This is a genomic window from Paenibacillus brasilensis (assembly GCF_009363115.1).
GTDB classification, from domain to species: domain Bacteria; phylum Bacillota; class Bacilli; order Paenibacillales; family Paenibacillaceae; genus Paenibacillus; species Paenibacillus brasilensis.
Map to the genome: position 1 here is coordinate 5,459,431 of NZ_CP045298.1, position 57,671 is coordinate 5,517,101.

At 48.6% G+C, this 57,671-nt stretch carries 53 protein-coding genes and 1 pseudogene (1 of these 54 running past the window's edge); 15 read left to right on the forward strand and 39 right to left on the reverse strand.

The features are described 5' to 3' along the window. From GCU48_RS25930 to GCU48_RS29470, 6 genes and pseudogenes are all read right to left on the reverse strand, one after another. Window positions 1-809: the 5' portion of an N-acetylmuramoyl-L-alanine amidase family protein gene (locus GCU48_RS25930; protein WP_152381965.1), read on the reverse strand. Its footprint begins 691 nt before the window's first position; 809 of the gene's 1,500 nt are visible here — the first part of the coding sequence; it begins with the start codon at window positions 807-809; its stop codon lies beyond the left edge, outside the window. A 335-nt stretch (window positions 810-1,144) separates the two neighbouring features. Further along, window positions 1,145-2,665, reverse strand: a complete 1,521-nt coding sequence (locus GCU48_RS25935; RefSeq protein ID WP_152381966.1) for an N-acetylmuramoyl-L-alanine amidase family protein — start codon at window positions 2,663-2,665, stop codon at window positions 1,145-1,147. A 190-nt stretch (window positions 2,666-2,855) separates the two neighbouring features. Beyond that, complete coding sequence (gene leuD / locus GCU48_RS25940) at window positions 2,856-3,458, reverse strand: 3-isopropylmalate dehydratase small subunit (RefSeq protein ID WP_152381967.1); 603 nt, start codon at window positions 3,456-3,458, stop codon at window positions 2,856-2,858. A 21-nt stretch (window positions 3,459-3,479) separates the two neighbouring features. After that, on the reverse strand, window positions 3,480-4,904 hold the full coding sequence (gene leuC, locus GCU48_RS25945) for a 3-isopropylmalate dehydratase large subunit (RefSeq protein WP_152381968.1): 1,425 nt from the start codon (window positions 4,902-4,904) through the stop codon (window positions 3,480-3,482). A gap of 371 nt (window positions 4,905-5,275) precedes the next feature. Continuing rightward, window positions 5,276-5,683 (reverse strand): YmaF family protein, encoded by a 408-nt coding sequence (locus GCU48_RS25950; protein WP_025715577.1) that lies wholly within the window; start codon window positions 5,681-5,683, stop codon window positions 5,276-5,278. Window positions 5,684-5,778: 95 nt separating this feature from the next. Further along, window positions 5,779-5,910: pseudogene (locus tag GCU48_RS29470) on the reverse strand (DUF2935 domain-containing protein); the annotation flags it as partial. Between the two features lie 111 nt (window positions 5,911-6,021). On the opposite strand from GCU48_RS29470, the gene GCU48_RS25955 reads away from it, so the two are divergent. The 7 genes from GCU48_RS25955 to hydF all read left to right on the forward strand — a co-directional run bounded on the left by GCU48_RS25955 (window position 6,022) and on the right by hydF (window position 14,360). Next, entirely contained in the window at window positions 6,022-6,558 is a 537-nt protein-coding gene (locus tag GCU48_RS25955; RefSeq protein ID WP_244315968.1) for a hypothetical protein, read from the forward strand. Window positions 6,559-6,687: 129 nt separating this feature from the next. Continuing rightward, window positions 6,688-8,850 (forward strand): formate dehydrogenase subunit alpha, encoded by a 2,163-nt coding sequence (gene fdhF / locus GCU48_RS25960; protein ID WP_152381969.1) that lies wholly within the window; start codon window positions 6,688-6,690, stop codon window positions 8,848-8,850. Beyond that, window positions 8,847-9,476 (forward strand): 4Fe-4S dicluster domain-containing protein, encoded by a 630-nt coding sequence (locus tag GCU48_RS28745; protein ID WP_152381970.1) that lies wholly within the window; start codon window positions 8,847-8,849, stop codon window positions 9,474-9,476. The genes fdhF and GCU48_RS28745 overlap by 4 nt, the downstream gene beginning before the upstream one ends. A gap of 33 nt (window positions 9,477-9,509) precedes the next feature. Further along, window positions 9,510-11,015: a [FeFe] hydrogenase, group A gene (locus GCU48_RS25970; RefSeq protein ID WP_244315970.1), complete on the forward strand. Its 1,506-nt coding sequence runs from the start codon at window positions 9,510-9,512 to the stop codon at window positions 11,013-11,015. Between the two features lie 69 nt (window positions 11,016-11,084). Next, window positions 11,085-11,675 carry a 4Fe-4S dicluster domain-containing protein gene (locus tag GCU48_RS25975; RefSeq protein WP_152381971.1) on the forward strand — a complete coding sequence of 197 codons (591 nt, stop codon included), beginning with the start codon at window positions 11,085-11,087 and terminating at the stop codon, window positions 11,673-11,675. Continuing rightward, a complete protein-coding gene (locus tag GCU48_RS25980; RefSeq protein WP_152381972.1) occupies window positions 11,672-13,120 on the forward strand; it encodes an aspartate ammonia-lyase in 1,449 nt (482 codons plus the stop codon). The genes GCU48_RS25975 and GCU48_RS25980 overlap by 4 nt, the downstream gene beginning before the upstream one ends. Continuing rightward, the gene (hydF, locus tag GCU48_RS25985; protein WP_152381973.1) at window positions 13,107-14,360 is read left to right on the forward strand and encodes a [FeFe] hydrogenase H-cluster maturation GTPase HydF; all 1,254 of its coding nucleotides are present in this window, start codon (window positions 13,107-13,109) and stop codon (window positions 14,358-14,360) included. The genes GCU48_RS25980 and hydF overlap by 14 nt, the downstream gene beginning before the upstream one ends. A 160-nt stretch (window positions 14,361-14,520) precedes the next feature. Here the strand turns inward: hydF and hydG are convergent, their stop codons facing one another. The 3 genes from hydG to GCU48_RS26000 form a co-directional block, all read right to left on the reverse strand. After that, complete coding sequence (gene hydG, locus GCU48_RS25990) at window positions 14,521-15,933, reverse strand: [FeFe] hydrogenase H-cluster radical SAM maturase HydG (RefSeq protein ID WP_152381974.1); 1,413 nt, start codon at window positions 15,931-15,933, stop codon at window positions 14,521-14,523. 53 nt (window positions 15,934-15,986) lie between these two features. Then, window positions 15,987-17,003, reverse strand: coding sequence for a [FeFe] hydrogenase H-cluster radical SAM maturase HydE (hydE, locus tag GCU48_RS25995; RefSeq protein ID WP_152381975.1), 1,017 nt, complete (start codon window positions 17,001-17,003; stop codon window positions 15,987-15,989). 311 nt (window positions 17,004-17,314) lie between these two features. Next, window positions 17,315-18,931: an alkaline phosphatase gene (locus GCU48_RS26000; protein ID WP_152381976.1), complete on the reverse strand. Its 1,617-nt coding sequence runs from the start codon at window positions 18,929-18,931 to the stop codon at window positions 17,315-17,317. A gap of 239 nt (window positions 18,932-19,170) precedes the next feature. Between GCU48_RS26000 and GCU48_RS26005 the strand changes: the two genes are divergently transcribed. Next, entirely contained in the window at window positions 19,171-20,088 is a 918-nt protein-coding gene (locus tag GCU48_RS26005; RefSeq protein WP_152381977.1) for a LysR family transcriptional regulator, read from the forward strand. Between the two features lie 350 nt (window positions 20,089-20,438). Here the strand turns inward: GCU48_RS26005 and GCU48_RS27250 are convergent, their stop codons facing one another. After that, window positions 20,439-20,579 (reverse strand): hypothetical protein, encoded by a 141-nt coding sequence (locus GCU48_RS27250; RefSeq protein WP_023989112.1) that lies wholly within the window; start codon window positions 20,577-20,579, stop codon window positions 20,439-20,441. A gap of 210 nt (window positions 20,580-20,789) precedes the next feature. Then, window positions 20,790-21,608, reverse strand: coding sequence for a carbon-nitrogen family hydrolase (locus GCU48_RS26010; RefSeq protein WP_152381978.1), 819 nt, complete (start codon window positions 21,606-21,608; stop codon window positions 20,790-20,792). Window positions 21,609-21,982: 374 nt separating this feature from the next. Here GCU48_RS26010 and GCU48_RS26015 point away from each other — a divergent pair, with 374 nt between their 5' ends. The 7 genes from GCU48_RS26015 to GCU48_RS26045 all read left to right on the forward strand — a co-directional run bounded on the left by GCU48_RS26015 (window position 21,983) and on the right by GCU48_RS26045 (window position 29,361). Continuing rightward, window positions 21,983-23,164: a pyridoxal phosphate-dependent aminotransferase gene (locus GCU48_RS26015; RefSeq protein ID WP_152381979.1), complete on the forward strand. Its 1,182-nt coding sequence runs from the start codon at window positions 21,983-21,985 to the stop codon at window positions 23,162-23,164. Between the two features lie 340 nt (window positions 23,165-23,504). Continuing rightward, complete coding sequence (gene proB, locus GCU48_RS26020) at window positions 23,505-24,611, forward strand: glutamate 5-kinase (protein WP_049825211.1); 1,107 nt, start codon at window positions 23,505-23,507, stop codon at window positions 24,609-24,611. A gap of 12 nt (window positions 24,612-24,623) precedes the next feature. After that, window positions 24,624-25,916, forward strand: a complete 1,293-nt coding sequence (locus tag GCU48_RS26025; RefSeq protein WP_152381980.1) for a glutamate-5-semialdehyde dehydrogenase — start codon at window positions 24,624-24,626, stop codon at window positions 25,914-25,916. Window positions 25,917-25,955: 39 nt separating this feature from the next. Next, the gene (gene proC, locus GCU48_RS26030) at window positions 25,956-26,822 is read left to right on the forward strand and encodes a pyrroline-5-carboxylate reductase (protein WP_152381981.1); all 867 of its coding nucleotides are present in this window, start codon (window positions 25,956-25,958) and stop codon (window positions 26,820-26,822) included. Continuing rightward, a complete protein-coding gene (locus GCU48_RS26035) occupies window positions 26,819-28,030 on the forward strand; it encodes a 2,3-diketo-5-methylthiopentyl-1-phosphate enolase (protein WP_152381982.1) in 1,212 nt (403 codons plus the stop codon). Before proC ends, GCU48_RS26035 begins: the two co-directional genes overlap by 4 nt. Further along, a complete protein-coding gene (locus GCU48_RS26040) occupies window positions 28,027-28,692 on the forward strand; it encodes a 2-hydroxy-3-keto-5-methylthiopentenyl-1-phosphate phosphatase (RefSeq protein WP_152381983.1) in 666 nt (221 codons plus the stop codon). Before GCU48_RS26035 ends, GCU48_RS26040 begins: the two co-directional genes overlap by 4 nt. 12 nt (window positions 28,693-28,704) lie before the next feature. Further along, on the forward strand, window positions 28,705-29,361 hold the full coding sequence (locus tag GCU48_RS26045) for a methylthioribulose 1-phosphate dehydratase (protein WP_152381984.1): 657 nt from the start codon (window positions 28,705-28,707) through the stop codon (window positions 29,359-29,361). Window positions 29,362-29,512: 151 nt separating this feature from the next. Here the strand turns inward: GCU48_RS26045 and GCU48_RS26050 are convergent, their stop codons facing one another. The 28 genes from GCU48_RS26050 to GCU48_RS26185 all read right to left on the reverse strand — a co-directional run bounded on the left by GCU48_RS26050 (window position 29,513) and on the right by GCU48_RS26185 (window position 57,551). Beyond that, complete coding sequence (locus GCU48_RS26050) at window positions 29,513-30,124, reverse strand: flavin reductase family protein (RefSeq protein WP_152381985.1); 612 nt, start codon at window positions 30,122-30,124, stop codon at window positions 29,513-29,515. Window positions 30,125-30,295: 171 nt separating this feature from the next. Continuing rightward, window positions 30,296-31,078, reverse strand: a complete 783-nt coding sequence (locus GCU48_RS26055; RefSeq protein ID WP_025718869.1) for a hypothetical protein — start codon at window positions 31,076-31,078, stop codon at window positions 30,296-30,298. 4 nt (window positions 31,079-31,082) lie between these two features. Then, window positions 31,083-32,345 (reverse strand): multi-tm2 domain protein, encoded by a 1,263-nt coding sequence (locus tag GCU48_RS26060; protein ID WP_152381986.1) that lies wholly within the window; start codon window positions 32,343-32,345, stop codon window positions 31,083-31,085. Between the two features lie 45 nt (window positions 32,346-32,390). Continuing rightward, window positions 32,391-32,861 (reverse strand): hypothetical protein, encoded by a 471-nt coding sequence (locus GCU48_RS26065; RefSeq protein ID WP_152381987.1) that lies wholly within the window; start codon window positions 32,859-32,861, stop codon window positions 32,391-32,393. Then, the gene (locus GCU48_RS26070; protein ID WP_307498755.1) at window positions 32,858-33,427 is read right to left on the reverse strand and encodes an RNA polymerase sigma factor; all 570 of its coding nucleotides are present in this window, start codon (window positions 33,425-33,427) and stop codon (window positions 32,858-32,860) included. Before GCU48_RS26070 ends, GCU48_RS26065 begins: the two co-directional genes overlap by 4 nt. 234 nt (window positions 33,428-33,661) lie before the next feature. Beyond that, a complete protein-coding gene (locus GCU48_RS26075) occupies window positions 33,662-34,390 on the reverse strand; it encodes a DnaD domain-containing protein (protein WP_152381989.1) in 729 nt (242 codons plus the stop codon). Between the two features lie 3 nt (window positions 34,391-34,393). After that, complete coding sequence (gene asnS / locus GCU48_RS26080) at window positions 34,394-35,689, reverse strand: asparagine--tRNA ligase (protein ID WP_025718875.1); 1,296 nt, start codon at window positions 35,687-35,689, stop codon at window positions 34,394-34,396. A gap of 129 nt (window positions 35,690-35,818) precedes the next feature. After that, window positions 35,819-37,015, reverse strand: a complete 1,197-nt coding sequence (locus tag GCU48_RS26085) for an acetate/propionate family kinase (protein ID WP_152381990.1) — start codon at window positions 37,013-37,015, stop codon at window positions 35,819-35,821. Beyond that, a complete protein-coding gene (locus GCU48_RS26090; RefSeq protein ID WP_025718877.1) occupies window positions 37,012-37,884 on the reverse strand; it encodes a 3-hydroxyacyl-CoA dehydrogenase family protein in 873 nt (290 codons plus the stop codon). Before GCU48_RS26090 ends, GCU48_RS26085 begins: the two co-directional genes overlap by 4 nt. A 136-nt stretch (window positions 37,885-38,020) precedes the next feature. Next, window positions 38,021-39,523: an AAA family ATPase gene (locus GCU48_RS26095; protein WP_152381991.1), complete on the reverse strand. Its 1,503-nt coding sequence runs from the start codon at window positions 39,521-39,523 to the stop codon at window positions 38,021-38,023. Continuing rightward, entirely contained in the window at window positions 39,516-40,049 is a 534-nt protein-coding gene (locus GCU48_RS26100; protein ID WP_152381992.1) for a hypothetical protein, read from the reverse strand. Before GCU48_RS26100 ends, GCU48_RS26095 begins: the two co-directional genes overlap by 8 nt. Window positions 40,050-40,639: 590 nt before the next feature. After that, window positions 40,640-41,422 carry a (S)-acetoin forming diacetyl reductase gene (locus GCU48_RS26105; RefSeq protein WP_208811926.1) on the reverse strand — a complete coding sequence of 261 codons (783 nt, stop codon included), beginning with the start codon at window positions 41,420-41,422 and terminating at the stop codon, window positions 40,640-40,642. A 726-nt stretch (window positions 41,423-42,148) separates the two neighbouring features. Continuing rightward, window positions 42,149-42,673: a cell wall elongation regulator TseB-like domain-containing protein gene (locus GCU48_RS26110; RefSeq protein ID WP_025718882.1), complete on the reverse strand. Its 525-nt coding sequence runs from the start codon at window positions 42,671-42,673 to the stop codon at window positions 42,149-42,151. Between the two features lie 37 nt (window positions 42,674-42,710). Beyond that, complete coding sequence (locus GCU48_RS26115; RefSeq protein WP_152381993.1) at window positions 42,711-44,012, reverse strand: amidohydrolase; 1,302 nt, start codon at window positions 44,010-44,012, stop codon at window positions 42,711-42,713. Then, window positions 43,999-44,652: a redox-sensing transcriptional repressor Rex gene (locus tag GCU48_RS26120; protein ID WP_025718887.1), complete on the reverse strand. Its 654-nt coding sequence runs from the start codon at window positions 44,650-44,652 to the stop codon at window positions 43,999-44,001. The genes GCU48_RS26115 and GCU48_RS26120 overlap by 14 nt, the downstream gene beginning before the upstream one ends. Window positions 44,653-44,697: 45 nt before the next feature. Further along, window positions 44,698-47,565 (reverse strand): ATP-dependent DNA helicase DinG, encoded by a 2,868-nt coding sequence (gene dinG / locus GCU48_RS26125; protein WP_152381994.1) that lies wholly within the window; start codon window positions 47,563-47,565, stop codon window positions 44,698-44,700. Between the two features lie 157 nt (window positions 47,566-47,722). Beyond that, window positions 47,723-48,370, reverse strand: a complete 648-nt coding sequence (locus GCU48_RS26130) for a tetratricopeptide repeat protein (protein WP_025718889.1) — start codon at window positions 48,368-48,370, stop codon at window positions 47,723-47,725. 82 nt (window positions 48,371-48,452) lie between these two features. Then, complete coding sequence (panD, locus tag GCU48_RS26135; RefSeq protein ID WP_152381995.1) at window positions 48,453-48,836, reverse strand: aspartate 1-decarboxylase; 384 nt, start codon at window positions 48,834-48,836, stop codon at window positions 48,453-48,455. After that, window positions 48,829-49,767, reverse strand: a complete 939-nt coding sequence (panC, locus tag GCU48_RS26140) for a pantoate--beta-alanine ligase (protein WP_025718890.1) — start codon at window positions 49,765-49,767, stop codon at window positions 48,829-48,831. Before panC ends, panD begins: the two co-directional genes overlap by 8 nt. Next, entirely contained in the window at window positions 49,764-50,675 is a 912-nt protein-coding gene (panB, locus tag GCU48_RS26145; RefSeq protein ID WP_152381996.1) for a 3-methyl-2-oxobutanoate hydroxymethyltransferase, read from the reverse strand. Before panB ends, panC begins: the two co-directional genes overlap by 4 nt. 345 nt (window positions 50,676-51,020) lie before the next feature. Beyond that, window positions 51,021-51,995 carry a biotin--[acetyl-CoA-carboxylase] ligase gene (locus GCU48_RS26150; RefSeq protein WP_152381997.1) on the reverse strand — a complete coding sequence of 325 codons (975 nt, stop codon included), beginning with the start codon at window positions 51,993-51,995 and terminating at the stop codon, window positions 51,021-51,023. Next, window positions 51,988-53,322, reverse strand: a complete 1,335-nt coding sequence (locus tag GCU48_RS26155; protein WP_025718893.1) for a CCA tRNA nucleotidyltransferase — start codon at window positions 53,320-53,322, stop codon at window positions 51,988-51,990. The genes GCU48_RS26150 and GCU48_RS26155 overlap by 8 nt, the downstream gene beginning before the upstream one ends. Window positions 53,323-53,376: 54 nt before the next feature. After that, the gene (gene bshA, locus GCU48_RS26160; RefSeq protein ID WP_152381998.1) at window positions 53,377-54,540 is read right to left on the reverse strand and encodes an N-acetyl-alpha-D-glucosaminyl L-malate synthase BshA; all 1,164 of its coding nucleotides are present in this window, start codon (window positions 54,538-54,540) and stop codon (window positions 53,377-53,379) included. A gap of 93 nt (window positions 54,541-54,633) precedes the next feature. After that, the gene (bshB1, locus tag GCU48_RS26165; RefSeq protein WP_152381999.1) at window positions 54,634-55,326 is read right to left on the reverse strand and encodes a bacillithiol biosynthesis deacetylase BshB1; all 693 of its coding nucleotides are present in this window, start codon (window positions 55,324-55,326) and stop codon (window positions 54,634-54,636) included. Further along, window positions 55,323-55,760, reverse strand: a complete 438-nt coding sequence (mgsA, locus tag GCU48_RS26170; protein ID WP_025718897.1) for a methylglyoxal synthase — start codon at window positions 55,758-55,760, stop codon at window positions 55,323-55,325. Before mgsA ends, bshB1 begins: the two co-directional genes overlap by 4 nt. A gap of 57 nt (window positions 55,761-55,817) precedes the next feature. Then, entirely contained in the window at window positions 55,818-56,621 is an 804-nt protein-coding gene (dapB, locus tag GCU48_RS26175) for a 4-hydroxy-tetrahydrodipicolinate reductase (protein WP_152382000.1), read from the reverse strand. Between the two features lie 31 nt (window positions 56,622-56,652). Then, window positions 56,653-57,171: a tetratricopeptide repeat protein gene (locus GCU48_RS26180; protein WP_025718901.1), complete on the reverse strand. Its 519-nt coding sequence runs from the start codon at window positions 57,169-57,171 to the stop codon at window positions 56,653-56,655. Window positions 57,172-57,221: 50 nt separating this feature from the next. Continuing rightward, entirely contained in the window at window positions 57,222-57,551 is a 330-nt protein-coding gene (locus tag GCU48_RS26185; protein WP_010345792.1) for a nucleotide pyrophosphohydrolase, read from the reverse strand. Window positions 57,552-57,671: the final 120 nt, after the last annotated feature.

A 57,671-nucleotide genomic window follows, 5' to 3' on the forward strand; every position in this document is an offset into this window, starting at 1 on the left:
TGCTTCAAATCAATAACAACACGGACCGTAGAAGGTTCCTTTTGGAACAAAGCATAACGGATACCGGACACATCCGCTTCATTCTGAATGTCCAGTGAACCATTCAAGTTGTTGTCCAGCTTCTGCTGGTTTCCAAAATTGTCAGCGAACGCCGTTGCTGGCAAATCCACAACAACCCGATCAGGAGCTGTCATCGTGAATGCTTTTGGCTTGACTGTACTCGCGGTTGTGATGGTTAAACGATTTTGACTGAAACTGATTTCCTGCACTGGCGTAACACCTGTGCTCGCATTATTAGCTGGTGCAGTTACACTTCCTGTACTTGAACTGTTATTCCCGGATTTCGGAGGGGTAAATTCCCCGTTTCCAGACCCGCTACTGCGGGTATATAATTTTACGGACTTGGAGCTACTGTCCCATTTTACGTCCAGTCCCATTTGCTCCCCGATAAAACGAAGCGGTACAAGGGCATAATTGGAACGCAGCAGAGGCGAAGCATCCAGACTAATGTCACTTCCATTGACAGTCGCCGTCTTACTTCCGATATTCATTCGGATCGAGGTACTGTCCTTCTCAATCGTTATGGTTCGCGCCTGCTGCTTCCATGTCACGTCATATCCTAAATTTTCAGAAATTACGCGTAGCGGAACCATTGTGCTTCCGCCTATCACTTGTGCCTTAGCATTACTAGGGACATTTAACTGTTGATCGTCGAGATAGATTTGCGTTCCACTCGAAGCCGCATGTCCATAACCCGGAACCGCCCACATGAAGACAAATAATAACAACAAAAAACCAAATTTCTTCATTCGTCACCCTTCCATTCATATTTTTTTTGCCACATGCTCCGGTGCGGCGACCTGATATACGCGCTTATGTAATATCAGACAACCTTTTAGACGTTATTCCACACCAAAAGTTGCGAATATATTCCATCATAACAGAAATATACGTGCCTAAGAACTATTTTTGTCGAATTATGGCTAAAAAAATAGTTCATTCGCTTCCCATCAATAGTCATCGTCAAAAATATTAAAAAAGCCACTTTTCACCTTCATGATTTCCACAAAGGTAGAAAGTAGCTTTTCTAACTATATTAATTAATCACTTAATTAATCACTTAATTAATCACTTAATTAATCACTTAATTAATCACTTCGTTAAACGATTCCGTTGTCCCCGTTTCCGTTGCAAAATACTCTTTTAATCCGCCGACGATCCCTTGCGCAATCATGTCCTGTTTTTCTTCCGTGAACATGGCTGCTTCATTAGACGGATTACTCAGATAACCACACTCCAGCAGTACCGCCGGCATTTGCGATTTTCTTGTTACCACATGGTTTGCCACCTTAATGCCATTATCCTTAAACCCGGTAGCTGCTACAAGGTGCTTATGCATCAACGTTGCTAGGCTTAAACTTTCCTGACGTGCATAATAGGTTTCAGACCCATTGGCTTTTCCGTTATTGGAGGCTGGCATACTGTTGCCATGAATGGAAACAAACACGCTTGCCTGTTGATCATTCGCAAGCTGGGGACGTTCATCCAGGGTTGGATATGTATCTCCATTGCGGGTCATTATGACCTGGATAGCTGGGTCATTTTGCAAAAGCTGTTGAACCTTTAATGCTACAGCCAATGTAAATTCCTTCTCACGTCGTCCTGTCACACTGGCTGCTCCAGGGTCCTTGCCACCATGACCAGGATCAATTACGACAATCCGGCGTTCTTCGACATGAGTTGGTGTGTCTACCGGATTCTCACTGCGTTCACGCAATTGGAGGGTGATTTCACCCGTGCTATTTGTTGAAAGATCGTAATCACGTGCTTGGTTCAAGGCAATGACGACACGGACGCCTCCATTTTGTCCATCTGCAGGAGCGAATCTGATCTCCTGCACATCCTCGCTGTCACTGTTCGTCAAAGCCCGTGTGCCATCCTTACGAACCGGGAACAGCTTGGAAAAATCAGACGCCAGTGAGGCCTCTGGTAAATCTACAACAATGCGGTCCTGCCCCGTCATTTTCGACACTTTGGGGGTTATAGCCTTATTCAGAGAAATTTTTAATGTTTCATGTTCAAAAGTGATGTCCTGCACAAGCAACGTATTTGCTTTTGGCTTCTCTGCATTCTGATCTTTGGGCGGTGAAAGTGCAGTCTCCGTCTGCTTGCTGGTCGTATTCTGTGTTGACGTTTTTTGCGAATCGGCCTTCTGATCTGTTTGTGAAGTTGTGGCCTTTTGACTAAGGTTTACGGATTTACTTTTATTATTCCAATCTACGTTTAGTCCCATTTGTTCTCCGACAAAACGCAACGGAACCATCGTCGAGTTACCACGCAGAACAGGAGGCGCATCCAGACTAACTGTTTTTCCATTCACATCAGCCGATGTACGGCCTACATACATGGACATATCCATATTATTTTTTTGAATTGAGATTTTATAGGCTTGTGGTTCCCATTTGAATTGATATCCAAGCTGCTCACCCACTACCCGAAGCGGTACCATGACTTTTCCATTGACCATTTCAGGCTTTGCATCTGCAGGCGCTTCCATCCTTTTGCCGTCCAAAAACAAATCTGCTTCAGCCGCATTCACATGAGTAGAGGATGGCCACAACCAGATTAGGATAGCTGCCAATATCACCCAACCATATTTTTTCATGCTCATTCCCCTAACTTATATATGTAATATTTTTGTGCTCCTGCATAGGTATAGTTCTCAACCATTTTACTTTTACAATACCATGCTCAGTCGAGCCGTCAACCCCTTATTTACCAATTTAATTTTAAAAATAACAAAAAGCCCGCAGGCAAAAGAATTGCCATTTACGGACTTTCTGTTCAAATGATGGTTATGCGCCTTGCTTGGCAGCACGTTTTTGTTCATAAGCTAGAATTTCAGCTTCATGCTGGAGCGTTAAGCCAATGTCATCCAAACCTTGCAGCAGGAATTGACGACGATGCTCATCCAGATCAAAATCAATATGCAAACCATAATCATCAGTAATTGTTTTTTCGTTCAAATCTACGTTCAATTGGTATCTATCATGCTTCGCCGTACGCTGAAATAAATCCTCTACTTGCTCTTCAGACAGCTTGATCGGCAAAATACCGTTTTTAAAACAGTTATTATAGAAGATATCCGCAAAAGACGGTGCGATTACAGAGCGAAACCCATAGTCCATAATCGCCCACGGCGCATGCTCACGGGAAGAGCCGCAACCAAAGTTGGCACGAGAAATCAGCACAGATGCCCCTTCATAGCGAGGCTTGTTCGGTTCAAATTCAGGATTGATATTACCCGCCTCATCAAAACGCCATTCATAAAACAAAAACTGTCCAAAGCCCGTGCGCTCGATTCTTTTCAAGAACTGCTTAGGAATAATAGCATCCGTATCCACGTTTACCCGATCCACAGGCGCTACGATTCCTTTTAAAGTTGTGAATGCTTCCATCGTAAATTCCTCCTCTGTATCCTAGCGGACTACTTCTTCCTGCTTGAATTTCCAATCCCGTACATCGACAAAACGTCCATGAATCGCGGCAGCGGCTGCCATTGCCGGAGATACGAGGTGAGTCCGTCCTCCGCGTCCCTGACGACCTTCAAAGTTACGGTTAGAGGTAGACGCACAACGCTGTCCCGGTTGGAGCACGTCCGGATTCATCGCAAGGCACATGCTGCATCCCGCTTCACGCCACTCGAAACCTGCTTCCTTGAAAATAACGTCCAGTCCCTCTTGTTCAGCCTGAATTTTCACACGACCTGAACCTGGTACGACGATTGCCGTTACTCTGTCCGAAACCTGGTAGCCTTTGGCAACCTCAGCCGCAGCGCGCAAATCTTCAATCCGCCCATTAGTACAGGAGCCGATAAACACATAGTCAATCTCAATATCCGTGATCGGTGTGCCTGGCTTCAAATCCATATATTCAAGGGCTTTTTCAGCCGCTTTACGTTCGTTTTCTGTCGGCAATTCTGCCGGAATTGGTACGTTTGAAGAAATATCTGTACCCATACCTGGGCTGGTGCCCCAAGTTACTTGCGGAATTAAGGAATCCACGTCAAATTCCAGCACAACATCAAACTCAGCGCCTTCATCTGTAACAAGTTCCTTCCACTCAGCAACCGCCTGCTCGAAAGCAGATCCTTGCGCTACATGCTCACGTCCACGCAAGTAATTGAAGGTGGTTTCATCTGGCGCGATCATGCCGGCTCTAGCTCCGCCTTCTATGGACATGTTGCACACCGTCATACGCTCTTCCATGCTCAATTCGCGAATAGATTCGCCTGTGTACTCAATAACATAGCCTGTAGCGAAATCTGTGCCATATTTAGCAATGACGCCCAAAATCATATCTTTTGCTGTTACACCTGGTTTGCGGCGGCCTACAAAACGAACTTCCATCGTTTTTGCCTTCGCCTGCTGGAGACATTGTGTTGCCAGCACGTGCTCTACCTCGCTTGTTCCGATACCAAAAGCAAGCGCCCCGAACGCACCGTGTGTGGAGGTATGGCTGTCACCACAAACAATCGTTTTCCCCGGATGAGTCAGACCAAGTTCAGGTCCCATAACGTGAACGACACCCTGATCAATGGTATCCAGATCATACAGTGTAACACCGAAATCGCGGCAATTTTGAGTTAAGGTATCAATCTGCTGTTTGGAAATCGGATCCGTAATATTGTAGCGATCAAATGTCGGTACATTATGATCCATTGTTGCAAATGTAAGCTCTGGACGACGCACCTTGCGTCCGCTAAGACGAAGCCCCTCAAACGCCTGCGGCGAGGTTACCTCATGGACCAAGTGAAGATCAATGTACAAAATACTCGGCTTTCCCGCTTCTTGATAGATGACATGGTTATCCCAAATTTTCTCGAACATGGTCTTTTTACTCATCAACATTCACCCCTGTGTTTTTCGAACTAGTGGAGAAAAGCTATACAGCTCTCTCTTGGATGTCAACAATATACCATGACATATTTGATTGGTCTAAGATATGATATCTATAGAAGTGATAGTCTTCACCTATAAGCACGCTTAGAAAGTTATAGATGAGGAAGATGAGGTTGTTATTGATATCTCATCGTAGGCATTACGCCTGCTTCAGGCTGCTGAGTTGCTGTAGCGTACCGATAGAAGTACAAAAAAAAGGACAAAGCTATAGCAGCTCATCCTTTTGTAATATTAAGGTGATAACCCCCATATCATTCATTACTACATTAGGCATTCTAGCAGTCAAAGCCCTATAGGTATGGGGATGAGTTTTTTTAATTGGACTGGTAACGGTATCCTTCCTCATCTCCAGTATTTCCACCGTACCTATGAGCGTGAGGGATTCTGCCGTTTACCGTTGTATACCCTTCAAATTGGTGGTAATGCCCGCCACCTGCCATTTGAATTGCGGGTCCTGTCGTTCCTCTAATAATGTGCGTATGTTGATCGTTAAGTGATGTCTCTGCATAATAATGATGAACATGCGGAACACCACTTGGAGCTGGTTGTGTTACTCCAGCGTAATGGTGATAGTGCCCAACATCAAACGAAGTATTACCTTTAAAAGGGTGAACATGAACATTAACTGGTCTTCCGTCCCACGAAGTAATAAAAAGCTTATGCGAATGATTGGAATTGGAATCGTCGGAATGAACAACGAATCCTGTTATAGGTATTTCCATCAGCAGCCACCTTTCTTTATCAAATGCTATATGCTATGAAAGAGGTGATGAAGATGTTCAGTTTTTCTCGTACGAAAATACCAGCGAAAAATCAGGTGCATGATTTCTTTCTTATTTACCTTAGCACCTGATAAAGATTGATCAAACAACCTATCGGGAATAAAAAGAAAACGCTCAGCTTCACGAAATACATGATCGGCCAATAAAAAACGGATAATGCTTTTTATAACTCTCTTGCTTGTTAGGAATGAGAATGACCTACTTTAGCAGTAAGCTTCCACCAAATACCCAGTATACCTATCTACAATATAAACTATGTAAATTTTTGGTTAGGTGTAATGAATTTCACATCTTTCCGGGTCAACCTGTTCTACCATAGAGGGGTGATACGCCGTGCTGGGCAGACCACTTTGGTCGGAACAGTTACGTCCTGCCCCAAACCAGCTACACAGGCTGTCTGGCATGCGCGGCAAGCACGCCTTTATTTTGATTCGAAGCGGAGTGTCCAGATGTTGAATACCGAATGGGAATACCGTGAGCGCATAAGGAAGCTAGCCGTATGCATTGTTAAGCATTACCGGGGAAAAGGGCCAGATAACGTTAAGGTTTCACTGGATTCGCCGCTCCGGATTACGGTAGAAATTCGAGGCACCTTGTCCAACCTGTCTGAAATTCTCGTTCATGAAGGGGCCGAGGACAAGGTCAGGGAATATTGGAACGTCCTTCGTCCCTATCTGGAAAAGGAGTTTATGAGCGAAGCGGAAAAAACACTCGGCAGTCCCTTCACTTACACCTGGGAGGTCTGCCCCTCCGTCCATGGAGACGGACATATTATCATTACTCTTGAACTACAACACATACACCGGTTGGATTAGCGGGAAGGAGCTTGTCTCCTCGCTCGCGGATAAGCCAGTACAGGATGCAGCGTAAAGCGGCATTTTTGTATTGGCTTTTTTTCATGTTACGAGCTTCATCTATTTCATATAAAAAGAGGTGCTGCACACATGGCAGACAAGGTATTAACAGTATGTCCCTACTGCGGGAGCGGTTGCCAGCTTAATTTACTGGTAGACAAGGGACAGGTAATTGGCGCAGAGCCGGCTAATGGTCGTACAAATGAAGGCACGCTGTGTCTGAAAGGACACTATGGATGGGATTATCTGAATGACCCGCAGATTCTGACTGCACGCTTGCGCAAGCCTATGATTCGCAAAAATGGAGTCATGGAGGAAGTGGAGTGGGAGGAAGCCATTCAATATACGGCCGAACGGCTGTCTGTAATTAAGGAAAAATACGGACCTGACTCCATTATGGGAACGGGCTCGGCACGCGGTCCGGGAAATGAAGCCAATTATGTTATGCAAAAGTTCATGCGGGCGGTCATTGGCACAAACAATATTGACCATTGCGCCCGTGTCTGTCACGGACCTTCAGTGGCAGGTTTGACATATTCACTTGGGGATGGAGCCATGTCCAACTCTATTCCTGAAATTGAACATTCTGATCTTCTTTTCGTGTTTGGATATAATGCACCTGAAACCCATCCGATCGTCGCAAGACGCATTGTCGCTGCCAAGCAAAGAGGTGCCAAAATTATTGTATGCGATCCGCGCATGACTGAAACTGGACGCATTTCAGATATGTGGCTACCTCTAAAAGGCGGTTCAAACATGGCTTTGGTAAATGCCTTTGGTCATGTGCTTGTGCATGAAGGACTGTACGACAAACGATATGTGGAAGCAAATACAGAAGGTTTCGCCGAATATGTAGAAAGCATTAAAAAATATACGCCCGAATATGCAGAAGGCATTACGGGGGTCAAGGCGGCTGACATTCGGGCAGCTATGAGGGAATATGCGAAGGCCCCTACCGCTACCATTCTGTATGGAATGGGCGTATGTCAATTTTCACAGGCCGTTGACGTGGTGAAAGGGCTTGCTTCCCTTGCACTGTTAACCGGAAATCTGGGCAAGCCGAATGTGGGTATTGGACCTGTACGGGGACAAAACAATGTTCAGGGCTCCTGCGACATGGGCGCATTGCCGAATGTGTATCCTGGCTATCAGGATGTAACGGACACCGCCGTTCGCAAAAAATTTGAAAAAGCATGGGGTGTTGAGCTGCCGCGTAAAAAAGGATATCCACTTACGGAGGTGCCACACCTCATCCTGAAGGAGAACAAGCTGAAAGCTTATTATATTTTCGGCGAGGACCCTGTACAAAGTGATCCGAACGCCGCCGAGTTACGTGAAGCGCTAGACCAATTGGAATTTGTCGTGGTGCAGGATATTTTCATGAACAAAACGGCGCTGCACGCCGATGTCATCCTCCCTTCTACTGCCTGGGGCGAGCATGACGGTGTATATTCTTCGGCAGACCGGGGCTTCCAGCGCATCCGCAAGGCCGTCGAGCCGCAGGGCGATGTTAAGCCAGACTGGGCCATTATTAGCGAGGTTGCTACCGCGATGGGCTACCCTATGTCCTATGCAAATACGGAGGAAATTTGGGATGAAATGCGGAGCCTCAGCCCATTATTCGCTGGTGCCAGCTACCAAAAAATGGAGGAACAAGGCGGCGTGCAATGGCCCTGCCCTACAGAGGATCATCCAGGCACACCGTATTTGTACAAAGGCAATCAATTTTCCACGCCTAGTGGTAAAGGCCGATTATTCGCCTGCGAATGGCGCCCACCACAAGAACAACCGGATGCAAAATATCCGCTTGTCTTGTCTACAGTTCGCGAGGTAGGCCATTACTCCGTGCGTACCATGACTGGCAATTGCCGTGCGCTGCGCCAGCTGTCTGATGAGCCTGGCTTTATTCAGATTAGCCCGGAAGACGGAGCAGATCTGAATATACTGGATGGCGAAATTGTCGCCATATCCTCCCGTCGTGGACGCATTATGGCCCGGGCACAAATCAGTGATCGTGTACAAAAAGGGGCGACCTACATGACTTATCACTGGTGGGTTGGAGCATGTAATGAGCTGACCGCTGATTTTCTCGATCCGGTATCCAAAACCCCGGAATTAAAATACTGTGCCATCCGTCTGGAACGGATTGCCGACCAAGCTCAGGCTGAACGTGATGTACATGAATCATACCAACGGATTCGTAGACAGATGAACGTCCATGAAGCTGTTTTGGCTGATAAGGTGACGAGATGAGCGGCGCACGGGACACGCTACACCGTCCGTTGAGTAGAATGGGAGCAGCAGATAGAACAAGCACTGTTGCCTCCTCCTTCGTAGTCGCAGACGGTGGGCAATGTATTGGCTGCAAAGCCTGTGAACTGGCGTGCTTCGCCGTTCACAGTCAGGCGGGCGGCATTGGCGCCTCGGTCGGAACCGTCAGCGTACCTGTCGTCCCCAAGGTGTATGTTGTGCGCGCCGGGGATACGTATGTGCCGGTGCAATGCCGGCATTGTGAAAATGCCCCCTGCGCACATGCCTGTCCGGTGCAGGCCATTCGTCAGGAGGACGGCGTGGTCATGATTGATGAGGAACGGTGCATCGGCTGTACTTCCTGTGTTTTGGCCTGCCCCTTCGGGGCCATTGAGGTGTCTCCAGTCTATCGGGCCGGACACGTCGTGACACAGTCCGGTTTGACTCACCGTGCAAATCGAGCTGCCCTTCCCCGTACTGCGGCAAGCAAATGCGATTTGTGCGCAGAAACTACAGACGGACAGCCTGCCTGTGTAGAGGCCTGTCCAAATCATGTGCTACGGCTGGTCAAAGGCATAGTCGACTCGCCTCCAGAGCGTCGTAAGGAAGTCTTTTTCCCGCGCTTGTAAGGTCAAAATCAGCCCGCAGAAAGGTAGAAAAATATGTCAACTACAACAGACAAGATCTTTTCTCCTCCTTGTATGGAGGCGACTGATCATACAGACCCTGTCATTCATATCGACCCTACGCTGTGCACTGGATGCAGACGCTGCGCGGGAGTTTGTCCGGTAGGTGCCATAGAAGGGCTGCCGGGAGAACCGCAAACTGTGAACGCAGACCGCTGTGTTTTTTGCGGTCAATGTGTACAAATATGCAGTGTATACGCATCAGATTGGGCGGATGTATCTCCACAGGAAGCCGCCATCAGACGGCAGGAGCGTATGCTTGAACGCGATATGCCTGCCAACATCGGCGAACCACTGTTCGCTGCCTATTATAGCTATAGCCTAAACAAGGTAACTGACATGATGAAGAAACCAGGACAGCTTCGTATCGTCCAATGCGCTCCGGCTATTCGTGTGTCACTTGCGGAGGAATTTGGCATGCCATTCGGTACGCTGACGCCAGGCAAAATGGCCGCAGCCCTTCGCCGCCTTGGCTTCGATCGGGTATATGATACGAACTTTGGAGCTGATGTAACCATCATGGAGGAAGGCACCGAGCTGATTCGCCGCGTGACCGAGGGCGGACCGTTGCCAATGTTCACATCCTGCTGTCCAGCATGGGTGCGTTTTGCGGAGATAGAATATCCCGATCTGCTGGACCATCTATCCAGTTGCAAATCACCTATGCAAATGGTGGGAGCACTAGTCAAAACTTATGGTGCGCAGCTGGATAAGGTGGAGCCTGCGAATATTTACAGCGTTGCAATCATGCCATGTACCTGTAAACAATTTGAATGCGATCGTCCCGAAATGGAATCTGACGGTTACCGTGATGTGGACGAGGTACTGACAACGCGTGAGCTTGCATACTGGATTAAGCAGAGCGGAATTGATTTTATGAGCCTGCCCGATGAAGAGTTCGATTCCCCGTTAGGACAATATTCAGGAGCGGGCACTATTTTTGGTGTAACTGGAGGGGTAATGGAGGCTGCCATCCGTACAGGCTACGAGCTGCTGACGAATGAGAAGCTGCCAAAGCTCCAACTGGATTTTGTACGTGGCGAAGAAGGCATTCGTGTAGCCGAGGTTCAGGTCGGCGAGCTGAACCTCAAGGTGGCGGTCGTCGCCGGTTTGCAGCATGCCTATCAGCTGCTGGATCGTGTACAGGCGGGTGAATGTGATTATCATTTTATTGAGGTAATGGGCTGTCCTGCTGGATGTATCAGTGGAGGTGGGCAACCCAAGCTCATGTTAGAAAAACAAAAAATTGAGGCTTATCGTGCGCGTAAATCGTCCATCTATGGACATGACGCTGCATCTCAGGTGCGCAAATCGCATGAGAACCCTTTTATCATCAAGCTTTATGATGAATTCCTGGGTGAGCCGCTAGGTCATGTATCGCATCATCTGCTGCACACGACCTTTCACAAACGCGGACCCGGCAAGCAGAGCCGCAGCCGTGATGTTTCCACTAAAGAGAATAACGATTACTCCCTTCATTAGTACGTTATACACATAAGGTTAGTCAGTAGAAATTATATTTTGTCGTTAGTTAGAGAGGAGTCGAGTTGTATGAATCGTTTTGTTTTAGCTGATCCCGATCAGTGTATCGGCTGTCGTACCTGTGAAATCGCATGTGTTATCGCACATTCAACGAATAACCCTTTTATCTCGCCGGATGACGAGTTTCATTTTCACCCTCGTCTGAAGGTCATCAAATCATTTGGAGTCACCGCACCGGTGCAGTGCCGTCACTGCGAGGACGCCCCATGCGCCAACGCTTGTCCGAACGGCTCCATTACGAACGCAGATGGCTGCATTCTCATTAACAGCGAAAGCTGCATTGGCTGTAAAACCTGTATGATCGCCTGCCCATACGGCGCAATTACCATGGTGCCCCAATATAAAGACGGGCAGCCTGTTGTACAGGACGGACTGTACACCAATATGTCAGGCCGTTTGCAACCCAAAGAGCGCATGATTGCCAGCAAATGTGATCTGTGCGAAGGTGTGGACGGCGGCCCGGCCTGCATTGGAAAATGCCCAACAAAAGCCCTCAAGCTGGTCGAGCCAGATCTCGTTCATGCCCGGGTTGAGGAGAAACGCGCTGCAAGTGCACGTCAGCTGCTGCATATGACGCGCATTCCGGCGACGGGTCAATGAACCCATCTTCTCCTCTGGCCCAAGATACGCGTACTGAACGGGATGCGCTAGGAGACATGGAAATTCCTGCGGATGCCTTTTATGGTATTCACACGGCACGCGCGATGAACAATTTTGCAGTCAGTGGCAGGCCCGTGAACCAACAACTGATTCAGGCTCTTGTGTTGGTCAAAAAAGCAGCCGCTCAAGTGAACAGTGAGCAGAAACGACTTTCTGCCCACCGTGCTGCTGCCATTATCAATGCCTGCGACGAATTACTCGCCGGACGGTACCAAAATATGTTCACTGTCGATGCCCTGCAAGGCGGCGCCGGCACTAGTACCCATATGAATGTGAATGAAGTCATTGCTAATCTGGCCATCGTACAGCTTGGGGGTCATCCCGGACAGTACGAGCTTGTACATCCTCTCGATGATGTCAACTGCTGCCAGTCTACGAATGATGTCTATCCTACAGCGCTGCGAATTGCAGCGATACGGCTGCTTCGGCCTTTATGTGACGCCATGTCTTCGTTACAGGAGGCTTTGCAGAATAAAGAAATGGAATATGCCGACCTGCTCAAGCTGGGTCGCACACAGCTGATGGATGCCCTGCCCATGATGGCCGGGCAAGGCTTCGGTGCCTACGCCAAGGCCATAGCACGTGACCGCTGGCGGCTCTACAAAGCTGAAGAACGGCTGCGAGAAATTCCTATTGGCGGCACGGCAATTGGCACAGGTATGAATGCGCCTCGCGCTTACAGCTACCGGATGGTCGAAAAGCTGGCGGACGAGACTGGGTTGGGGCTATGTCGCAGTGACCACCCCATGGATCCGATCCAGAATATGGATGTTTTCGTGGAGGTATCGGGTCTGCTCAAATCTGCCGCCGTGAACCTGCTTAAAATATCTGGCGATTTTCGCCTGCTGGCCTCTGGTCCTTTCGGTGGTCTCGGGGAATACACGCTGCCTCCGGTCCAGGCTGGCTCCTCTATTATGCCTGGCAAGGTCAATCCGGTGATGGCTGAAATGGCCGGATTGACAGCGATGCGCGTGATAGCGGAGGATGCGGCTATCACGATGGCTGCTGCCTCCGGACAGCTGGAGCTGAACGCGTTCCTGCCGCTGATTTCCGAATCACTGCTGGAATCGCTGCAAATTCTCAGCAATGCCGTTCAATTGTTCACGGAACGGTGTGTACGCGGCCTGGTCGTACATGAGGAACGCTGCTCTGCAAATCTGCGCAACTCAGCTGTGATGGCTTCCACGCTGGTCGCGGAGCTTGGCTATGATGAAGCTGCCTCCATTGCATCAGCAGCTATTGCACAGAGTCGCACACCAGAGGATATTGCAGAGGAGCGCGGCCTACTGACACGCTCACGGATTGAGCAATTGTGCCATCCTTATACAGTAACCAAGCCCGGAATTCCGGGGCAGGAAGAAGGAACTCACCATGGGAATGAATGATACCCCGCGTAGCAACCGACCACATATCGCCCTGCTCGGTCGCCGCAACGCGGGTAAATCCAGTATTCTGAACACCTTGACCGGTCAGCCCGCCGCTGTGGTATCTCCTGTAGGAGGAACGACTACGGACCCGGTTTTTAAGCCGATGGAGCTACTCCCTGCAGGCCCCATCGTTCTGGTGGATACCGCCGGACTGGACGATGAGGGTGAGATCGGGGCACTGCGTCGTGACAAAACGCTACAAATACTAAACAGTACCGATTTAGCGCTGCTGGTTATCGACGCTACTGTGGGAGTCGGAACCTTCGAGCACGAGCTGCTCGAAAAGCTCCGCACCAAAAAGATTCCTGTCATCGGGGTATTAAATAAAGTCGATACCCTTCCTGAATCAGCACAAACGATCACAACGCTGCAGGCTGAACTGGATCTCACGTTGATTCCTTTCAGTGCCTCTATGCGCTGGGGAGATGCGGAACTGAAAAAGGCTATCACTGGTACCCTCCCCCAAAACGAGGATCGTTTTCGCATTGTCGGTGATCTGCTGTCACCCGGCGATATTGTCGTGCTGGTCGTTCCCATCGACAAAGCCGCACCGAAGGGTCGATTGATCCTGCCGCAGCAGCAGACCATCCGCGATACACTGGAGAGCGATGCCATCGCAGTCGTGACCAAAGAGCATGAATTACGGTTGACGTTGGAGCGACTGGGAAGTAAGCCTCGCTTGGTCATTACCGATTCTCAGGTTTTTATGAAGGTAGCGGCAGACACGCCCAAGGATGTGCCCCTTACCTCCTTTTCCATCCTGTTTGCCCGTCATAAAGGCGATCTTGACGAGTTGGTGCGAGGCGCAAGAGCCATTGATCGACTCAAGGATGGAGACCGCGTACTCATAGCCGAGGCCTGCACGCACCAGTGCCAATCTGACGATATCGGTCGAGTGAAAATTCCCCGCTGGCTCCGTCAAACCATAGGCAAACGCCTCATTATCGAGCATGCATCCGGCTCCAGCTTTCCTGACGATCTGAGCGAGTATGCACTGGTTATTCATTGCGGTGCCTGCATGCTCAATCGGCGTACAATGCTTCATCGAATGTCGGAAACGAAAGCCGCAGGGGTTCCGATTGTGAACTACGGTATTTTTATCGCTTATGTACAGGGGGTCTTTCCCCGTGCTATTGAATGCTTTCCATCTGCTATGCTGGCATGGGAGCAAGCTGTTGAGGCCAGCAATTATTCCTAAGGATCTCATCATTAATATTTTTTTCTCCAGACACACAAAAGCAGCCGCGCTGGTTCCAACGCGACTGCTTTTTATTTTCCACATCTATTATATAAATAATGAGAATCTCTATATCGTGTAATGCTGTTACCAAAATATAAATTACCAGAAATAAAAATTACTAGAAATATAGATCACGCTCGCCTGCTTCCAGTCGTTCCAGTCTGTCAAGCGTCAAACGGCGTGTCGATTCACGTGGTATGCGCTCCAGGTTCTCTCGCAGAGCGGCAGCACCCAGCTCACGTGCCTCCTCATCCCCATAATCCAGCAGATATTCTTGAAAGGTCAGAAGCGAATTCGGCTGGCACACATTGTGAATTTGTCCGGATTTGGCAAGCTCCATGAAGCGATCTCCGGTCCGTCCCTCACGGTAGCAAGCTGTACAGTAGCTTGGCATATATCCGCCACGGCACAGACTTTTGATAATTTCCATCGGCGAGCGATGATCCCCGACCTCGAACTGAGGCTTATCATTCGTCTCTTTTCTTGCATATGCCCCTACACCGGTAGCAGAACCAGCACTGATTTGCGATACACCCAAACCAATGACACGGTCCCTGAATTCCGACTCCTCGCGCGTAGACAGGACCATTCCCGCATAAGGTACAGCCAGCCGAAGAACCGCTACAATTTTCATAAAATCCTCGTCACTCACCAAATACGGATAGCGTTCCGGGTCCACATTTTCAGCCGGACGAAGCCGGGGAACAGAAACCGTGTGAGGGCCGCAGCCAAACACTTCTTCCAGATGCTCGGCATGCTTAAGCATCGCTACGGTTTCATAGCGGAAATCGTACAGACCGTACAACACACCGATCCCCACATCATCTATGCCTGCACGCATGGCTCGGTCCATTGCGGTGGTATGCCAATCATAGTCCCTTTTTGGCCCTTGAAGATGATATTTGCGGTAGCTTTCGCGATGATACGTTTCCTGAAACAAAATATACGTACCGATCCCAACCTCCACAAGCCTCCGGTAATCCTCCTCCGTCGTTGCAGCGATATTAACGTTAACCCGCCGAATACTCCCGTTGTCCACCTTTATATCATAGATCTGACGCAGACAATCGACGATATAATCAATAGTACAATTGACAGGGTCCTCCCCTGCTTCCAGTGCAAGCCGTTTGTGACCCATTTCCTGAAGCACTCTAACTTCCTCGACCAGTTCCTCTGGTGTCAGGCGGCTGCGGGGAAAGCTGTCATTAGTATGCTTGTAGCCACAGTATTCGCAGTTATTAACGCAGTAGTTGCTTACATATAGCGGAGCGAACAGCACAATCCGGTTGCCGTAAATCTGCTCTTTTACCTCACGTGATGATCTGAACATCTCTTCCAATAATTCAGGATCATCCACATGTAAAAGAGCCGCTGCTTCACTTGCACTCAATCCCCGGCAGGCTCTGCCTTTTTCCAGAATTTCCAAAATACGTTTTCGATCTGTTGCCTCTTGTTTCCCCTGCTCCACTGCCGCCATAATCTCTACTTCATTAATAAAATCCGCCGACACTTTCTCCCGTACTCCACTCACGTATACCCATCTCCTTATTTATGATTACTGCATTTGTTGTCGTCATAGCCTCTCTAGGTTTCCTGTCTCATAAACTGTCGCTGGGCCTTTAAGCTGTCACCTCGTCCCATGTCCACCTCAAAACCAGCTCCACGGATTCGCAGCTCCAGGCAATGTCGGCATTGGGCAGACTCATCGCCCAAACATATTTTATTTTCATAAATCGCATACTTGGGCCTCACCGCCAGCGGGGACAAGTTGGGCATAACCACATTTGCCCCTGCCTGAAGCGCCTTTTCCCTGCCTTGGGGGTGAATAGTCCCCATCGCCGTAGATGCCGGAATGAGCGCATCCGGAACGACCAATCGGGACAACGAAATCATATCCAGCGCCTTTTCCATACTCCCCTGACTGGCATCCCTGAGCGGCGTGTTGCTATGCGGTAAAAAAGGACCAATCCCGATCATATCCGGGCTCAGACTATGCAAATAGACCAGATCGTTTGCCAACTCACTGTTGGTTTGTCCCGGCAGTCCCACCATACATCCGGCCCCGATCTGAAAGCCGATTCGCTGCAGTGCCAGTAAACGACTGCGCCTGCTTTCTATCGTCATTGTTGGATGCAGCTTGGCGTACAAACGAGGTGAAGCTGTTTCATGACGCAGCAAAAAACGGTCTGCCCCCGCCTCGTATAATAGCTCATACGTTTCATCATCCCGTTCACCAATGGACAGTGTAACCGCCACATCTGCAAAACGGCTTTTAATTTCCCGAATCAGTTTCGTCAGTCTGGCCGTCGTAAACCAGGTATCTTCACCGCTTTGCAGTACAAACGTGCGATAACCCAGTTCGTATCCCTCCGCACAGCAGGCCAGAATTTCTTCCGGCTTTAATCGGTAGCGATCTGCCTGTTTGTTGGAGGCACGCAGCCCACAGTACATGCAATCCTGACGACATATACTGGAGAATTCAATTAATCCCCGTAAAAAAACACCCTTGCCATAACGCTCCATTTTTGTGCGAGCTGCCAGCTCCCGTAATTGGGCCCGCACGATTGGATCTTCATCCAGACGTGCCAGCAGCCTTGTCATTTCCGTATGCGTCCATTCCTTGCCGTCAGCCAGACGCAGTAATAATTCGTCCGTGACTCATCCCTTCTTCCCTCGTCCATCCGGACTTCACTTCGTCAGCAGCTTGTATCGTACAATTATAATTCTAGCAATATCAGCGGAGATATAACGTGATTAGTTTCACAGAATATCCCATTCACTAAATTTCATCTCCACTCTCTGCCTCAAAAAATACATAATTACCCAAGCACAAAAAGCAGCACAAAAGCGGCGCAAAAAAGCTGCCTCCTCATTTTAGGGAAGAAACAGCTCTGTTGATCGTTCTGTTTATTTTATTGAATCAAATCAATCGCTTGCTGTGGTACAAAATAATCAACGCCATTAAATACGACTACACCGTTGAGCGTGGAATGTTTACCGTTGAGCGTAGCGACGTTTTTGTATACAGGAAGCTCCAACTTGTTGCTGCCCTTAGTCACCGTAATGACCTTCGTATCCGCCGTAAATTTCGCTCCTTTAGCTTCAAAGGCCGTTTTCGCAGGAACAAACAACTGCTTGCTCACCGTATCCAGATTCAGTCCCAGTACACGTGTCATATATTTATTGACGTCCGTGTTGTCGATTACACCGGATGGACGGTCTCCATTTGGCGCATATGTGTACAACACGACATCCCCACCTGTATGCCCACCTGTCGTCCAGCCGATATTCGCGCGCTTACTAATGATCGGTCCAACAGCATAATTCATGCTGCCCTCTTTGGCTTCTTTGATCGTTTTCACTTCTTCATCCGTCAAATCCGTAATGCCAAAATACGCCGACAATACATCTTTAATGTTGCTGCGATCTGCATTCAGCTTGGTTTCCAATCCTTCGCCCGTCAGCTTCGCTTTTTTGAGCGGATCTATAAAAGAAGCTAAAGGCGTTTTGTCGTAATTGCTTGTGGTATTACTACTGCCAATCGTCAATCCGCCGTTTCCGTGGTCTGTTACTGCTACAACAACCGTATTTTGATTCTGCTTGGCGTAGTCCAAAGCGACCTTCACCGCATCGTCAAATGAAAGCACATCACTGATAATACCCGTTGGGTCGTTTGCATGCGCTGCCCAATCCACTTTACTGCCTTCGACCATCAAAAAGAAGCCTTTGTCGTTTTTGGACAAGATATCAATAGCTTTCGATGTCATCTCTGCCAGACTAGGTTCCTTCGATGCATCACGATCCAGATCGTACGCAAGGGCTTCCGGAGCGAAGCTGCCCCAGAGCTTACTGGAGGTCGAATTTTTTAACCCTTCAGGTGTTGTGACAAAGTCATAGCCCTGGTCTTTAATTTGAGCGATCAAATCCTGCCCGTCCTTACGCTCGGCTGTTTCCAGAAACTTACCACCGCCACCCAGCACAACATCAACACCGTTATAGGCTTGCTGCATGCTGAGTGCATCATAATTTTTACGGTCAGGGTAATGGGCAGTGAAATCAGCCGGAGTGGCGTGCATAATCTCCGAAGTCGCAATGATTCCTGTAGATTTACCTGCCAGCTTGGAAGCCTCAAGAATGGAGGCTACAGGCTTCTTGGCGTCGCCTGCTGTGATAGGTTGTTGTCCAGGCATGGTCGCTTCGTCCGGAAGGACGCCTACATAGCCCGTATGTGATTTATATCCTGTGGCAAAAGCAGTTCCTGCCGGAGCAGAATCTGCAATCGGAGCATCGGCAGAATGTGTGCGCACCATACCGCTTGCCATGCTGTCTAGCGTTAAGGAAGACCCTTTATACCATCTAGCCAGTGCAGTGGCGTCGTTAGCCATCCCATCTGGAATAAGAATAATTACATTTTTAATTGGCGTGTCTTTCTCGGCGGCCATCGCCGTCCCCCCACTAACTGCCAACATCATAGTCGCTATCAGTGCAGCTACCGACTTTTTCGTATGTATCCCCCAACAGTTTAGCATTCATTTTCCTCCCAGGCGCTTTATTGTACAGCCAGAAATAAGATTAATTATATTTTATAAGGAAAATGTCAAGAGAATTGACTGTCTTTATTAAAAGCCCTGTTTGCGAAAAAAACGCTTCATCTATATAAAAGTTGTGACACATAATAACGATTGGGATTGGGAAATTGATTTTAATATTGTATAATTGGTGCAGGATGTAATAGGTATAGCTTATAAGATAAGGAGCTTAAAACTCAATGGAATTCAGACAGCTTCAATACACCCTGCAAATTGCGGCGGAAAAAAACTTCTCACGCGCAGCAGAAAAGCTGCACATTGCACAGCCTTCGCTGAGCCAGCAATTGTCCAAATTGGAAAAAGAACTCGGAGTGCTTTTATTTCAACGAAATACAAGCACGGTGGAATTAACGCATGCAGGAGCAAGCTTTGTAGAAAAAGCAAAAAAAATCGTAGACGCGGTCGAGCAGCTCCGGCAGGAAATGGACGATATTTCTCAGCTGCGCAAGGGGAAGGTCGTGGTTGGTAGTATGCCTATCACAGGCTCTCATTTGCTACCGCATGTATTGCCTGTATTCAAAAAAGCTCATCCGGATATTGAAATCGTGTTGGTCGAGGATTCATCCATGAACCTGGAGAAAAAAACCGCCAGTGGAGATACCGATCTCAGTCTGCTGTCTCTCCCCTTAGTAGAGCCTACACTCTCCTATGTGCCTATCGGTGAGGAATGGATTGATCTCGCTGTTCCACCGGGTCACCCCCTAGCCCTGCGTAAAAACGGTGATCAGCCGCAGCCTGTGCATATGGAGGAACTGAAAGATGAACCTTTTGTCGTGCTGAAAAAAGGGCAGGGCTTTCGCAAGCTGACGATGGATTTGTGCCATCAGGCGGGCTTTGAACCTCATGTGGTGTTTGAAAGCACCAACATGGAAACCCTGCAATCGCTCGTGGCGACAGGTATGGGTGTGACGCTCGTCCCCCGTTTTATCGCGCGGGCTGCCAGCAGCGAGTTTGTTCCGGCTTTACTGCCTCTGGCCGAACCGACGCCAAGCCGTACCTTAGCCATTGCTTATCGCAACGGACGTTATCTGTCCAAAGCCGCCGAAGCTTTTATTGATACTTTCCGGGAAACGGTCAAACAGCTTTCTCAAGAGTAGCTACGAATATGAAAGGGACCGTCTTCCTCCCCAGTCAAAGCCAGAGAAGAAGACGGTCCCGGGGCTACGCCCCTATATTAGCGATCTAATGTTTAGTTTATGGTTCGAACACAATGTTGTGATATGGCTTCCATCCGGTTTCAACGAACCACATTTCATGTTCATTTAAATTCCATGTTAGCCTCGCCTGATTACTACAATCTTGCTTGGACACTTGCTCGGAAACTCCACTTTATCCAGCGCGCATCACTTCTTTCCTTAAGGTCTCTAGCCTTGGCTTCCCAAGAATGTCCTACCTCAGTTCCAATGTGCTGTGTGATCCCAAAGTGCCTGTCCTCGCCTGTTCGTGATCAGGGTCGCCCTAAATCAGGTGGACTTTTATCCTGATCATAGCCCATTTCATAATTGTTACCGACAACCTGTCTGTTTAAGCCTCTCGGCCGTGACAGGCCATCCCTATTCGCCAGTTCGGATCTACTTTGGTTATCCATCGTTATCAACCTCCTGGTGTCGGGATACTATTATAATACACTTACAATCTGTATCTGAAACAGGTATCCATAATTTTTTTATCGGGAGGCATCAAACGCTTGCTCCATATCAGCTTCACTCACTTTTTTCTTTTTACACAAAAATTAAATTCATTCCTTGAGCATGAAATGTTCCTTTCTATTATGCAGGACGACTAAACAGAACGACGTTTATCGGTCATACAAAGAGGGGCGACGATCCTCAAATACCGGGATACGACCGCGCACATCCTGCACCAAGGCTGATTCCATCGTTCCTGTAATGATCTCCTCCTGCTCTCCGCCCTCGGCAATAACCTCTCCCCACGGATCAATGATAAGGGAGTGTCCGAAGAAATCGGTATCTCCGCTGCGACCAACCCGGTTACAGGCCATGACATACATTTGATTTTCAATGGCCCGTGCGGTCAGCAGGGTGCGCCAGTGATGGAGCCGGGGATGAGGCCATTCCGCGGGTACGATCAGCAGGTTGGAACCGGACAAGGCCAGACTACGGGCCAGTTCGGGAAAACGGATGTCATAGCAGATCGCAGCCCCTGCCTGAATCCCGCCATCCAGCGTGAACATAACCTTTTCCTCACCAGGCTGTAAATACTTTTCTTCCTCCATAAGACGGAACAAATGAATTTTGGAATACGAAGCCACCTCGGCTCCTGTCCGGTCAAAAACAATCATTGTATTGTACACATGACCATCACTTTTTTTCTCTGCAATCGACCCGGCTACCACGTTCACCTGATGTGTGGCAGCGAATGCAGCTACCCATTCCCGAGTCTCTGCCCCTTCCTTGTCCGCCAGCTCATGAATGCGATCCAAGGCATAGCCCGTGTTCCACATTTCCGGCAGGACAATCAGATCCGGTTTTTGCGCGGCTGTTACTGCCTGTTCCATTAAAGTACGCATATGACTGCGATTTTCCGGGGGATTCCCCAGTTCAATATAAGCCTGTATAAGTGCAACACGGAACGGCTGAGCTGCATGATATGTCAAAATCGTTCATCCTCCCTGTAAACCGGAGCTTACGATGACTGTTGGGTCCGGTATTTTCCCCCATCATAGCCCGATCCTGCTCTGGCACGCAACCATATAAGCTTAATTCCCCCTATACAACCCGGTAAAATCATGATAAGTTAATTCTCAAACTATATAAGCTTAATTCGAAAAATTTACATGGAGAACGGAGTAGGCGGAATGGTGCTGTACAAGCGGTAGCGTTCGCCTTTGCCCCCAAATTTCTACCCTTGTAATTCATTCAGGAAATTTGGGGGCACAGCGATGGGAAGCACCATCCGCATACGCAGTGGCGCATCATGTACTTTTCCAGTTCAGCTTAAATTAACTATTCCAAAAGGTCGTGTGAATTCATGAGTCATTTTTCCATTCCCTCTGCTGACGTGATGAAACAGTTGCCCACTCAATTTTTTGCGACGCTTGTACAAAATGTTAACCGTGAAATTGCGGCAGGACATGACGTCATTAATCTCGGACAAGGGAACCCGGATACCCCCACTCCACCTCATATTGTAAAAGCCTTGCAGGAATCCGCGGACAACCCGCTTTATCATAAGTATTCGCCTTTTCGCGGCTATGGATTTCTCAAGGAAGCCGTAGCCCAGCGCTATCAGGAGGATTACGGTGTGACGCTTGACCCGGAAACGGAGGTTGCCATCTTGTTTGGTGGAAAAACAGGCTTGGTGCAGCTACCGCAAATCTTGCTCAATCCTGGCGATATATGCCTCGTGCCTGATCCCGGCTATCCCGATTACTGGTCTGGCGTAGCCTTGGCTAAAGCGGAGATGTCTTTTCTTCCATTAAAGGAAGACAATAATTTTCTGCCCGATTACGAGGCAATCTCTGAAGAAGCACGCCGCCGTGCCAAGCTGATGTTCCTTAACTATCCGAATAATCCGACCTCGGCAACCGCCCCACTTTCCTTCTACGAGGAAACAGTCGAATTCGCGCAGCGTAACGGGATTGTGGTTGCCAGTGATTTCGCTTATGGTGCTATTGGCTTTGACGGCGAACGTCCGGTCAGCTTCCTCCAGGCCGAAGGGGCCAAGGATGTAGGAATCGAGTTCTATACCCTGTCCAAAACATACAATATGGCGGGCTGGCGCGTTGGTTTTGCGCTTGGTAATGCTGAAATCATTTCCATGATTAATCTGCTGCAGGATCATATTTATGTAAGCTTGTTCGGAGGCATTCAGGCAGCAGCAGCTACAGCGCTGACGTCCTCGCAGGATTGCGTAGGCGAGCTGGTTGCCCGCTATGAATCGCGCCGCAATGCTTTTTTTGATGCACTTGGACAAATCGGCTGGATGGCGACGCGTCCAAGCGGCTCCTTCTTTAGCTGGCTGCCTGTACCGCAGGGCTACACTTCGGCTACCTTTGCCGACCTGCTGCTACGTGAGGCCAAGGTAGCTGTCGCTCCGGGGGTCGGCTTTGGCAGCGGCGGTGAAGGATATGTGCGGGCGGGGCTGCTAAGCTCGGAAGCCAGGCTGACTGAGGCAGCTGAACGAATCGGCAAGCTGAGCTTGTTTGGTTAAGCCGTATTTTCCTGCACAACTTCTTTGCCAAACTCGGCCTTTTCGTGGTATTCTGTATCCAATATCATTTAGCGCGTTGAAGGGGCTATTAAGAGAGAACCGTCCTGTTCAGAGAGTAGATTCCGATGGGCTGCAAGAATTTACCTGGACCCTCTCCCAACTCCTACCCCCGAGCGTCCTGCGCAATCAGGCGGTGCCTGCCGTTAACAGGTTTTAAGTGGGATGATCCAGAATCATCAATGAAGGTGGTACCGCGGAAGCACAAACTTTCGTCCTTTGCATACAAAGGATGGAAGTTTTTTTGCATTAAAAAAGAGTACACATTAAGGAAGTGGATGTCTTGTCAACACGAATCGTTATTAAAATCGGAAGCAGCTCCCTGACTGGGGTGGAGGGCGGCCTAAACCGGGAAGCCATCGCTTATTTTGCCCGCGAAATCAGCTTGCTGCGTGCAAAAGGTCATGAAGTGCTGCTGGTCACATCAGGCGCAGTAGCCGCCGGGTTCCGGGAGATCGGGTATCCGTTTCGCCCTAAGCTGTTGCATGAAAAGCAGGCGGCGGCGGCGGTTGGTCAAGCTCTTCTTATGCAGGCCTATCAGCAGGCTTTTAAAGATTTTGGCTTGGTGAGCGCTCAGATCCTGCTGACCCGCAGTGACTTTTCGAGCCGTAAAAGGATGAATAATGCTGGAATGACCGTGGAAGAATTGCTGCGCCAGCAGGTTATCCCGATCTTTAACGAAAATGATACCGTATCAATTGACGAGTTGAAATTCGGCGATAACGATATGCTGTCAGCGCTGGTCGCCAATCTGGTCAAAGCACAGCATTTGATCATTATTACAGATACCGATGGCGTATATACGGCAGACCCGCGCAAGCATCCGAACGCCGTACGCTTTGAACGTATCGACGAAATTACGGAGGAGATTTATGCACTTGCAGGAGGCTCCGGGTCAGCAGTAGGGACTGGCGGCATGCGATCCAAGATCGAAGCTGCCAAGGTTGCTACTCGCGGCGGTGTGCCTGTGTATGTGGGGCGCGTCAGCGCAGATGGGGATCTGGACGCAGCCGTTAAAGGACACGGACCTGGGACTTATTTTGACACCCACCTCTCTTCGCTGCCGATGAAAAAGCAATGGCTCGGCTTCATGTCCACCCCCCTGGGTGCGGTGCATGTAGACCATGGGGCCGAGGAAGCGCTGATACATGGGGGCCACAGTCTGCTTCCCGTTGGCGTACGACGTGTCGAGGGCAGCTTTCATGCCGGAGATGTCGTAGAGGTGCTGGGGCCGGAAAATAAGGTGTTAGGTCGTGGCATTGTCAATTATGATGATGAACAGCTTCGAATCGTACAAGGATTACCCAGCGGCGAGGTTGTAGGCAAGATTGGTGCCATTCACCGGCTTGAGGTGATCCACAGGGATGAATGGATTACACTATATATGTAGGGAGGCCATAACATGAGTAAATTAACGACGAATACAGCTGCTACAGAGGAAAACCAGTTCAGTGAAGTACGGGCCAAAGCGACGCTTGCGAGAAAAAGTGCCGGAGCCATGAACCGACTGACAACAGCACAAAAAAATGAAGCACTGCTCGCTATGGCAGAGGCACTGGTGAGCCATACGGAAGAGCTGATTACAGCGAATAATGATGATTTGCAGCGAGGACGGGAACTGGGAACGTCGGAATCGCTGCTCGACCGTCTCAAGCTGACTGAAGAGCGAATCGGGGCTATTGCCGAAGGACTGCGCCAAATTGCGGAGCTGCCTGATCCGGTCGGTGACACGCTGGAGCATATCGAACGTCCAAACGGTCTGCGGATTGAGAAAATACGCGTGCCGCTGGGCGTGATTGGCATCATTTATGAAGCCCGTCCGAATGTAACGGTAGATGCTGCGGGCCTGTGCTTGAAAACAGGTAATCCGGTTGTCCTGCGCGGTGGTTCGGCGGCCCTCTCCTCCAACCGCAAAATCATTGAAGTGCTTCAGCAGACGCTGGACACAACAGCCGTACCACGCGAGGCGCTTCAACTGATTGAAGATTCAGATCGTGCCTCCGTCAACGAAATGCTGACCTTGAACGGTCTGCTCGATGTGATCATTCCACGTGGTGGACGTTCGCTCATTCAAAATGTAGTTCAGAACGCTACCGTGCCTGTCATCGAAACTGGCGCTGGCGTATGCCATACGTATTTGGACGCTACGGCGGATACACAGATGGCTGAAGCCATTACGCTGAACGCCAAGGTGCAAAGACCGTCAGTGTGTAACTCCATGGAAACACTGCTCGTTCACGCCGATTACGCACAAGCACACTTAACGAGTTTGGCAGAACGCTTCCGTGATGCCGGGGTCGAGCTGCGCGGCTGCACGCGGACACGTGCATTGGTTCCTTGGGCTGTTCCAGCCACAGAAGAGGATTACGGTACAGAGTATAATGATTACATTATGAACGTCAAGGTGGTAGACCATCTGGACGACGTACTTGAGCATATTGCCCGTTATGGAACGATGCATTCGGAATGTATTGTCACTGAGGATAAAGCCCATGCCGAACAATTTCTGCAGGAGGTAGATGCGGCAGCTGTGTACCACAATGCCTCTACCCGCTTTACGGATGGTTTTGAATTCGGGTTTGGTGCCGAGATTGGGATTAGTACCCAGAAATTACATGCCCGCGGTCCCATGGGCCTGCCTGCGCTGACTTCAACCAAATATCGTGTGTACGGGACTGGACAAATCAGAGAATAATATCTTAAATCAATCCGTATCCTTGGAGGTTATGAATCAATGTGTGAATCACAGTCGAAGTTTTTAATTAACGAGCAAATTACGTTTTTCGGAGCAGGCTCAATGGCGGAAGCTATCATTCGCGGAATGACAGCTCGTTCCGTCGTCAAGCGTGGCGGTATAACTGTCATCAACCGCAGTAATCAGGCGCGCCTTGAAGAACTCCAGCAGCAATATGGGGTGCTGTTCCAAACAGAGGATGCCGCCAAAACCGAGCTGTTGCGCCGTTCTCCGGTCATCGTACTTGCTATGAAGCCCAAGGACGCTGCTGTGGCACTTGGACAGCTTGGTCCCCTCCTGTCGGAGGATCAGCTGATCATTTCGGTCATCGCCGGATTGTCCATTCGTACAATGCAAACGCTGCTTGGCCGCAAACAGCCAATCGCACGAACGATGCCGAACACGTCCAGCTCGATTGGACTGGGAGCCACAGGCATCAGCTTTTCCAAGGAGATTAGCGAAGGCCAGCGTAAAAACGTGCTTGCCATATTCGAGTCTGTGGGCACGGTGACTGTAATAGATGAAGAAAAAATGGATATTTTGACCGGGATCTCCGGAAGCGGTCCAGCCTATATCTATTACTTGATGGAAGCCATGATTGCTGGGGGAATTCGTGGTGGCTTGACTCCTGAGCAAGCACACGAGCTGACCGTCCAGACCGCGCTTGGAGCGGCACGCATGGTGCAGCAAACCGGGGAGGAGCCATCTGCTCTGCGCCACAAAATCATGTCACCCAATGGCTCGACGGTAGCCGCATTGGAGACGCTGGACAAAGGCGATTTCTACGAAACCGTGGTTGCAGCGGTGCAGCGCTGTGCTGAACGATCCCGTGAGATGGGAGCTGTACTTAAGGAGGGAATTGAATGAGCTATTGCCTGGCGACCTACCGGGTATACGATGACAAAGCCGATTTTAATAAAAAGGCCCAATCTATTGCCATCGGCATGACGGTGGGCAGCTGGACCGAGCTTCCGCAAGCCAAGCGGGATAAGATGCAAAAGCACCTTGGCTCCGTTCAATCCGTGGAGGTTTATGATGGGGGTCCCGGTGAACGTTATGCCGATCTGACTATCGCTTACCCGGACATCAACTTCAGCCGGGACATTCCCGCGCTGCTGGTGACCGTCTTCGGCAAAATTTCGATGGACGGTCAAATCAAGCTGACGAAGCTGGGCTTCTCGGAGGCATTCCGTTCCGCTTTTCCGGGACCGAAGTTTGGCATCAGCGGCTTGCGTGAGCGGCTCGGCGTGTATGATCGCCCGCTGCTCATGAGCATTTTCAAATCGGTAATCGGTCTGAAGCTGGACGAGCTGAGCGAGCAATTTACCCGCCAGGCCCTCGGTGGCGTTGATCTGATCAAGGACGACGAAATTTTATTTGAAAATGCACTGACACCGATTGAAAAACGCGTCGAAGCCTGCAGCAGAGCCGCCGAGGCGGCTGAGCGTGAAACTGGCAAAAAGCTGCTGTATGCAGCGAATTTGACTGGACCCACCTCGCAGCTCAAGGCACAGGCACTCAAAGCCATCGACGCAGGCGCGAATGCGCTGCTGTTCAACGTACTGGCCTACGGCTACGATGTACTGCATGAGCTAAGCAGCGATCCTGCCATCTCCGTACCGATTGCTGCCCACCCTTCGTTGGCGGGTGCAGCCTATCCGTCGCCGCATTACGGTATTTCGGCGTCCGTACTGCTCGGTCAGCTTATGCGTCTGGCTGGTGCTGACCTCGTGCTCTTCCCTTCTCCTTACGGCTCGGTGACGATGCCGCGTGAGGAAAACATGGCGATCCGCGATGAGCTGATCACCCCGGAGCTGCCGCTGAAGGCCAGCATGCCTGTGCCCTCCGCAGGAATTCACCCCGGCCTGGTGCCGTTAATTGTACGTGACTTTGGTACTGACGTTGTGGTCAATGCCGGGGGCGGTATTCACGGTCATCCGATGGGTACCGAAGCTGGCGGACGCGCTTTTGTGCAGGCGATTGAAGCGGTGCAGCAGCATGTACCGCTGGCAGAATACGCCCGCTCTCATGCTGAGCTGCGATCCGCACTTAATACGTGGGGAGGCGAGCAATGAGTACATCCAAGAAACCCGTCATTTTTTGCGACTTTGACGGGACGATTACGAACAGTGACAATATTGTCGCTATTATGCAGCATTTTCAGCCTGAGGGCTGCGAGCCCATCATGCAACATATCGTAAACGGACATATCTCCATTCGTGAGGGCGTAAGTGCCATGTTTGCTCTGATGCCTTCGGGACAAAAGGACGAAATCATCTCCTATGTACTTGGACAAGCGGGTATACGTGATGGCTTTGCACGCTTTTTGGCCTATGTACGGGAGCAGAATATTGAATTTTTTGTCACCAGTGGCGGCATTGATTTTTTTATTGATCCATTGCTTAAGCCCTTCGATATTCCACAGGATCACATCTTCTGCAACGGAGCGGATTTTTCCGGGGATAACATACAGATTACATGGCCATATCCATGTGAGGAGCCGTGTACGAACGACTGCGGCATGTGCAAAACGACCATTATACGTCAATACCCTGCCGAGCAGTACGAACGAATTTTGATCGGCGACAGCCTGACGGATTTTGAAGGAGCCAAAATTGCCGACCTCGTGTACTCCCGCTCGCACCTGACATTAAAATGTCAAGAGCTTGGCGTACCGCACGTACCCTTTGAAACATTTGACGACATTATCAAGGATTTAAAGCTAAAACAAGAGTAAGGGGTGCTGTAATTGAGCTTTGACTTGGCAGACATTACATTGGAAGAAAAACGCCGCGCATTGGAAGAACTCGCCGATGTTAAAGAGCTATTTGCAGCTCGCAACTGGTTCCCCGGCACGAGCGGAAATTTGTCGATCCGAATCGGTGATTTTCAGCCCGAGCAATTCTATTTTGCAGTTACCGCCAGTGGCAAGGATAAGACAAAGCGGACACCGGAAGATTTTCTGTTTGTTGACCAACACGGAAAAGCGGCTGAAACCACCAACCTCAAGCCAAGTGCTGAAACGCTGATTCATTGTGAAATTTATCGCCTGACAGGCTGCGGAGCCGTTTTTCATGTGCATACCGTGTTTAACAACCTGATTTCCGAATATTACGGGGAACAAGGCTCTGTACCTGTGCAAGGAATCGAGCTGATTAAGGCTTTTAACATATGGGAGGAAAATGCTGCAATCCAGATTCCCGTGCTGCCGAATTATGCCGACATCGCCTCCATTGCCAAGCTGGTGCCGGGCGTGCTGAATGAGCGGATTCCAGGAATTTTATTGCGTAATCATGGCATTTATGCGTGGGGGAAAGATGTGTTTGAAGCTAAAAAGCATCTGGAGGCGTTTGAATTTTTGTTTGAAACGACGTACCGCTCCCTGCTGCTGAAAAGTTCAAAATAAAGAACAGCGTACTTTATACTCATATATTTAAAATTTAAAATTTTAATAGAATGCCAAGAACGTAGCCTAAGCAAAAGCGCGGGAACATTCTTTTTATATGGAAAAGGCAGCCCTGGGCGTGAAAATAAAATCCCAGACTGCCTTTCTATTTTTATTGGGGACGCTCCAGCGTGAATTGCTCTCCCAGCTTCGCGTAGTTATTCCCGGCCAACCGACTCACTGGACGTAGATTGTCAGCAATCACGTAAGTGTTTTGATACGCTTCCTCAGATAGATGATATTGTACCACGCGTCCAATCAGCAGATCACAAGCAGGCTCACTCTCCGTACCGCCCAGCGGTATTGCACGCTCCAGGACACATTCCATCCGTATTTTCGCTTCGGTCACAGCCGGAACCGCAATTTTTGTACTTTGTATCGGCGTAAGTCCGGCTAACGTAATTTCACTCTCTTCTGGCGACAGACGAGAAGCCGTTACATTCACTGCACCTACATTGTCCTCATCTGTGATATGTACGACAAAAGCTTTTTGCTCCATCGCGTTACGCGCTGTATCTTTGGACACTCCATCCACACGTTGTACCGATATGGACAGAAGCGGCGGCTCAGAGGCAACAATGGAAAAATAACTGAACGGTGCTCCATTGAGCACTCCTTCACTGCTCAACGTCGTTACAAAGGCTACCGGCCTTGGGATAATACTTCCGCTTAACAATTTGTAATTTTCACGCCCTGTAAGCGTATCAGGATTTAATGGTATCATTGTTTTCCCCTCTTTCCAGATGACATTCCTATTTGCGCTTCAATTCACTTACTCCAATTACTTACCTGGAGAACCGCCCGAAAATCCCATAATGAATCTAAAGGGCTTCTCTCATAAAGTATCGCGCGAATGATGCAGAATGTAAAGCTGGAGCTGGAGCCATGGCTCTCCCTATTGCCCAATGATATTACCTTGGCTATCGCGAACAATAACCGCAATTCCTTTGGGTACAGCAATCGTAACATCAAGCTGCTGCCGATTCTGCATAAAACGTGTCGGAATTTCGCTGAGCAGCACATATAACGTATCTCCGATTTGCTTTGTCTGATATAATTCTTGTGCTTTAAATTCGTTCTCGTTGCCTGTGTAAACATAGCTTCCGAACACATGCACCTCCGGTGAGGTGGTTGTATCAATTTTGACCGCATACGGATTTTCTCCCTGTACGATCACCTTGGTCACTCCGGCAGGCATTTTCTCATGCCAATCGGGAAGAAGCCTTGTTTCCTGCACAGAGCCCATCATTTCCCTGACTTGCGTAGTAAGTCCCAGTGAACTGACCAAAGCAAATCCGATACAGAAAAAAACCAATACGGCCGTAATGAACATACTGAACAAATCATAACGAATACGCTCACGTGTCCCTTTCCACGCTGTATACATCAGAATTTCCAATCCCAGCAAAACAAAAACGACAGGCCACCAGGTTAAAATCTGCTCCAGGATGCCCGCTCCCCAAAACTTCGAGGCAAACGTTACGCCCCCTAACAGGACGAGAAAAAGTCCCATCGACAGCCTTCCTACTTTCCATACCCCTGCTGAAGCAGTTGACGCCTTGTGGGAGTCCTTCTTATTGGACGATGGGCCAGAAAAGCCTATAGAGCTTGTCCCGTCGCTATGAGAATGATGGACTCCCTTAATGGGAGTCTCACTCTTTGAAAATTCAGTATCCATTTTATTATTTCTCCTTTACCCGTTTAGATTTGGAGTTACCGATCATCATCCAAATACCGCCGCCTATTAACAAGAAGGATACAATAATCGTTCGTAAATACTTGTCAACGATATAGTAAATATTCACCTCTGGGAACAGACGATCCAGTCCAGGAACAAGTACGTTGATCAGGATGTAATAAGCGCCCAGTGCCAGCAATCCCAAGCCTACCCAACGATGATACTGTGCAAACATGCCGATTACTGGCTTGTCAATCAGTGGTTCCCGACCATACCGGCTTACTTGCTGGAGCGCATCAAAAAAGCTGTAAAACCAGATGACCGGAATCATGAACAAAAAGAGTGAAAGATGTAGCACATCCAGCACATAGATTCCTCCTAAAAACAGCAGCATGAACTGAAGCCCCCGTTTTTGCAGACCAATATACATATGCCCCGCTCCGGGAAATACTGATAAAATGGTAGCCAGCATTTTACTACGTCGCCCCTCAATTCTTCCATGCTCCAGTTCCTCAAACAGAGTCCGGTCCTGAAGAATTTCTCCAGCTTGTTTGCGATGTACATGCTGGACCGCATCAAACATGCAATACAGCCAAATAATCGGCAGTACGCCCGCAAACGCCATAAACCCAGATTCATTGGTGACGCTGGTAATAAAAATGAGAATCATTCCAAAGCCAAAGAAGGACATCAGAAAAGATAAACCACGCTGCATTAGTCCCAGATGAAGGTGTCCCAATCCCGGGATGAACGATAGCAATATGGTGAAAAAACGTTCATTGTCCGATCCTTTTGGATAAACAGGTGAACCTGGCACCCCGTAGTGTCCTTGCTCATAAGGGTTATAACCTGGACCATAGCCTACTCCTGCTCCCGGCACATCCGTATTTGCATCGGTTGCGCCTTCCGGTGCTTCTCCCGCCAAGCCTTCACCTCCATAAGGCGCGCTCTGGGGGTAAAAGCTATACGGGTTCGGACCTGCATGGGAAGGATATGGAGCAACAACTGCACGAGCATCATTACGCAATAAGCTAATCATGATATGCAGCATACTCAATCCCCATAAAAGAGTGGACAGAAAAATACTAGCCAATAAAGGACCTTCGTCGCTCGCTACCACCGCAAAAAATAAACCTCCTGCCAGACATCCAAAAAACAAAATTGTATATACAAACGCATTGGCTTTGCGCTTCCAGTAATAGTGTCCTACACCGGGAATGATGTTTAGCAGAAATGCCAGCAGTTTGCTTCGTTCCGTATAAGGCACGGCTACACTTCCTTTCTAATCTTGGGATTTTTATACGAATCCATCTTAAGGCTTAAATTTGTCAAGCCAGGTTGTCGTGGCTCGCATGACCTCTTCACTGTAAGAAACGCGTTCTTTTGGAGGAAGCGGCTTGCCGTTATTTTGCAGCATCATTTTATCAAAAGCTCCACTGGACAGAAGGATCAAGGTTAGGCTTGCCGCTATAACATAGTGAAATACAGGGTTTTCAAACCAGCGACGCCTTTTGAAAATAACTTGACTCACTTCTCCATCTATATCGGGGAGTGCGGCCATGACCTGATCTGTGAATCGCTCCGTATCTATCTGGGCAGCATGATCTTTTAAAGTCGGTTCCAACTGCTCCAGTGCAGCAAGATATGCATCCAGTGCCTGTCCGTCTTCCAGTAAAAGCTTTTCCAGCCGCGCAGTCTCTTCTAACGTGCAAGTTCCTGTTATATAAGCGTGCCAGTCCTTCAACTGCCCTTCCACCCACGGTTTATCCTGTTGTTCAGTCATTGCCATTCTTCCTCCTTCCAGTGATTTCGAATCCACTGTCGTGCCCGATAAAGTCTGGACTCTACCGTTTTTAAAGCGACCTGCGTCTCATCCGCAATTTGGTCATAGGTTTTTCCCTGCATATAATAGGCTCGAATAATATCCCGATGCTGCTGTGGCAGCTGGGCGATTTTTTCCGAGAGTTCCACATTGCGTTCCTCACGGATCAGGCGTGACAGTATATCCTCATCCCGGGAAGGGAACTGTACAAGGGTTTGTGCGATGTCTACGAGCTCTGTGGGACGCCTGTCCTGTTTGCGCTTGATATCCAGCGCTTTGTGGAGCGCAATTCGACTCAGCCACGTTTTGAAACCTTCGTTCCGGTACTGGGGGAGAGACTTATACACCTGAACGAACGCTTCCTGCGCGGCATCTTCCGCTTCCTTACTGTCATGCAATACCGAATAGGCTATATGAAAAACATGCTTGCTGTACAGTTCTACGATCTCACGGAACGCCTGCCGATCACCAGACCGGATTCGCTCAATGATTCTCTCTATATCAATGATGCTCTCCCCCTTCCCAATACTATAGACGTCAGGGAATTTCCTCCCCCTGCATATTTCAAAAAAATATATTTAAAAAGGACACACCCTCCAATCGGAGCGGTGTGTCCTCTATCATTAAAGTCTGCTTGCTCGCTTCATTTTCTGCTTGTTTTGATGTGCACAGGCGATATCCCCGGGATATCCGTGACATAGCCATCTCAGGGTAAGAGCTATAGTACCAAAACTACTGCCTACAACGCACAGACCGATGCTTTAGCTGCGTCTGCCACCACGGAATCGCTGGGCGTATTCTTTTGCATCCTGGGCATTGCGTACACGGTTTCGACTCCACTCCAGCAATATGCGGTCAATATAACGGAAGTGCACCTTTCCTGCAAACACCGCTTCCTTCAAAGCCAACAAAATCAGCTCTTCGGGATAACGATCCTGATCCATCCAACTGTTAATCGTCTCGTATTCCATCGGAGATAGCGGTCGACCAAATTCTTTTTCAAAAATCATGAACAAATTTCGTTCTTCTGTAGTCGTAGATTCCGTTATTCCATTCTGAATTTCCGGTTTCCCACCAAACAAAAATTCGTCTTCATCGTTTGGCTCCGTACGCTCGGCAATCATACATTCCGCCAGCTTACGGTACAGTCCCGTCAAGTTGTAACGTTCAAATTGTACGGAAGAGCTGCGGTCCTCCGCAGAATCAATCCGCAGAAAGCCTTCTTTCATAAGCTTACTGAAATAGAGCGCGATTTCGTTCGCAGTGCATCCGATACGAGCCTGTAATTGCTCCCATGTCGGAAATTCATTACGTTCCGCCTGTTTAAAAGCAAGTAACTGCATCAGCAGGAGCATTTCACCATCCGTCAGTCGAAGCGTCCGATAATGCTTGAGCAGGGCGTAGGGAATCTGGACCATTCCGGCTTCCATCGCAAAGGCTACTCCCTCCGCCCATTCTGCCGCAGATGTTTTGTCGAATGATCCGGTCATCGGTTACGGATACAGACGATACAGCATACGTGGGAACGGAATCGTTTCACGTACATGATCGAGCCCGCAAATCCATGCTACTGTACGCTCCAGTCCCAGTCCAAAGCCGGAATGCGGAACGCTACCATAGGTACGCAGATCCATATACCATTGGTAGGCTTCACGTGTCAGGTTATGCTCGTTAAAGCGCTCTTCCATCAAGGCCGGATCATCTATCCGTTGGGAACCTCCAATAATTTCGCCGTAGCCTTCAGGAGCGATCATATCGGCGCACAGAACAACCTCTGGGCGAGTTGGGTCAGGTTTCATATAAAATGCCTTAATGTGAGTCGGCCAATGTGTAATGAATACAGGCTTGTTGTATCTCTCGGCAATTGCCGTTTCATGAGGAGCACCAAAGTCTTCACCCCAAGGAATATCGAATCCTTCGCCTTGAAGGAAAGTAATTGCTTCATCATACGTTATGCGTGGGAATTCCCCTTGAATTTGCTCCAGCTTCGAAACATCGCGTCCAATCGTTTCAAGTTCCTTCGCACAATTTTTCAGAACAGACTGTACGATATGACTTACAAACTGCTCCTGGATGCGCAAGGATTCCTCATGATCGACAAAAGCCATTTCCGGCTCAATCATCCAGAACTCGATCAGGTGGCGACGTGTTTTGGACTTTTCCGCACGGAAAGTTGGACCAAAGGAATATACCTTACCCAGAGCCATTGCTGCCGCTTCCATATACAATTGCCCGCTTTGTGTCAAATAGGCATCTTCGTCAAAATATTTGATGTGGAACAACTCTGTTGTACCTTCTGCGGAAGAAGGCGTCAAAACCGGCGGGTCCACCTTCGTAAAGCCGTTGCCATTAAAAAATTCCTGAACAGCACGGATGATTTCCGCCCGTACGATCAGAACAGCACGTTGCTTGGCGGAGCGCAGCCACAAGTGACGATGATCCATCAGGAAATCTACCCCGTGCTCTTTTGGTGTAATCGGGTAGTTTTCAGTCAGATGAATAATTTCAATGCCTGTAACCGTTAATTCAAAACCTGATTGACTACGCGGTTCCTCACGCACGATTCCAGTCACATACAGGGAGCTTTCCTGCGTCAAGGATTTGGCATCATTCCAAATGTCCTCGGACACTTCGCTTTTCACGATAACCCCTTGAATATATCCGCTGCCATCGCGCAATTGCAGGAACTGGATTTTACCGCTAGATCGTTTATTATTTACCCAAGCGCCGATTGTAACCGTTTCCCCTACATGGCGACCCACTTGGGCAATCGTACTTTTATTCGTCATGACCGTCTCTCCTCTTAACCGAAAATCAAACAGCCCTTCCCAAGGGTCAGGCTGTTTGTTCTCACTGTTGATACATACAGACTGAAGTAAGAACACTGTATGCATAAAATTTAATTTTTTCCGGTTGAACTATTGTACCAAACGGAACGTGTCACGGGCAATAACCAGTTCTTCGTTCGTTGGAATAACTAATACTTCTACCTTGGAGTTTGCCGTTGTAATCCGGCGAGGCTCACCAGAACGAATAGCGTTAAGCGAATCATCCAGCTCGATACCGAGGAATGTCAGTTGCTCCAACACTCTCTTACGCAGCACGACGGAATTCTCGCCTACACCTGCTGTAAATACAATCACGTCTACCCCGTTCATTGCCGCAGCATAGGAGCCAATGTATTTACGCAGACGGTATTCATACATTTCGAATGCCAATGTAGAATTAGCTTCGCCTTTTTCCATACCTTCTGTGACTTCACGCATATCACTGCTGATACCGGAAATCGCTAAAAGTCCACTGTGCTTGTTCAGCATGGAGTTCACTTCATTGACCGTCAGTTCTTCTTTGTTCATAACATAAGGCACGATTGCAGGGTCCAAATCACCACTACGTGTACCCATCATAAGGCCTTCCAGTGGAGTCATACCCATGGAAGTATCTACGGACAGACCGCCTTGAACTGCTGTTATACTACCGCCATTACCGATATGACAAGTAATGATCTTCAAATCTTCCAGAGGACGACCCAGGAATTTGGCAGCTTCCTTACTAACAAAATCATGAGAAGTACCATGTGCGCCGTAACGACGTACCTTGTACTTATTGTACAACACTCGTGGAATGGCGTACATATATGCTTTCTCAGGCATGGTTTGGTGGAACGAGGTATCAAATATTACAGCCTGCGGCACATCCGGCATATTCGCTTCTGCGGCTCTAATCCCCATCATGGAAGGCGGGTTATGCAGCGGCGCAAGGTCGAATAAGCGACGAATTTCACTCTTCGCTTCAGGCGTTATCAGCGCTGACTGCTTGAAGATTTCGCCTCCATGAACCACACGGTGGCCTACAGCCTGAATTTCGCTTGTATCGGAGATTACACCATGCTCCGCGTCAGTGAGTGCATTCAGCACTTTACGGACCGCTGTGGTATGCTCCAGAATTTCGCTAACCTCAGTATGTTCTTCTTTGCCTGTTGGTTTATGCGTCAGGATGGAGGAGTCCATACCGATACGCTCTACCAAACCTTTTGCCAAAACGGACTCATCCGTCATATCATACAGTTGATATTTCAGGGAAGAACTTCCTGCATTGATTACGAGAATTTTCATATCCGGTCACCATCCTTGTCGTACTTAAAGAAACCTTCGCCCGATTTTACACCCAGATTACCTGCACGCACCATTTTCTTCAGGACGATGGACGGACGATATTTTAACTCGCCAAATTCACGGAACATGCGCTCCAGAGCAGCCAAAACGGAATCCAGACCAAAGCGGTCGGCCATTTCCAAAGGACCGTTTTGGAAGCTGTAACCGATTCGCATAGCATCGTCGATATCTTCAGCTGAAGCTACACCCTCTTGAAGCACGTGTGCCGCTTCATTGATCAGCAAGCAAATGATACGGCTTGTTACGAAGCCTGGGGATTCATAAATCATAACCCCTTTTTTCTCTACTATTTCTTCAACAAACAGTTTTGTGCTTTCAAACGTCTCATCAGAAGTTTTCAATCCACGAATAATTTCCACAAGATCAATGCGGGATACCGGATAAATAAAGTGCATGCCAATAACACGCTCTGGGTACTTGGTCGAGCTGGCAAGCTCGGTCAGGCTAAGCGTGGATGTATTACTTGCAAGAATAATGTTGCTTGGACACACATAGTCCAGCTCTTCGAAAACAGCTTTCTTTTCGTCCAGGTTTTCTGTAATCGTCTCAATGACCATATCACAGCTGCCAAGCTCCGCCAAATGGGATACTTTTTGAATGCGGGATAAAATCAACTTTTTCTCCGCTTGTGTGATGGCCCACTTTTCCAATTGTTTGTCCAGACTCGTTTCAATCATATTATAGGCGTAGTCTAGTTTCTCTGGTGTCTGCTCTACCAGCAGCACATCGATTCCTTTGGACGCGAGCATTTCAGAAATACCTTGGCCCATGGTGCCGCCGCCGATGACGCCGATTTTTTTAAATTGCATGGTTCTTAACTCCACCCTTTCCTGGTCACTCTCATATATTGTATCCTTCTTTGTCGAAAAATACATGTTTATGTCCCAATAGATAATAATATCTTAGCACGGACTAAAAGTAAAAAAAAATAACCAGCATAAAAAATTATGCTGGTAATAAAGCATTTTCACTAAATTGACATCTAAATTGGTCTCCGGACAATGTTTCTTCCTTCATCAGGATGTCAAGAGAGTTGTCGAACACGGGACGATGCTTCTCAAGCAGCTCCAAAGTTCGGGTATGCAGCCCATCCATAATCTGGCCATTTTCACGCATAAGCTCCTCTTTTGTAACCATATCCATATTAATAATGCCAAGTGACGTCAACCCGGAAGTCATCATCGTGTGAACGATATTCAGTGCCTGCTCAAAATCATTACTTGAGCCTGTACTGCGACCGCCATAGTACATTTCTTCTGCTGCAGCCCCAGCGAGGGAAATCATAATCTGCTCCTCCAGGAACTGCTTGGTATATAGATAATGCTCTTGCTGTGGATTATGTCGCACATAGCCGAGCGCTTTCCCACGTGGGCTAAGCGCTACCTGGCTCACACTGCCGGGACGAACGATTTCGGCCATAATAGCATGTCCCAGCTCATGAATGGCTACACGTTTTTTCTCTTCCAACGTGGATTCACGGTCTGTTTTCTCGCCCATCATTACCTTGTCGATGGCCATCGACAGATGTTTTTGGGCAATCATCTTCTCTTCCTGTCTCATCGCATAGATTGCCGCTTCATTCATGACGCTTTCCAGCTGTGCGCCTGAAAAACCATAGGATTCTTCAGCAATTTTGTCCAGATTCGTATTTTCCTGAATCGGTTTGTTTTTAGCATGAATTTTCAGAATATGAAGACGGCCCTTTTTATCAGGCAAATCCACTTGAATATGACGGTCAAAGCGTCCCGGACGTGTTAAGGCGCTATCCAGCATTTCTTTACGGTTTGTAGCCGCAATAAGCAAAATACGTGGAGTATCAGCTGAATAAATGCCATCCATTTCTGTCAGCAGCTGGTTCAAAGTCTGATCATATTCACGTTGCTGTCCACCCTCACGCTTACCGCCAATCACATCAATTTCATCAATAAAAATAATCGCATTTTCCTTCTTTTCCTTGGCTGCACGAGTACGAGCCTCACGAAATAGCTCACGGACACGACCTGCACCCACACCAACGTACATTTCAACAAACTCACTGCCTGAGGCGGCAACAAATACAGAATTAGTATAATGTGCGGCTGCCTTCGCCATCAGCGTTTTCCCGGTTCCCGGAGGACCTGTGAGCAAAACGCCTTTTAAGGGGCGAATGCCAAATTTTGAGATTTCATCATGTCGATTCAAAAAGTCCAGCGCCTCTCGCAGCTCCTGCTTGGCGCTTTCCTGCCCGCCGATCTCTTCAAAAGTCAGCTTGTCCGGGCCATTTTTTTTACGTTTACGCTCTTGCCCGGCACCTACAGCCAAGCCACCGCGCGCATGCATGAGCATTAACAAGCCGCTGAGCATTATACCTGCGATCAGCAGTGGGACAATATTCACCCCGATAAAGATGAGAAATATGATCGTTACCGGCACAATGCCGATTAGTGCTTCCTTGATCCATCTAGGCATTAGGCCATACCCCCATTTGCTGAGATTGACGTGGCAAAACGATAAACTTGGTCGCTTTACCTTCGCTGAGTCGGATATAGACATTGTTTGAATCCATATCGGTATCAGCCTGGATGCCCGTCTTTTTCTTTTTCATCTGCTCAACAGTAGATGAAATTTGAGTATATTTTTTATTTTCCATCGCTTCCGCTACGGGAAACATAGCCTCAGACCACCATTGATTCAGTGCTGAATTGGAATGGTCTTCGATGTCGAGCTTAATGGTCCGGCTGCCAATGATGGACTGCCCTTTTTGCTTAATTGCATCGACCAGTCCGGCCACATCTGCCTGTGGTTTGAGATCCAGTTTCAATACAACCTGTTCCGGTTTAATATCTATTTGAGCGCTTGTCACGCCGGGATATTGAGAAACCAATTTTTCCAGAGGACTTTGCATTGTAACCTGACGATAAATGAACCATCCTCCAAACAGCAGCGATGCTGCCAAAACTGCTGCAACAACGATAGGAACTGCACGCAATTTCAAATAACATCCTCCTCTCAAAATGTAAAACAAAGAAGAAACGGGACGAATGTCTACAACAAACAGACTTATGATCTTGGTCTTGCTGCAAAACAGCAAGCCTTTTTCTATCATATTTGTCTATCACTTAGGAATATAGTATATCATAACGTATATCGAATATCGAAGGCAATGTGTGGGGGAGTTGCGATAAGGCAAAATCATTGGTTATGGGTGGGCGGAGGGAGACGCTGCGTGTAGGATTTGGTCTTACGATCGCTGTTGCCATGGGATTCTCTTGATGATATAAAACATTTAAGGGTTAGAATCCCATGGCAAAGGCGAACGCTCCGCTTCTCCAGATTCAAATCCTCCACTCCGCTACTGCACAGCCATAAAGATGAATTTGCCCTAGGAGAGAATTGGGTAGGTAAAGATGCTTCGCTGGCTTTCAGCCGAGCTCCGCAGGGTTGGTAGTTAAAAAGACGCAAATACGAATTAAATCGTATTTGCGTCTTTTTAACTATTTCTTCAAATCTCTATATTTACTTTAGCCAATTTCGGCTTTCTTTGCTTTCTTTCAGTTACTCCTGCTTTTACAATAACATAATCCTTTATAAAAACATCATGCCACCGTCGATCAGAGGAGATTGTCCTGTCATGTAATCGGAATCCGGGCCTGCCAGGAAGGACACGAAGGCTGATACATCTTCCGGTATTGAGAGACGACCCAGAGCAATTTTGCTGCCGAATTCCTTGGTAGCATCGCCTATAGCTTCACCTTTAGAGGCCGTAATTTCTTTATCAATTCCGCTCCACATCGGAGTTTGTACAATGCCAGGGCAGTAGGCGTTAACCGTAATTCCATATTGTGCATATTCCTGAGCCGCGGTTTGTGTTAGCGCTCGAACGGCAAACTTAGTTGCAGAGTAAATACCTAGATTGGCATTACCGACATGACCTGCCTGGGAAGAGGCATTAATGATTTTACCACCATGACCCAACTCTCTAAATTGGGCTGCGGCCGCCTGCATGCCCCACAATACACTGGTCACATTAATGTGAAACAGCTTGTCAAAATCAGCCAGCGTAACATCATCCAATAGCTTGGAAGGAGCAATCCCAGCATTATTCACGATAACATCAAAGCCACCGAGTTTCTCAGCTGTCTCCTGTACGGCGGCGAAAACCTGATCCCGGACGGAGACATCAACTTTAAGCGCAAGCGAGTGCCCTCCTGCCTTTGCGATCTCTCCAGCAACACTTTGAGCTGTACTTTCATTTAAATCCACGACTGCAACGGCAAAGCCATCTTGACTCAGCCGTAAAGCGATAGCCCGACCAATCCCTTGACCTCCACCTGTTACCAATGCAACTTTCCCATCCATTTTTCCCATGTTCATGAATCTCCTTTTGCGTATAAGTAGTCATGATAACATAGCCACGAAATTATGGCTTACGTTAGTCAATATCTATAATTGAACCATTTTTAGGAAAAAAAAATTATGAGATATGTAATAGACTTCACTTTATACCTGTTTAAGGTAAATGAACAACATGTAATCCAAACTTTTAAAATTACATATAAAGGTACTGCACAGGCGGATACGGTTTTATACTCAAATAGTTATGCTATAATAAATTCTAATCAAACATAAAATCAAAAAGACGTAAATACGAATTCATCGTATTTACGTCTTTTTTTTAACTTTCAATCATTCCAAGATATATAAACGGAGTTTAAAAGTTACCTTTTGCGCCACTCCGCAGGGGATGATGCTTTCCATCGGCCGCCTCCAGATTTCTCGAATAAGCCTATGTCAGAGGAGAAATCCGGGAACAAGATTGACAGATGTAAAACCCAAAACGGAGATAAGCGCGGCGTCCGTTCCCTCCTACCTCAACTCCCTGGTGTTTGGAGTGACTCCATGGCGGTCAGCCAGCGGAGTGGGCCATTTGAAACTGAAGAAGCGGAGCGTTCGCCTTTGCCGCCGGATTTTCCCCATAAGAATCTAATCGAAAAAAATCCGGCGGCAACAGCGATCGTAAGATCAAATGGACTACGCAGCGCTCCCAGGCGCTCCTACCCCTTCAAACCATCATCAGCCACTCCCCACATTACTCTAGTAGTTAGGCAATGTATACTTTACCCCCGTCGATCCCCCATCTGAGAAACGGTAAAAGGTATAGTTATGATGACTTCCATCATTGTAAAACAGCTGCCAAACATATTCGCCATTGAACACGCTCGGCTGGAGACTCACAATCTCTGCATCTGGAAGCTGCTGCTGAATGATTGCCTTCATTTTTTCCTCGTCGACTCCGTTTTTCAATAGCTCGGTATGGATACCGCTATTATCTGCGGCAGGTACATTAGGCTGTCCCTCCACTTTTTGAAAGGGAACCCACACCATTATATTTTCATTTTGGGCATTTTTCCCTTGAACTACCCAATATACCTGACTCCATACTGACTTCCATGTACGAGTCGTGCTGACCAGACCACCCGATTGCTTGGCCTTTATGATAGCGGCATTTCTCTCAGCCACCTGGTCTTGCGTAACATAAGAATAATACCAGAACATGCTGACCAGGATCAGTATCACGGCCAAAACGGCGACCGCTATCCATTTTTTCTTATTTTTCAAACCTGTGCTTCCTCTCTAAGGGGATGTGACACCTGAATTAGCGCGACAGCAGCCCTTCAAAGGCGGCTTGTGCCTCATGTTTGATACGTTCCTCGTCCATAGTCAGGCACTCACCGTTTTTCACGACCTGACGACCATCAACCCACACATGAGCCACATCTTTGGCGCTTGCGGAGTATACGGCATGGGAAACGAGGTCTGTACGCGGCAAGAAGTGCGCCTGATTCAGATCTAATGCGATAAAGTCAGCCTTGTTGCCTGCTGCCAGTACTCCTACCTCTTTTAAACCAATCGACTTCGCGCCGTATTCTGTTGCCAGACGCAGCGCTTCATTCGCAGGAACTGCCGTAGGATCACCGGATACTCCCTTGTGGATGAGCGCAGCCAGACGCATTTCCTCAAACATATCCAGATTATTATTGCTGGCAGGACCATCTGTTCCGAGGGAAACAGTAACCCCTGCACGCAGCAGTTCAGGCACTCTTGCTACACCACTTGCCAGCTTCAGGTTGCTGCCCGGATTATGCGAAATCGCTACACCACGTTCAGCCAGCAAAGCTATTTCTTCATCATTCAAATGAACGGCATGAGCAACAAGTGAAGGACGGGAGAAAAAGCCGAGCTTATCCAAATGTGCAACTGGACGCAAGCCATAATCACGTACGTTTTGCTCAACTTCGGCAAGAGTCTCGGACATGTGTGTGTGCAGCGGTAAATCCAAATCATGCGCAGCCTGTACAAATTTTTCGATAAACGCAGGCGGGCATGTGTAAGGCGCATGCGGAGACATCATCGTTGTAATACGACCATCTGCCTTACCATGCCAGTTACGTGCAAAAGTCACAGCCTCAGCCAGCTTGATTCGCTGCTCCTCCTCAGAGCATAATCCAATCGCCCCACGCATCAGACTCGCACGAATGCCTGATTCTTCAGCTATACGAGCCACCTCATCCATATGATCGTACATGTCCAGGAAGGTCGTCGTACCGCCTTTCAGCATTTCCAGCACAGACAAGGAAGTACCCCAGTACACATCTGAAAATGTGAACTTAGCTTCCATCGGCCACATTTTCTCCTGAAGCCATACTTGAAGTGCCAAATCATCACCATACCCACGCAGCAATGACATCGCCGCATGACCATGAGTGTTAATCAGACCTGGCAAAAAGAGCAAGCCTTTACCGTCAAAAGCGTCTGTCTCTTCCTCTCCCGCAGGCAAAGTCTCGCCAATGTAAGTAATCCGGCTATCCTCTACAATCATATAGCCATGGATTACTCCGACTTCCGGTCCGTTTACGGCAAAGGAGCCGTTTTTAATCATCCATTTATTCACCGTCATATTGCAATTCTTCCTTTCCATCCTCTAAATAATAAGCGAGGCTAAGCAAATCGGTTGTAAAATCTGTGGTATGTACCCGGATGTTGTCCGGGGTTTTCAGAATGATCGGTGCAAAGTTCAAGATCGCTTCAATACCACTCTCAATAAGCTTGTCAGCCACGTGTTGCGCTTCGAAATCCGGTACGGTAATAATCCCGATCCGAATATTTTTTTCTTTTATGGTCGCTTCCAATTGATCCATTGGCTGAACGATCAACGTATTGATCATCGTCCCCGTCTTCTCTGGAACCGCATCAAATACCGCTACAATTTTCATATTATCTTTTAAGTAAGCATTATAATTCGAAAGCGCTTGACCCAGATTACCAGCTCCGACCAATACGACGTTGATTTGCTGATCAATTTTCAGAATATGACGTATTTTTTCAATAAGATAAGTAACATCATAACCGATACCCTTTCGGCCAAAATCTCCAAAATATGCAAGATCCTTGCGAATTTGAGCCGGATTCAAGTTCAGTCTTTGTCCCAGCTCCTGGGAAGAGACCGTGGCCACCTCCCTTTTGTGCAGTGCATTCAGATAACGTAAATATACGGGTAACCTCCGCACAACTGCCTCTGAAATTTTATCTGATTTCATACTTGCTCCCCCTAATTGTAACGGACATGTTTAAGTGTCCGTCCATTATGCCTCAGTCTCCGGGGCGGATTGGAGCCATTCAGAGATGCGGGGCACCATTTGCTCCGTCGGCATATGCTCCATTTTTGGTCCCGGTAACGAGTACAAAAAGTGCTTTCCGTAATAGGATTCGATTACACGTGTATCGTATACGATGACGACCCCGTGGTCGCTCGCTGTACGTACCAAACGCCCAAATCCCTGTTTAAAGCGAATGACCGCCTGTGGAACAGACAGCTTCATAAATGGATTTTTCTTTTGCTGCTGAAGCAGCTCGCTTTTCGCCTCCAGCAACGGGTGATTTGGCGGTTGAAACGGCAGCCGGACAATTGCCAAGCAAGTCAGCGCCTTGCCTGGAATATCGACACCTTCCCAGAAGCTGCTGGTTCCCAGCAATACAGAAGCTTTGGCCTCCTGAAAACGCCGGGTCAGCTTGCTGCGGCTCCCACTGTCTACACCCTGTCCCAGCACAGTGATATCGCTGGAAGATAATGCCTCTTTGAGTGGCTCGTACACCTGCCGGAGCATCCGGTACGAGGTAAATAAAACGAGCATTCTCCCCCCGGTCGCCTGAGCAGTCGAGCCTAGCGAGCTAACGAGCATATTTACAAAATGTGCATCTCCAACACTTCCCTTTACACTCGGGAAATCCCGGGGAATGACCAGCAGCACCTGATCCCTGTAGTTAAAGGGCGACGGGAGCTGCGAAGTCATAAGCCGCCCCTCTTCTGCAGCTTCCTGCAAACCAAGCTGATCGGTCATGTACTGAAACGACTTATCTACCGATAAGGTAGCTGAGGTCAGAATAATGCTTCTTTTTTTGTCAAAAAACATTTCTTTCAGCTGGCGGCTCACATCTACAGGCACTGCATAAAATTGCAGTGATTTACTGCGAAATTGCCCGCTTGCCTCAAGCCAGTAGACGGTCGTTTCATCATCAAGACGCATAAAGAAGCGCAAATTTTCCTTCACGCCCGCCAAATCCTTGAGCAGTCCCGTGATATCGGTAATGAGGCTGTCAGCCGCATAATCGTCATGTTCTTCCTTTACGTCCAGCATCAGCTTATCGCCCTTGCGCAAAATTTCGCTTAGCGTAACATTAAGCTGATTTTCCAGCGCAGCCGCTTGATCCCACTTGGCAGGCTTGGCCGACGGCTTGAGACGGGAAGAAAACTGCCCCGTTTCACCCGGTGTCGCATCACTTCGCTCCGGCAGCATACCAAATAGCTTGTCGCTTAACAAATCCCATGTCTCTTTGACCTCCAGCACAAGTGGATATACCTGGTCGATGATCGAAGCCCAATCTGCCGACTTCTCATGACCGGACTTTACCAACTGCTGACGCAATGAAGGCAGCTGTCCATTCTTGCTGTCTTTGAACAGCCGGGTCAGCGTATGAACGAGTGTGAAATATTTCATATGCATGCCCAGATGCTTACCAGCAACTTCCTCCAGATGGTGTGCTTCATCAATGACCAGATGCTCATAGCTTGGCAATAGCTGATGACTTGCCTTGACATCCGTAAACAGCTTGGAGTGATTCGTTATAACCACATCCGCTGTTCCGGCCTCATGACGTGCACGATGATAAAAGCATTTACGGAACCACGGGCATGAACGGCCAAGACAGGACTCGGAATCACTTGCCACTGTTTCCCAAAAATCTCCGCCACGGTTGCTCAGATTCAATTCTTCATCATCACCAGTTTCCGTGAGTGTCAGCCAGACGATCATCTGGGCAGCTGTAATTAAGTCTTCCTTAGGTGTTGCGAAGTCTCTTCTGTTTATTTTATGTTCAAACTTGCGCAGACACAAATAATGCCTCCGCCCCTTAAAAATGGCAGCCCGGAACGGGAACGGAATCACCTTCGTCAGCATCGGAATATCGCGCTCACGCAATTGCTCCTGCAGGTTGATTGTATGCGTACTTACTGTGACTCGCTGACCATATTTTACACTATGATACAGTGATGGAAGCAAATAACCCAGAGACTTGCCTGTCCCTGTACCCGCCTCGATCAGCAAATGCTTGTCTTCACTCAGCGCCTGATTTACATCCTCTATCATCTGTACCTGCGCTTCGCGCTCCTCGTATTGGCTCAAGGATGAACGTAAATGATCTCGCACATCATCCATGTATTTATCAAAGGAAACACCCGACAGCGGATTTGGATCATCTTCTCTGCGCGGAGTAGCTAGCTCTGTCCAATCTTCCACCTTTAGTGCAAGCTGGCGATAAAACTGATGCCCCTCCAAATCCTGAATGGGATCAAGCTCTTTCTCTTCACGTACCCCGTCAAGAAACCATCCAAGATCACTTTCTTCCTCTGCGAACAAATCACTGAGCCGCTGTATCGTGATTAAAGGCAAGGCTTGAAGCTCTCCCACACACTTTAAAAACACCTCGGCCGTAGCCAACGCGTCGCTGTCTGCTTGATGGGGACGGTCATGAGCCAGCCCGAACTCCGAAGATACAAATCCCAGCTGATAGGAGGAAAGCGATGGAAACATGATTTTCAGAAAATCCATTGTGTCCAAAATTCTACCGCTAAACGGCAGATATCCACACCGATCTAAAGCGTTTTGCAAAAAATTAAAATCAAATGCCACATTATGACCGACCAGCACAACATCATCCAGCATAGGTACAAGCTCCATCATCATCTCTTCAAGTGCTGGGGCATCCTTGACGTCATCGTCTGTAATTCCGGTCAACCCGGTAATAAAAGGCGGAATGGGTCTGCCAGGGTTCACATAAGAACCGTAAACACGGGAAATGCTGTTATCATGATCTATAATTGCAAGTCCGACTTGAATGATGTCATCCGCGGACTGGGTGCCTGTCGTTTCAAAATCCAATACCGCAAATTTCATTCGGGCTAAATCCTTTCTTTTGACACATACAAAAATAATAACTCCGTATAACAGCATAGCAGAATATCGCCTTTTTGGAAATTAAGACAGCCAAAAAAGACGATGCATACGCCGCCTGAGGAGGTGGGCATGCATCGTCTTACCCGGTGTCTGACAACTACATCCAGGGCATCATCGAGCTGTCGTAGCGAAGCATTTTAGTACCGGACAAACAGGCTTCCATATTGTGCAGCGGCTCGGGCATTGCAGGATCGAGCTGGTGCGCGCGAGCAAAACATTTTTGCGCTGCCTCTACATCAGCCTGTTTGGCCATCAGACAGCCCAGCGCATTATAGATGGCCGCCTTAAGTCCTGGCTGCTCTGTCAGGTGCAGCACCTTTTGAAAATGGCGTACAGCCTCCGCTGTATCCTCCAGTTGAAAATGCGCCATCCCTAAATACATACGACTTTGCCAGCTGTTCGGAAAATGCTGTAATACCTGCTCAAACTGCTGAATGGCCTCAGGGTACATAAGCAGTTGGTAATACCCTTGTCCCCGATTATAAGCCAGCAGCTCCTTTTCAGGCAGTTCCTTTTCAGAAAGCTCTGCGTCAGAAATGTCGGACTCTGCGGAAAAGCCGGCCGCTCGCAGGCAAACCATTTTTTCCTCAAAGGCCAGCCATTCATCCATAATTCTGTCACTCATTTTCCGCAGCAAACTCCAATGCTGCAGCAGCTCCTGCTTGCGAGAACCTTGGGCTGATGGGTAATGCTTCACGATATCATCTAACATGCTGTTCATTTCTGCGAATACATGCTGGAACATGTGCATCCCGCCCTTACGAAAGATGGAGTAATACACTCACATTCTTCGCCTAAAGGACGTGTTTCATCCGCACTCCCATTCATTACATGATCGTAGCGTGTACTTCCTTATTCGCCGTCTGGGCTGGTTTATTATGTTCATCAACGAATACCACAGTCGGTTTGTATGTTTTTGCCTCTTCATTTGACATAGAAGCGTAGGAAATAATAATGACCGTATCACCAGGCTGCACCAGACGCGCTGCTGCACCATTGAGGCAAATCACGCCGCTGCCACGCGGTCCAGGGATAACATAGGTTTCCAACCGGGCCCCGTTGTTATTGTTCACAATTTGAACCATTTCATTTTCCAGCAGATCGGATGTCTCCATCAAATCCTCATCAATCGTAATACTCCCCACATAGTTAAGATTGGCTTCAGTCACCGTCGCACGGTGAATTTTCGATTTCATCATCGTTCTAAACATGGGAAAGCACCTCCGCTTTCTGTAATCTAATATTGTCAATCAGTCGGGTGTTCCCAAATTTCACAGCCAGCGCTACAATGATGTCCTCTTGAACATCACTTAGCCGCTGCTCGGCAAGAATTGGCTCTAAGCCGGGAAAAGTTAATATTTCAATATAATCAATGTCTGCCAATGGTGAGGAGGTAATGGTGGACTCTACCATTTGATGTATCTGACCGATTGTAAACGAGTTTTGTACAGCATCTTCGCTCACTTCACGCACCTTGCGCAGTGATTGGGACAGTACCAACGCCTGCTCCCGCTGCTCTGCACTCAAATACACATTACGCGAGCTCAGGGCCAAACCGTCAGCCTCTCGGACGATCGGGCAAGGTACAATGGTCACATTCATATTGAGATCGGTCACCATCTGCTGAAGCACAGCAACCTGCTGCGCGTCCTTCATACCAAAGAAGGCCAGATCAGGATTGACCATGTTAAACAGCTTGGCTACCACCGTCGTCACACCATCAAAATGTCCCGGACGTGAAGCGCCACATAAGCGTTCCGTCAAAGCGGATACGTGAATTTTGGTTCGGGTTGGCTGCGGGTACATTTCCGCTACTGTTGGCAAAAATACAATATCCACACCCTCGCGCCGCGCTACCTCCAGATCACGTGCTTCATCACGAGGGTAGCTGTCCAGATCTTCATTAGGTCCAAATTGAATCGGGTTGACGAAAATGCTGAGCACCACTGTATCTGACAGTTCACGCGCCTTTTGCATCAAGCTTGCGTGGCCTTCATGCAAGTACCCCATCGTCGGCACAAAGCCGACTGTATGTTGCTGTATAGCAGCAGAACCGTATTCCGCTTTTGCTCTGTTTGTGCCAAGCTGCCGCCGTTCAGCAATAGCCTGCCGCAGCTGAGCCACTTCTCTTACGATGATCATGACTGGGATTCCACCTTTTCCTTAGCTTGTTGCCTAACTTGCTCCTTGGCCTGGCCTTTGGCCTTACCGTACAGAGCTTCCACGACACGATCGTCCGCACTGAACACATGCTCTTCAGCTGGAAAGGCGCGTCCCTTCACATCGCTCACATATTGCTCAATGCTGCTGCGGATCAAGCCGCCTACATCGGCATAGGTTTTAACAAAGCGCTTGCTGTAATAAGGCGATGCATATTGAATCAGGTCGTGATAGACCAGCACCTGACCATCGCATCCGCGTCCAGCACCAATTCCAATGGTCGGAATGGACAGTTCTTTGGAAATCGCCGTTGCGACCTCCTCAGTCACCAATTCCAGTACAATGCCAAATGCACCCGCTTGCTCCAGCGCCTTGGCGTCATCCATCAACCGACGTGCGTCTGCTTCATCCTTACCCTGAATGCGATAGCCGCCAATCTGATTAACAGACTGTGGTGTAAGACCGATATGTCCCAGTACAGGTACACCTGCCTGAACAGTCGCTTTTACGACGTCGACAATTTCTGCTCCGCCTTCCAATTTGACAGCATGCACATGTCCTCCCTGCATCAGACGGCGAATACCCTGAAGGCTTTCCGATACGCTGCTGTGGTATGTCATAAAAGGCATGTCCGCTACGATAAATGTATGCTCCGCACCTCTTGCTACCGCCCGGGAATGGTAGACGATATCGTCCAAAGTTACGGGAATGGTCGAATCGTAACCGAGAACTACGTTACCCAGCGAATCACCCACGAGAATCATGTCAATTCCCGCCTCCTCGGCTATTTTAGCCGATGGATAATCATACGCGGTCAGCATGCTGAGCGGAATGCCCTCCTGCTTCATTTTTTTCATTTTCACAATATTCAGTGCTTGTTTTCCGGCCACTTGGCATGGCTCCCTTCATCTTTTTTTGGCACAAAAAATAACCTTTTATGAACGCCTGCATATGTGCGTCATTAAAAGGTCCGAACAGCCAAAAAAGACACTCATTTTGAGATCGTCCCTTCTGTCTCGGTCCTGTTCGGCTCAGAGCAGAATCCAACGTAACCTTCAAATGAAGTTATGATGGTTTTACAAACTTGCTAAAGTAGAGCATGTGCCCTTGGAGTGCAGCTCGGACCGTCCGATGCCGCCTCCTGCACAGTATAACAAAAAACATCCACTTTTTCACGTGAAGTTTTGCACAGAGAACATAGCGATTCCGGGCGTTACTCACAGCTATGCTAGCTCTTACAATTGTATATCGCCTGAAATAACCTGAATTCGCTCTCCCTGATCTGTTTCTACCACTAATGCCCCAGAAGGGTCCAAGCCAACGGCAGTACCTTCTACTGCTACCCCTTGTCCGGTGTGTGCACGTACAGTGCGGTTGATCGTTACCGATAGCGCCTCCCACAGCATGGCTATAGGCTGGAACCCCTGCTCTGCATACAACCTGCATAGCTGCTCCATCTCCCCCAGCACTGCTGCAATCAATTCAGTACGGTCAATTTCACGCCCTGCCTCTATTTTCAAGGACGTTCCCACCTGGGATAGCTCTTCGGGGTAATCATCCCTATTCAAATTCACATCAATGCCGATGCCTGCAATACAATAGCGGACCCGTTGATCCTCTGCTGCAGATTCCAGCAGAATACCGGAGACTTTGCGACCATGAATAAGCAGATCATTCGGCCACTTTATGCCAGCCTCCACACCCGTCAGACGACGAATGGCCCTGCACAACGCCACACCTGTAAGCAGTGTCAGTTGGGGAGTAAAGGCCATGGGCTGGGTGGGACGCAGCACAATGCTCATCCAGACGCCTTTGCCGCGAGGTGAAAACCACCTCCGGCCCAAACGTCCCCGGCCTGCTGTCTGCTCCTCTGCCAGCACTACCGTTCCCTCCGGCGCTCCCTCTTCTGCCAAACGCATGGCATCCTGCTGAGTGGAGACCGTCGAATCCAGTATAACGATACGCTTGCCAAACGATTGTGTATTCAATGAATGTGCCAGTTTGGAAACTTCCAGTCGATCTGGTCGGGACACGATTCGGTAGCCCCGACGCGAGGAGGCTTCAATATTGTAGCCCAGCTCACGCAGCTTGTTAATCTGCTTCCATACCGCCGTGCGGCTGACCGAGAGGCGGCGGCTGATTTCCTCCCCTGAGACATAATCGGATGTCCCCTCCTCCAGTATGCCTAACAATCTCTCATGATTATTCACTACTTATCACCCGTTTCGTCACCCGTTTCGCTTCCTGAAGCAATGCTTCTGTTTCATTCGGAATATCTCCGCAGGCGGCAGCCAGTAGAAGCTGTTCCAGCGTCTGCCCTAGCCAAGGCCCACCCGGTCGATTCATCGCTTGAACCAGTACATTTCCTGTAATGTTTAAATCCTTAATGCGAATCACAGCGGCTTGCTTCGTCCATGAATTGGCCAGTTCTGCCATCCTCGCCACATGCATGTCTGCCCCTGACGATAATCCACGGAATGAGGGAGGCAGTGTCTTATAAAGCTCAAGCCAATCCAAAGCGGTATCCCGTCCCAGTTTAATTAACAGTCGAATCCAGCTGCGACGCAGTGCCTCATCGTGGAATTCATCATCTTTGTGCGAAGCGGAATCAACCGCTATCACCACAGCACAGCTGACTAGCTCGGCCTCCCATTCCAGCAGATGGACCAGCCGCAGACGTACAGCGTTGGAGAAGGTCCAAGCTCTCAGCAGCTCGTCGGCTGTCTCCGAGGTTAGTCTGCAAGATAACAGGAGCAAGCCCCAACGCAGTTCATCCGGCAGCTCCACGATCCCGCTAAGCGCGTCCCTTTCGCATTGCTCCCAGGGAACAGGCACCTTTGTACAGGCCAGCAATCCGCTGCGCCTCAGCATTTCCAGCCCACGCAATGGGTCCGGCCCGGATAGCATCTTTTCCAGTTCGACTCGTACGCGCTCCATTGCTATAAATCGAAGTCCTTCTCTGCGTCGAATCATCCCTTTCCAGGTGTTGAAGGCGACACGGAAACGGAAAACAGAGGCAAAACGGATGCAACGCAGCATTCGCAGTCCGTCCTCCTCAAATCGTTCCTCGGCACGGCCCACACAACGGACGAGAGCAGCCCGTAAATCAGCTTCCCCTCCAAACGGGTCCACTCGCGCTCCATATTTATCCATTGCTATCGCGTTCATGGTAAAATCACGTCGCATCAGATCCTGCCGGATGTCCTTCACAAAAGCGACTTCCGTGGGTCGGCGGTGATCAGCATAGCCGCTTTCCGTACGAAATGTGGTCACCTCGAATGCATGACCGCCCTGCATGACCGTAACCGTCCCATGCTGAATTCCTGTCGGAATGACATGAGGGAACAGTGCTATGACTTGTTCAGGCTCAGCCGAAGTGGTCAGGTCCATGTCATGAATAGCACGACCTAACAGCTCATCCCGTACACAGCCACCTACCCAGTAGGTCTCGTGACCTGCTGCCGTTAGTGTATGTATGACCTCTCTGCTATGAAGAGCCATCTCTTGATCAGCATATTGCCACGTATTTGTGTTCACAGGGTTTCCCCCTTTGCAAATATTCAATAAAAAAACGGACGCAAGTCCGTCTTCTTAAACGCAGATCGGTTTAAGATCCGGTACCTCGCGTCCCAACACACGGTAATATATTTCTTCATATTGACGACTAATCAGCTCATCACAGAAAACAGTACGAGCACGTGCCAGACAGGCTTCACGGAAACGTTCTGCCATCGCTTCATCGGATAACAGCTCGACTGCATATTCAGCCATTGCCTCGGTGTTGCCAATTTCAGCAAGATAGCCCGTACTTCCATGTACAACAAGTTCAGGTATGCCGCCTGCCTGAGAGCCAACGGTCGGCACTCCGCAAGCCATTGCTTCAAGCGCAACCAGCCCAAAGCTTTCCTTTTCCGAAGGAAGCAGCAGCACATCCGCCATGGAAATGACTTGTGCAATCTCATCTTGCTTACCCAAAAAGAATACCTTATCCTGTAAGCCTAAATTTTCTATTTTACAGCGGATTTTCGGAAGATCCGGCCCTTCCCCAACCAGCAGCAGCTTCGAAGGTATCTTTTCCTGCACTCGTTCAAATATATCCAATACGTCTCCCACCCGTTTGACAGGGCGGAAATTGGAAATATGCATCATAATTTTTTCATCCGGCTGTGCAAAATCTCTCCGCAGCGCAGCCGCATCTCTTGGATAATACACCCGTTTGTCGACAAAGTTGTAGGTCAAGTCAATGGGCCGAGTAATCTCCAGCGCATCTATCGTCTCACGAATCAAATCCTTGGAAACTGCTGTCACAGCGTCGCTTTTGTTAATAGCCAGGCGAATCAGGTCTTTCAACGATTCATCCTGTGCCAGCACCGTAATGTCCGTACCGTGCAGCGTGGTTACCACCTTGAGGTGATCGCCCACCATTTCCTTGGCTAAATAAGCGCAGACCGCATGGGGTACCGCATAATGAACATGAAGTACATCCAAGTTCTTCATTTGTGCGACCTGGGCCATTTTTGTGGCCAGCGACAAATCATAAGGCGGATATCTGAACACGTAATAGTCGTTAACCTCAACCTCATGATAAAATATATTTTTTTGGAATGCCCCGCCTAATCTGAACGGAATGCTATTGGCAATAAAATGGACCTCATGCCCCTTCTCGGCCAGCAACTTGCCCAGCTCTGTCGCCACTACACCGGAACCTCCCAGCGATGGATAACAGGTAATTCCAATTTTCAATTTTTCATTCAAGTTAAGCTGCCCCCTTCCGTTCATCGGAAATGACTTTTAATAATAGCACACACCAAATACAGTGCACACTTATGTCAAGAATTTTATAAATCCTTATGTGAATAGCTTAACCAGATGAGGCGTTTTGGACGCAAAGCCCTCTGCATATGAAATCAGTTTTCGCTGACCCAACAAAGAGTCCCGGGCTTTCACACGCTCTACATATCCCTGATTTAACGGCGTAGCTACCGTATCCTTACCTGGTGCAGCCTGAAATTGCGAAGCATAGCTTAACAGCGATTGCTCCTTGGCTTCATAGTGCTCGGTGATGTCCACGATCAGGTCCGTTCTGCCGATGTCATTAATAAAATAAAAATATAATTGCTCCACCTGAACCGCAGGTTTTTCTGACATAAAGCGTCGTAGCTTGGCGTTAAACACCGCTTCCTCCACCAGTTTGCTGCACATAACATGATCCGGGTGCCGATCCTCCCAATATGGAGCAAATACGATTTTGGGTGCATGACGCCTGATCTCTGCTGTAACTGCAGCTACATGCTCAGGTGTCACATATAATCCACGGTCAGGCAGTCCCAGATTCGTCCGCACGGCAAGCCCCAGCACTTTCGATGCGTGCTCAGCTTCTGCCAAACGAGTATCCACATCCCCATTGGAGGACATTTCAGCCCGTGTCAAATCGCACACGCCCACTTTTAAACCAGCGGCTGTATGCTTGGCAATCGTGCCCCCCATGCCTATCTCTGCATCGTCGGCATGAGCACCAAAAATCAGGATGTCCAGCGTCATTTCACATCACCCAACTCGTCAATGCCCGGTTTATATTTATGTACCAGCTCACGCCATGCAAAATCGCCGCGATCCAGCGCCTTAACCAGTATTTCAGCCGTTGCAACATTAGTTGCCAAAGGGATCCCCTGCACGTCACACAGACGCAGCAACGCACTAATATCCGGCTCATGCGGCTGTGCCATTAACGGGTCACGCAAGAATATAATCATATCCATTTCGTTTTGTGCAACCAAGGCTCCGATTTGCTGGTCTCCCCCAAGCGGTCCTGACATGAAACGGTGAATTTGAAGCTTTGTTTGCTCCATAATGCGCAGACCTGTCGTGCCTGTTGAATACAATTGATGGTCTGTAAACACATGCTCATATGCCGTTGCAAAATTAACAATTTCATCCTTTTTACGATCATGCGCTATAAATGCAATCTTTAACATTCGAAATTCCTCCTGCCTCATTCTATAATTCCGTTCGTCAATTCATTCGCATTATTCTTAATCAATGTAATGCTCAAACCCGTATACAAGTCCCGGCTGCTCCATGACTTTTTGAATACCGATTTTGACACCAGGCATATAGCCAGCCCGCTCATAAGAGTCCTGACGGATTTTAAGGGATTGTCCAAATCCTCCGAATATCACTTCCTGCTGCGCGAATACGCCGGGGAGCCGGACACTATGGATACGAAAGCCTTGATAGTAACCGCCACGTGATCCCTCAAGGGTTTCCTCCTCTTCCGGATTGCCCTGTCGCAGCTCCTGGCGTTGCTCCGCAATCAGCTCTGCAGTCTTGATGGCTGTTCCGGAAGGCGCGTCCAATTTTTGGTCACCATGATATTCGATGATTTCCAAATGCGGGAAGTATTTTGCAGCCTGAGCCGCAAAGCGCATCATCAAAATGACTCCAATGGAGAAGTTAGGCGCAATCAGACCACCGATTTGCTGTTCCCGGCACTGCTTGTCCAGTTCATCAATCTGCTCGGGTGTTAACCCTGTGGTTCCGATAACCGGACGAACTCCATGCTTGATAGCAAGCGCTGTATGTGCGTACGCAAAACGCGGCCCCGTAAAATCGACCATGACATCTGGTCGACCATCCAGCAAAGCCTGCTCCACGTCCTCTACAATAGCGATGCCCGCTTCCTTCAGTCCGACGAGAAGGCCGGCATCACTGCCGGCGTGCGTTCTGTTCACTGCGGCCACAAGCTGTAGTTCCTCATCCTGGAGAACCAACTTGACAACCTCACGGCCCATACGCCCTGCTGCACCTACGACAGCTACTTTTATTGGTTCTGACATATCCCTACAACTCCTTATGCATCAATTTGTGCTAGATTTGTTCATTCATCTGTTGGCATAACTTCTTCATGAGATTGGCAAGCTGTACATTGTGAGGAAACAATGCAGCCGCCTCACGGGCAGCCTGCACAGCCAGCTCATATTCACTCAATTCATCATAAATCAATGCGAGCAGCATAAATGCATCACCGCATAGCGGATCAAGAGCAATTGCCTGTTCCAGCAGCAAGATCGCATCTCGATGCAGCTGTGATGTAATTTTTTCTACATCTAGCATCTTTCTGGCCTTCTCCGTGAGTTGCCTGGCTTGCTGCGCATGCAGATGAAGCACATATTCATCCTGCTGTGGAGCCAGACGAACTGCGTGCTCTGCATAGGCGAGCGCCTGCTCCAAACGTCCACTGCGAGCATAGGTCACCGAACACCGGAAATAATGCTCCGCATGATCAGGCTGGGCTGAAATCGCTTTTTCAAACCATTCCACGGCCTGCTCAAAATCGTTCTGCAAAATGCATTGGTAAGCTTTCTGGACGTATTCCTCCGCCTTCATGACACTGCACCTCCGGGTAACCGGTTTGGTACAGCATATGTACAAAACGCCTAATCGGTGTCCTTTTTGGTCCAGCGATTCGCGTCACGTGTGTTAAATTTATGCATGACCTTGTCATGAGCCTCGGTCAAATTTATACCCAGCGAATTCGCAAAGCAAACCGTAATGAACAAAATATCCCCCAGCTCCAGCTCAATAGAATTGTCAGCCTCATCCGTTTTTTTCGGTTTTTCGCCAAAGGAGTGATTCACTTCCCTCGCCAGTTCTCCGACTTCCTCAGACATCCGGGCCAGCATCGCCAAAGGGCTAAAATACCCTTCCTTGAATTGAGATATATACTGATCTACCTCACGTTGAATATCATCTAACGATTTTTCCATGAAGCATACAATCCCCCTATGTGCAGGTTTATTCATATGTTATCGTAAAGCACATTTTAAAACAAATTTTTTTTAAATTGAACTTGCGCCTCCATCTTGTAATCATTAGACTTTTAAACC

Bases quoted from the DNA above. Each gene is read 5' to 3' on its own strand.
- GCU48_RS25935 (WP_152381966.1), bottom strand. From the start codon at position 2,665: ATGAAAAAATATGGTTGGGTGATATTGGCAGCTATCCTAATCTGGTTG.
- leuD (WP_152381967.1), bottom strand. From the start codon at position 3,458: ATGGAAGCATTCACAACTTTAAAAGGAATCGTAGCGCCTGTGGATCGG.
- leuC (WP_152381968.1), bottom strand. From the start codon at position 4,904: ATGAGTAAAAAGACCATGTTCGAGAAAATTTGGGATAACCATGTCATC.
- GCU48_RS25950 (WP_025715577.1), bottom strand. From the start codon at position 5,683: ATGGAAATACCTATAACAGGATTCGTTGTTCATTCCGACGATTCCAAT.
- GCU48_RS25955 (WP_244315968.1), top strand. From the start codon at position 6,022: ATGAATTTCACATCTTTCCGGGTCAACCTGTTCTACCATAGAGGGGTG.
- fdhF (WP_152381969.1), top strand. From the start codon at position 6,688: ATGGCAGACAAGGTATTAACAGTATGTCCCTACTGCGGGAGCGGTTGC.
- GCU48_RS28745 (WP_152381970.1), top strand. From the start codon at position 8,847: ATGAGCGGCGCACGGGACACGCTACACCGTCCGTTGAGTAGAATGGGA.
- GCU48_RS25970 (WP_244315970.1), top strand. From the start codon at position 9,510: ATGTCAACTACAACAGACAAGATCTTTTCTCCTCCTTGTATGGAGGCG.
- GCU48_RS25975 (WP_152381971.1), top strand. From the start codon at position 11,085: ATGAATCGTTTTGTTTTAGCTGATCCCGATCAGTGTATCGGCTGTCGT.
- GCU48_RS25980 (WP_152381972.1), top strand. From the start codon at position 11,672: ATGAACCCATCTTCTCCTCTGGCCCAAGATACGCGTACTGAACGGGAT.
- hydF (WP_152381973.1), top strand. From the start codon at position 13,107: ATGGGAATGAATGATACCCCGCGTAGCAACCGACCACATATCGCCCTG.
- hydE (WP_152381975.1), bottom strand. From the start codon at position 17,003: ATGACAAGGCTGCTGGCACGTCTGGATGAAGATCCAATCGTGCGGGCC.
- GCU48_RS26000 (WP_152381976.1), bottom strand. From the start codon at position 18,931: ATGCTAAACTGTTGGGGGATACATACGAAAAAGTCGGTAGCTGCACTG.
- GCU48_RS26005 (WP_152381977.1), top strand. From the start codon at position 19,171: ATGGAATTCAGACAGCTTCAATACACCCTGCAAATTGCGGCGGAAAAA.
- GCU48_RS27250 (WP_023989112.1), bottom strand. From the start codon at position 20,579: ATGGATAACCAAAGTAGATCCGAACTGGCGAATAGGGATGGCCTGTCA.
- GCU48_RS26015 (WP_152381979.1), top strand. From the start codon at position 21,983: ATGAGTCATTTTTCCATTCCCTCTGCTGACGTGATGAAACAGTTGCCC.
- GCU48_RS26025 (WP_152381980.1), top strand. From the start codon at position 24,624: ATGAGTAAATTAACGACGAATACAGCTGCTACAGAGGAAAACCAGTTC.
- proC (WP_152381981.1), top strand. From the start codon at position 25,956: ATGTGTGAATCACAGTCGAAGTTTTTAATTAACGAGCAAATTACGTTT.
- GCU48_RS26035 (WP_152381982.1), top strand. From the start codon at position 26,819: ATGAGCTATTGCCTGGCGACCTACCGGGTATACGATGACAAAGCCGAT.
- GCU48_RS26040 (WP_152381983.1), top strand. From the start codon at position 28,027: ATGAGTACATCCAAGAAACCCGTCATTTTTTGCGACTTTGACGGGACG.
- GCU48_RS26050 (WP_152381985.1), bottom strand. From the start codon at position 30,124: ATGATACCATTAAATCCTGATACGCTTACAGGGCGTGAAAATTACAAA.
- GCU48_RS26055 (WP_025718869.1), bottom strand. From the start codon at position 31,078: ATGGATACTGAATTTTCAAAGAGTGAGACTCCCATTAAGGGAGTCCAT.
- GCU48_RS26065 (WP_152381987.1), bottom strand. From the start codon at position 32,861: ATGACTGAACAACAGGATAAACCGTGGGTGGAAGGGCAGTTGAAGGAC.
- GCU48_RS26075 (WP_152381989.1), bottom strand. From the start codon at position 34,390: ATGACCGGATCATTCGACAAAACATCTGCGGCAGAATGGGCGGAGGGA.
- asnS (WP_025718875.1), bottom strand. From the start codon at position 35,689: ATGACGAATAAAAGTACGATTGCCCAAGTGGGTCGCCATGTAGGGGAA.
- GCU48_RS26085 (WP_152381990.1), bottom strand. From the start codon at position 37,015: ATGAAAATTCTCGTAATCAATGCAGGAAGTTCTTCCCTGAAATATCAA.
- GCU48_RS26090 (WP_025718877.1), bottom strand. From the start codon at position 37,884: ATGCAATTTAAAAAAATCGGCGTCATCGGCGGCGGCACCATGGGCCAA.
- GCU48_RS26095 (WP_152381991.1), bottom strand. From the start codon at position 39,523: ATGCCTAGATGGATCAAGGAAGCACTAATCGGCATTGTGCCGGTAACG.
- GCU48_RS26105 (WP_208811926.1), bottom strand. From the start codon at position 41,422: ATGGGAAAAATGGATGGGAAAGTTGCATTGGTAACAGGTGGAGGTCAA.
- GCU48_RS26115 (WP_152381993.1), bottom strand. From the start codon at position 44,012: ATGACGGTGAATAAATGGATGATTAAAAACGGCTCCTTTGCCGTAAAC.
- GCU48_RS26120 (WP_025718887.1), bottom strand. From the start codon at position 44,652: ATGAAATCAGATAAAATTTCAGAGGCAGTTGTGCGGAGGTTACCCGTA.
- dinG (WP_152381994.1), bottom strand. From the start codon at position 47,565: ATGAAATTTGCGGTATTGGATTTTGAAACGACAGGCACCCAGTCCGCG.
- GCU48_RS26130 (WP_025718889.1), bottom strand. From the start codon at position 48,370: ATGTTCCAGCATGTATTCGCAGAAATGAACAGCATGTTAGATGATATC.
- panD (WP_152381995.1), bottom strand. From the start codon at position 48,836: ATGTTTAGAACGATGATGAAATCGAAAATTCACCGTGCGACGGTGACT.
- panC (WP_025718890.1), bottom strand. From the start codon at position 49,767: ATGATCATCGTAAGAGAAGTGGCTCAGCTGCGGCAGGCTATTGCTGAA.
- bshB1 (WP_152381999.1), bottom strand. From the start codon at position 55,326: ATGACGCTGGACATCCTGATTTTTGGTGCTCATGCCGACGATGCAGAG.
- mgsA (WP_025718897.1), bottom strand. From the start codon at position 55,760: ATGTTAAAGATTGCATTTATAGCGCATGATCGTAAAAAGGATGAAATT.
- dapB (WP_152382000.1), bottom strand. From the start codon at position 56,621: ATGTCAGAACCAATAAAAGTAGCTGTCGTAGGTGCAGCAGGGCGTATG.
- GCU48_RS26180 (WP_025718901.1), bottom strand. From the start codon at position 57,171: ATGAAGGCGGAGGAATACGTCCAGAAAGCTTACCAATGCATTTTGCAG.
- GCU48_RS26185 (WP_010345792.1), bottom strand. From the start codon at position 57,551: ATGGAAAAATCGTTAGATGATATTCAACGTGAGGTAGATCAGTATATA.